This window comes from Paenibacillus sp. L3-i20, assembly GCF_022180385.2.
In the GTDB taxonomy this organism is placed as follows: domain Bacteria; phylum Bacillota; class Bacilli; order Paenibacillales; family Paenibacillaceae; genus Pristimantibacillus.
The window spans coordinates 1,633,678-1,691,348 of sequence record NZ_BQME02000001.1 but is presented as its reverse complement, the minus strand read 5'-3'; the positions used below and the strand labels follow the sequence as shown (position 1 = coordinate 1,691,348).

The 57,671-nt window shown below is 41.1% G+C and carries 57 protein-coding genes, 1 tRNA gene, 1 rRNA gene and 1 pseudogene (2 of these 60 only partly in view); 18 read left to right on the top strand and 42 right to left on the bottom strand.

What is annotated here, in order from left to right:
- Positions 1-105, bottom strand: the 5' portion of a protein-coding gene (locus MFF31_RS08090; RefSeq protein ID WP_238187527.1) for an LCP family protein. 951 nt of this gene lie to the left of the window's left edge; only the first 105 of its 1,056 coding nucleotides appear in the window; its start codon is at positions 103-105; the stop codon falls past the left edge of the window.
- Positions 106-311: 206 nt separating this feature from the next.
- Between MFF31_RS08090 and MFF31_RS08085 the strand changes: the two genes are divergently transcribed.
- The gene (locus tag MFF31_RS08085; protein WP_238187526.1) at positions 312-665 is read left to right on the top strand and encodes a DUF4870 domain-containing protein; all 354 of its coding nucleotides are present in this window, start codon (positions 312-314) and stop codon (positions 663-665) included.
- A gap of 162 nt (positions 666-827) precedes the next feature.
- Here MFF31_RS08085 and mnhG read toward each other — a convergent pair whose 3' ends face one another.
- From mnhG to MFF31_RS08055, 6 genes and pseudogenes are all read right to left on the bottom strand, one after another.
- A complete protein-coding gene (mnhG, locus tag MFF31_RS08080) occupies positions 828-1,205 on the bottom strand; it encodes a monovalent cation/H(+) antiporter subunit G (protein WP_238188525.1) in 378 nt (125 codons plus the stop codon).
- Positions 1,186-1,476, bottom strand: coding sequence for a Na(+)/H(+) antiporter subunit F1 (locus MFF31_RS08075; protein ID WP_238187525.1), 291 nt, complete (start codon positions 1,474-1,476; stop codon positions 1,186-1,188). Before MFF31_RS08075 ends, mnhG begins: the two co-directional genes overlap by 20 nt.
- Before the next feature lie 2 nt (positions 1,477-1,478).
- Positions 1,479-1,808: pseudogene (locus MFF31_RS08070) on the bottom strand (Na+/H+ antiporter subunit E); the annotation flags it as partial.
- 11 nt (positions 1,809-1,819) lie between these two features.
- On the bottom strand, positions 1,820-3,334 hold the full coding sequence (locus MFF31_RS08065; RefSeq protein ID WP_238187524.1) for a Na+/H+ antiporter subunit D: 1,515 nt from the start codon (positions 3,332-3,334) through the stop codon (positions 1,820-1,822).
- Positions 3,327-3,665, bottom strand: a complete 339-nt coding sequence (locus tag MFF31_RS08060; RefSeq protein ID WP_238187523.1) for a Na(+)/H(+) antiporter subunit C — start codon at positions 3,663-3,665, stop codon at positions 3,327-3,329. Before MFF31_RS08060 ends, MFF31_RS08065 begins: the two co-directional genes overlap by 8 nt.
- 1 nt (position 3,666) lies before the next feature.
- A complete protein-coding gene (locus tag MFF31_RS08055; RefSeq protein WP_238187522.1) occupies positions 3,667-6,543 on the bottom strand; it encodes a Na+/H+ antiporter subunit A in 2,877 nt (958 codons plus the stop codon).
- Positions 6,544-6,832: 289 nt separating this feature from the next.
- On the opposite strand from MFF31_RS08055, the gene MFF31_RS08050 reads away from it, so the two are divergent.
- The 4 genes from MFF31_RS08050 to MFF31_RS08035 all read left to right on the top strand — a co-directional run bounded on the left by MFF31_RS08050 (position 6,833) and on the right by MFF31_RS08035 (position 10,424).
- A complete protein-coding gene (locus MFF31_RS08050; protein WP_238187521.1) occupies positions 6,833-7,108 on the top strand; it encodes a hypothetical protein in 276 nt (91 codons plus the stop codon).
- A gap of 85 nt (positions 7,109-7,193) precedes the next feature.
- Positions 7,194-7,856, top strand: a complete 663-nt coding sequence (locus MFF31_RS08045; RefSeq protein ID WP_238187520.1) for a potassium channel family protein — start codon at positions 7,194-7,196, stop codon at positions 7,854-7,856.
- Positions 7,813-9,234, top strand: coding sequence for a TrkH family potassium uptake protein (locus MFF31_RS08040; RefSeq protein ID WP_309296662.1), 1,422 nt, complete (start codon positions 7,813-7,815; stop codon positions 9,232-9,234). Before MFF31_RS08045 ends, MFF31_RS08040 begins: the two co-directional genes overlap by 44 nt.
- Before the next feature lie 191 nt (positions 9,235-9,425).
- A complete protein-coding gene (locus MFF31_RS08035) occupies positions 9,426-10,424 on the top strand; it encodes an NAD(P)/FAD-dependent oxidoreductase (protein ID WP_238187518.1) in 999 nt (332 codons plus the stop codon).
- A gap of 44 nt (positions 10,425-10,468) precedes the next feature.
- Here the strand turns inward: MFF31_RS08035 and MFF31_RS08030 are convergent, their stop codons facing one another.
- Positions 10,469-11,119 (bottom strand): helix-turn-helix transcriptional regulator, encoded by a 651-nt coding sequence (locus MFF31_RS08030; RefSeq protein WP_238187517.1) that lies wholly within the window; start codon positions 11,117-11,119, stop codon positions 10,469-10,471.
- 306 nt (positions 11,120-11,425) lie between these two features.
- Between MFF31_RS08030 and MFF31_RS08025 the strand changes: the two genes are divergently transcribed.
- Both MFF31_RS08025 and MFF31_RS08020 read left to right on the top strand, forming a co-directional pair.
- A complete protein-coding gene (locus tag MFF31_RS08025; protein ID WP_238187516.1) occupies positions 11,426-12,037 on the top strand; it encodes a superoxide dismutase in 612 nt (203 codons plus the stop codon).
- Positions 12,038-12,058: 21 nt separating this feature from the next.
- On the top strand, positions 12,059-12,415 hold the full coding sequence (locus MFF31_RS08020) for a HesB/IscA family protein (protein ID WP_238187515.1): 357 nt from the start codon (positions 12,059-12,061) through the stop codon (positions 12,413-12,415).
- A gap of 147 nt (positions 12,416-12,562) precedes the next feature.
- Here the strand turns inward: MFF31_RS08020 and murB are convergent, their stop codons facing one another.
- The 4 genes from murB to rpsF all read right to left on the bottom strand — a co-directional run bounded on the left by murB (position 12,563) and on the right by rpsF (position 14,886).
- A complete protein-coding gene (gene murB, locus MFF31_RS08015; protein WP_238187514.1) occupies positions 12,563-13,465 on the bottom strand; it encodes a UDP-N-acetylmuramate dehydrogenase in 903 nt (300 codons plus the stop codon).
- 269 nt (positions 13,466-13,734) lie between these two features.
- A complete protein-coding gene (gene rpsR, locus MFF31_RS08010; RefSeq protein WP_238187513.1) occupies positions 13,735-14,016 on the bottom strand; it encodes a 30S ribosomal protein S18 in 282 nt (93 codons plus the stop codon).
- Positions 14,017-14,041: 25 nt separating this feature from the next.
- A complete protein-coding gene (gene ssb / locus MFF31_RS08005) occupies positions 14,042-14,566 on the bottom strand; it encodes a single-stranded DNA-binding protein (protein ID WP_238187512.1) in 525 nt (174 codons plus the stop codon).
- A gap of 35 nt (positions 14,567-14,601) precedes the next feature.
- Entirely contained in the window at positions 14,602-14,886 is a 285-nt protein-coding gene (gene rpsF, locus MFF31_RS08000; RefSeq protein ID WP_238187511.1) for a 30S ribosomal protein S6, read from the bottom strand.
- A gap of 296 nt (positions 14,887-15,182) precedes the next feature.
- Between rpsF and MFF31_RS07995 the strand changes: the two genes are divergently transcribed.
- Positions 15,183-15,365 (top strand): YjzC family protein, encoded by a 183-nt coding sequence (locus tag MFF31_RS07995; RefSeq protein WP_238187510.1) that lies wholly within the window; start codon positions 15,183-15,185, stop codon positions 15,363-15,365.
- Between the two features lie 407 nt (positions 15,366-15,772).
- On the opposite strand, the gene MFF31_RS07990 is transcribed toward MFF31_RS07995, so the two are convergent.
- The 18 genes from MFF31_RS07990 to MFF31_RS07905 all read right to left on the bottom strand — a co-directional run bounded on the left by MFF31_RS07990 (position 15,773) and on the right by MFF31_RS07905 (position 34,585).
- Positions 15,773-17,242 carry a WG repeat-containing protein gene (locus MFF31_RS07990; RefSeq protein ID WP_238187509.1) on the bottom strand — a complete coding sequence of 490 codons (1,470 nt, stop codon included), beginning with the start codon at positions 17,240-17,242 and terminating at the stop codon, positions 15,773-15,775.
- Between the two features lie 24 nt (positions 17,243-17,266).
- A complete protein-coding gene (locus tag MFF31_RS07985; RefSeq protein ID WP_238187508.1) occupies positions 17,267-18,688 on the bottom strand; it encodes a WG repeat-containing protein in 1,422 nt (473 codons plus the stop codon).
- A 364-nt stretch (positions 18,689-19,052) separates the two neighbouring features.
- Positions 19,053-19,406 (bottom strand): DUF805 domain-containing protein, encoded by a 354-nt coding sequence (locus MFF31_RS07980; protein WP_238187507.1) that lies wholly within the window; start codon positions 19,404-19,406, stop codon positions 19,053-19,055.
- A 100-nt stretch (positions 19,407-19,506) separates the two neighbouring features.
- Entirely contained in the window at positions 19,507-20,037 is a 531-nt protein-coding gene (gene cysC, locus MFF31_RS07975) for an adenylyl-sulfate kinase (protein ID WP_238187506.1), read from the bottom strand.
- A 21-nt stretch (positions 20,038-20,058) separates the two neighbouring features.
- Positions 20,059-20,919, bottom strand: a complete 861-nt coding sequence (locus MFF31_RS07970; RefSeq protein ID WP_238187505.1) for an STM4011 family radical SAM protein — start codon at positions 20,917-20,919, stop codon at positions 20,059-20,061.
- Positions 20,916-22,292, bottom strand: a complete 1,377-nt coding sequence (locus MFF31_RS07965) for an STM4012 family radical SAM protein (protein ID WP_238187504.1) — start codon at positions 22,290-22,292, stop codon at positions 20,916-20,918. Before MFF31_RS07965 ends, MFF31_RS07970 begins: the two co-directional genes overlap by 4 nt.
- A 38-nt stretch (positions 22,293-22,330) precedes the next feature.
- Positions 22,331-23,116, bottom strand: a complete 786-nt coding sequence (locus MFF31_RS07960) for an STM4013/SEN3800 family hydrolase (RefSeq protein WP_238187503.1) — start codon at positions 23,114-23,116, stop codon at positions 22,331-22,333.
- Entirely contained in the window at positions 23,113-24,351 is a 1,239-nt protein-coding gene (locus tag MFF31_RS07955) for an STM4014 family protein (protein ID WP_238187502.1), read from the bottom strand. Before MFF31_RS07955 ends, MFF31_RS07960 begins: the two co-directional genes overlap by 4 nt.
- A 2-nt stretch (positions 24,352-24,353) precedes the next feature.
- Positions 24,354-25,202, bottom strand: a complete 849-nt coding sequence (locus tag MFF31_RS07950) for an STM4015 family protein (protein WP_238187501.1) — start codon at positions 25,200-25,202, stop codon at positions 24,354-24,356.
- A gap of 325 nt (positions 25,203-25,527) precedes the next feature.
- Positions 25,528-25,618 (bottom strand) — tRNA-Ser (locus tag MFF31_RS07945).
- A gap of 221 nt (positions 25,619-25,839) precedes the next feature.
- A complete protein-coding gene (locus tag MFF31_RS07940; protein WP_238187500.1) occupies positions 25,840-26,532 on the bottom strand; it encodes a response regulator transcription factor in 693 nt (230 codons plus the stop codon).
- A gap of 32 nt (positions 26,533-26,564) precedes the next feature.
- A complete protein-coding gene (locus MFF31_RS07935) occupies positions 26,565-28,043 on the bottom strand; it encodes a sensor histidine kinase (protein WP_238187499.1) in 1,479 nt (492 codons plus the stop codon).
- A gap of 28 nt (positions 28,044-28,071) precedes the next feature.
- Positions 28,072-30,378: an MMPL family transporter gene (locus MFF31_RS07930; RefSeq protein WP_238187498.1), complete on the bottom strand. Its 2,307-nt coding sequence runs from the start codon at positions 30,376-30,378 to the stop codon at positions 28,072-28,074.
- Between the two features lie 263 nt (positions 30,379-30,641).
- Complete coding sequence (locus tag MFF31_RS07925) at positions 30,642-30,983, bottom strand: zinc ribbon domain-containing protein YjdM (protein WP_238187497.1); 342 nt, start codon at positions 30,981-30,983, stop codon at positions 30,642-30,644.
- Positions 30,984-31,459: 476 nt separating this feature from the next.
- The gene (locus tag MFF31_RS07920; RefSeq protein WP_238187063.1) at positions 31,460-33,019 is read right to left on the bottom strand and encodes an IS1182 family transposase; all 1,560 of its coding nucleotides are present in this window, start codon (positions 33,017-33,019) and stop codon (positions 31,460-31,462) included.
- A 216-nt stretch (positions 33,020-33,235) separates the two neighbouring features.
- Positions 33,236-33,451, bottom strand: a complete 216-nt coding sequence (locus MFF31_RS07915; RefSeq protein ID WP_238187496.1) for a DUF951 domain-containing protein — start codon at positions 33,449-33,451, stop codon at positions 33,236-33,238.
- Positions 33,452-33,454: 3 nt separating this feature from the next.
- Positions 33,455-34,309 (bottom strand): mechanosensitive ion channel family protein, encoded by an 855-nt coding sequence (locus MFF31_RS07910; RefSeq protein WP_238187495.1) that lies wholly within the window; start codon positions 34,307-34,309, stop codon positions 33,455-33,457.
- 24 nt (positions 34,310-34,333) lie between these two features.
- Positions 34,334-34,585 carry a putative Se/S carrier protein gene (locus MFF31_RS07905; RefSeq protein WP_238187494.1) on the bottom strand — a complete coding sequence of 84 codons (252 nt, stop codon included), beginning with the start codon at positions 34,583-34,585 and terminating at the stop codon, positions 34,334-34,336.
- Positions 34,586-34,691: 106 nt separating this feature from the next.
- Here MFF31_RS07905 and yyaC point away from each other — a divergent pair, with 106 nt between their 5' ends.
- Complete coding sequence (gene yyaC, locus MFF31_RS07900) at positions 34,692-35,300, top strand: spore protease YyaC (protein WP_238187493.1); 609 nt, start codon at positions 34,692-34,694, stop codon at positions 35,298-35,300.
- A 27-nt stretch (positions 35,301-35,327) separates the two neighbouring features.
- Here yyaC and MFF31_RS07895 read toward each other — a convergent pair whose 3' ends face one another.
- The 12 genes from MFF31_RS07895 to rpmH all read right to left on the bottom strand — a co-directional run bounded on the left by MFF31_RS07895 (position 35,328) and on the right by rpmH (position 46,403).
- Complete coding sequence (locus MFF31_RS07895; RefSeq protein WP_238187492.1) at positions 35,328-35,810, bottom strand: DUF4446 family protein; 483 nt, start codon at positions 35,808-35,810, stop codon at positions 35,328-35,330.
- A gap of 16 nt (positions 35,811-35,826) precedes the next feature.
- Positions 35,827-36,999, bottom strand: coding sequence for an aminotransferase class V-fold PLP-dependent enzyme (locus MFF31_RS07890; protein ID WP_238187491.1), 1,173 nt, complete (start codon positions 36,997-36,999; stop codon positions 35,827-35,829).
- Positions 37,000-37,105: 106 nt separating this feature from the next.
- Positions 37,106-37,957 (bottom strand): ParB/RepB/Spo0J family partition protein, encoded by an 852-nt coding sequence (locus MFF31_RS07885; protein ID WP_238187490.1) that lies wholly within the window; start codon positions 37,955-37,957, stop codon positions 37,106-37,108.
- Positions 37,938-38,711: a ParA family protein gene (locus MFF31_RS07880; protein WP_238187489.1), complete on the bottom strand. Its 774-nt coding sequence runs from the start codon at positions 38,709-38,711 to the stop codon at positions 37,938-37,940. The genes MFF31_RS07885 and MFF31_RS07880 overlap by 20 nt, the downstream gene beginning before the upstream one ends.
- 110 nt (positions 38,712-38,821) lie before the next feature.
- Entirely contained in the window at positions 38,822-39,640 is an 819-nt protein-coding gene (gene noc, locus MFF31_RS07875) for a nucleoid occlusion protein (RefSeq protein ID WP_238187488.1), read from the bottom strand.
- Between the two features lie 365 nt (positions 39,641-40,005).
- On the bottom strand, positions 40,006-40,728 hold the full coding sequence (gene rsmG, locus MFF31_RS07870; protein WP_238187487.1) for a 16S rRNA (guanine(527)-N(7))-methyltransferase RsmG: 723 nt from the start codon (positions 40,726-40,728) through the stop codon (positions 40,006-40,008).
- Positions 40,729-40,731: 3 nt separating this feature from the next.
- Positions 40,732-42,618 (bottom strand): tRNA uridine-5-carboxymethylaminomethyl(34) synthesis enzyme MnmG, encoded by a 1,887-nt coding sequence (mnmG, locus tag MFF31_RS07865; protein ID WP_238187486.1) that lies wholly within the window; start codon positions 42,616-42,618, stop codon positions 40,732-40,734.
- A gap of 9 nt (positions 42,619-42,627) precedes the next feature.
- Positions 42,628-44,007 carry a tRNA uridine-5-carboxymethylaminomethyl(34) synthesis GTPase MnmE gene (gene mnmE / locus MFF31_RS07860; protein ID WP_238187485.1) on the bottom strand — a complete coding sequence of 460 codons (1,380 nt, stop codon included), beginning with the start codon at positions 44,005-44,007 and terminating at the stop codon, positions 42,628-42,630.
- Positions 44,008-44,201: 194 nt separating this feature from the next.
- Complete coding sequence (gene jag / locus MFF31_RS07855) at positions 44,202-44,822, bottom strand: RNA-binding cell elongation regulator Jag/EloR (RefSeq protein WP_238187484.1); 621 nt, start codon at positions 44,820-44,822, stop codon at positions 44,202-44,204.
- Positions 44,819-45,598: a YidC/Oxa1 family membrane protein insertase gene (locus MFF31_RS07850; RefSeq protein WP_238187483.1), complete on the bottom strand. Its 780-nt coding sequence runs from the start codon at positions 45,596-45,598 to the stop codon at positions 44,819-44,821. The genes jag and MFF31_RS07850 overlap by 4 nt, the downstream gene beginning before the upstream one ends.
- Positions 45,599-45,824: 226 nt before the next feature.
- Complete coding sequence (gene rnpA / locus MFF31_RS07845; RefSeq protein WP_238187482.1) at positions 45,825-46,169, bottom strand: ribonuclease P protein component; 345 nt, start codon at positions 46,167-46,169, stop codon at positions 45,825-45,827.
- A 99-nt stretch (positions 46,170-46,268) separates the two neighbouring features.
- Positions 46,269-46,403 carry a 50S ribosomal protein L34 gene (gene rpmH, locus MFF31_RS07840; protein WP_197936641.1) on the bottom strand — a complete coding sequence of 45 codons (135 nt, stop codon included), beginning with the start codon at positions 46,401-46,403 and terminating at the stop codon, positions 46,269-46,271.
- Between the two features lie 567 nt (positions 46,404-46,970).
- Here rpmH and dnaA point away from each other — a divergent pair.
- The 9 genes from dnaA to MFF31_RS07795 form a co-directional block, all read left to right on the top strand.
- Positions 46,971-48,323, top strand: coding sequence for a chromosomal replication initiator protein DnaA (gene dnaA, locus MFF31_RS07835; RefSeq protein ID WP_238187481.1), 1,353 nt, complete (start codon positions 46,971-46,973; stop codon positions 48,321-48,323).
- Between the two features lie 159 nt (positions 48,324-48,482).
- On the top strand, positions 48,483-49,625 hold the full coding sequence (gene dnaN / locus MFF31_RS07830; RefSeq protein WP_238187480.1) for a DNA polymerase III subunit beta: 1,143 nt from the start codon (positions 48,483-48,485) through the stop codon (positions 49,623-49,625).
- A gap of 33 nt (positions 49,626-49,658) precedes the next feature.
- Positions 49,659-49,874 carry a S4 domain-containing protein YaaA gene (gene yaaA / locus MFF31_RS07825; protein WP_238187479.1) on the top strand — a complete coding sequence of 72 codons (216 nt, stop codon included), beginning with the start codon at positions 49,659-49,661 and terminating at the stop codon, positions 49,872-49,874.
- A 27-nt stretch (positions 49,875-49,901) separates the two neighbouring features.
- Positions 49,902-51,011: a DNA replication/repair protein RecF gene (gene recF, locus MFF31_RS07820; protein WP_238187478.1), complete on the top strand. Its 1,110-nt coding sequence runs from the start codon at positions 49,902-49,904 to the stop codon at positions 51,009-51,011.
- Between the two features lie 29 nt (positions 51,012-51,040).
- Positions 51,041-51,292 (top strand): extracellular matrix regulator RemB, encoded by a 252-nt coding sequence (remB, locus tag MFF31_RS07815; RefSeq protein ID WP_197936637.1) that lies wholly within the window; start codon positions 51,041-51,043, stop codon positions 51,290-51,292.
- Positions 51,293-51,329: 37 nt separating this feature from the next.
- Complete coding sequence (gene gyrB / locus MFF31_RS07810; RefSeq protein ID WP_238187477.1) at positions 51,330-53,240, top strand: DNA topoisomerase (ATP-hydrolyzing) subunit B; 1,911 nt, start codon at positions 51,330-51,332, stop codon at positions 53,238-53,240.
- A 413-nt stretch (positions 53,241-53,653) separates the two neighbouring features.
- Complete coding sequence (gyrA, locus tag MFF31_RS07805) at positions 53,654-56,137, top strand: DNA gyrase subunit A (RefSeq protein WP_238187476.1); 2,484 nt, start codon at positions 53,654-53,656, stop codon at positions 56,135-56,137.
- Positions 56,138-56,193: 56 nt separating this feature from the next.
- Positions 56,194-57,267 carry an HD-GYP domain-containing protein gene (locus MFF31_RS07800; RefSeq protein WP_238187475.1) on the top strand — a complete coding sequence of 358 codons (1,074 nt, stop codon included), beginning with the start codon at positions 56,194-56,196 and terminating at the stop codon, positions 57,265-57,267.
- Positions 57,268-57,637: 370 nt separating this feature from the next.
- Positions 57,638-57,671 (top strand): 16S ribosomal RNA (locus tag MFF31_RS07795) (it continues 1,521 nt past the right edge of the window).

Genomic DNA, 57,671 nt, shown 5'->3' with positions numbered 1-57,671 from the left:
ATCAAATCCCATCATGGCTAATGCACTTCGATTAAAGTATACAGCAGTCATAATGACGAGAAATGCCGCACTTATTATATATATTCGTTTATGTTTTTTCTTCATTTCCGTTCCTCCTAGGTCAATCTGTCGCTACTACTCTTCGAATCTTCCTCCATTCTAAACGAAGCTTAACCTAATTTGGTTACAGTAGAGTGACAAAATATTTATTCCAATAGTGGAATTTCTGACAAAAAAAGAGGTATATTTCATTCTGCTATTGAATACAATTTGTGATAGATATCGATTAAAGGAAGGAGAACTATACCCATATGGAACCCGTACACATCAATCCCGATCCATCTTCAACTGGTTTAGACCCGAAGGTAGCTGGCCTTCTTTGTTATTTGCTGGGATTCGTTACAGGAATCATTTTTTTAGTTGTTGAGAAGAAGAGCAGCTACGTCAGATTTCACGCCATGCAATCGATTGCTGTATTTGTTGCGATAGTCGTGATCAGTTTAGTACTTGGCATAATTCCCATCATCGGTTGGTTAATCTCTATTATCATTACACCACTGACCTTCATCCTTTGGATTGCTCTTATGCTTCTTGCATTACAAGGCAAACGTTATAAAATTCCTTATATCGGTGAATGGGCTGAAGGACAAGCCAATAAGTTTTAATCGATTAGTCACAATAAAATATACACCGCTTCCCACAAGCTTAAACGGCTAACGTAACCCTTTGTCTTATACGGAGACCATTAAACACCTTATTAAAAAACAAACCGATCAGAGCATGGGCTCGATCGGTTTGTTTTTACTGTATAAAAAGTAGCTTACACGTTAATGTCCCGCTTCTCTTTGATCTTCCCTCTCACGCTTCAGCGCTTCTTTCCAATCATCCCGCACGCTGCCCTTCCATAACGATACACCTGATCGATAAGCAGCCCTTCCATTCAGATGCCCCGCAACTGGCGCAGTAATGAAGACAAACAAAATACCGAGCAGCAGCTTGATACTGAAATGGTCTTTATAGATCCAGAAATAGAGGAACGCACCTAGCAAAATAAACAGTACACCTAATGTCGCACTTTTGGTCGCAGCATGGGATCGCAAATATACGTCGGGCAGCCTAATAAGTCCGAAGGCGCTAAGAGCACATATGATTGCACCCAGTAGCACTATGACCCCTATCGTCAGCTCAACGATCCCGCTTATCATCTCCGGTTTCAAGGACTACACCTCTTTCGATATATCTTGCAAATGCTGTCGTTCCAATAAAGGTTAATATACCAATCAATAATATGATGTCGAAATACGCCTGTGTGCCAAGAATCATCCCGATAATGGCGATCATCGCTAGGAGCAGCACGCCAATTGTGTCAAGCGCAGCTATTCGATCAGATATCGATGGGCCGATGAGCAGTCGAAACATACAGCCAAGAATTGAAAGTGACAAAATAATTAATGAAGCTACTAATAGTCCCGACATTGTTACCTCGTCACCTCCATAATAGCCCGCTCAAAAGTGCCCTTAATTTGACTTGCCAGCAATTCCGCATCTTCAATATCAATGGCATGAATATACAATGTTTCTCCATCATTCGATACATCTAGCGTTAGTGTGCCTGGCGTCAGACAGATGAGGCACGAAAGCAATGTAATTTCCCAATTTGTCGTAAGCTCCGTCTTCATTGCGAATATGCCAGGACGAATTGACAGCTTCGGTTTGATGATTTGAACAATTACAGCATAGCTGGATATAAATAATTCTTTATTAAACAATACAAACAACTTGAAGATCGGCCATATTTTTTTGATATAGGTCATCTCATCTACTCCTTTAGCACAGCGTCGATATAGATGGACGGATTAATAAGGGTATCTCCAGCAACTTGAACGAAGGAGTAGATCCACTCCGCTCCAACACCTACAAAGATGACAATAGCCAGCAGTCCAGCCGCTGGTAGAAGCAAACTAAAACTTCCCGCTCTCTGCTTCTTGTCTGTTACAAGCTGTACGCCATCTCCATTGCTACTTTGCACACTCCGCTCTTCGCCCCAGAAGGCTGCCATAAAGATACGAATCAGAGAATACAGCACGATAAAACTTGAGGCGAGCGATATCGCTACCAACACATATTGCCCTGCCTCGATACCACCTCTAACAATCATCAGTTTACCTGCAAACCCACTAAGCGGTGGAATGCCGGCAACTGCGAGTGCTGTAACAAAGAACATCCATCCAATATATGGATGACGTCTGATAAGTCCGCCCATTTCCTGCAGCTTATTCGTGCCAGCCGCAGCAATGATCATACCTCCCAATATAAACAACAACGCTTTGGCGATCATGTCATGTATAAGATAGAAAGCCGCGCCGTCAAAGCCATCTTTATTAGCAGACACTAGTCCGACGGCTATAAAACCGACACTAATGATGACATTGTAATTTAAAATACGCGGAATATCTTTATAGGCTAATGCGCCAATTGCACCAAGCACCATCGTTGCTCCTGCCATCCAGCCAAGCCAGCTATGTGTTACAGCTTGGTCGTGGTAAAAGATGAGCGTAAATGTGCGCAGCAGCGCATAAAGGCCTACTTTCGTCAGTAGTGCTCCGAAAACGGCTGTAATCGCTGTTGGCGGCGCACTATACGAGCCAGGCAACCAGAAGAATAGAAACAATCCGGCTTTTAATGCGAAAACAATCATGAACAGTATCGCTATAACATTCAGCACACCGCCTTGTCCCGCTTCCGCAACTCGTACAGATAGATCTGCCATATTTAGTGCGCCAGTCACTCCATACAAATAAGCAACAGCCGCTACGAATAAAGCCGACGATAATATATTAATTAAAATATATTTAAGCGACTCACGAAGCTGCAGCCTCGTTCCCCCTAATACGATGAGTGCATATGAGGAAATAAGCATCACTTCAAAACAAACAAATAGGTTGAAAATATCGCCGGTCAAGAACGAACCGCTTACTCCAACAAGTAAAAATTGAAATAACGGATAGTAATAATGACGTTCCCTTTCTTTGTCTATACTTCTGAAGGAATAGAAGAGACAGAACGAACCAACTATGGCTGTCGATAGAACGAGCAGCGCTGCGAGCATATCAGCAACAAACACGATGCCGTACGGTGGTACCCATCCGCTCATATACAGCGTTTGGATACCCTCGGTTTTCACTTGATATAAAATGAGTCCACTGACTGCAATATTCAGCAAGCTGCTAATTGCGCTAATCCATCTCTGAATGATAATGCGCTCTTTTAGAAAAATAAGCAGAACAGCGGTACACAAAGGGATTAGAAGCGGCATAACAAGTAAATTATTCATCTTCTTTCCCCCTTAACTCTTCCATGTCGTCTGTGCCGAGCTTTTGATAAGCCTTATAGGCCAGAACGAAGAAAAAGGATGTTACCCCAAAGCTGATAACAATGGAGGTCAATATGAGTGCCTGGGGCAATGGATCAACGTAAGAATCCGCCTTCTCCCCAAGTAGCGGAGCTGCCCCTGTCTTAAGCTGAGACATCGTAAGCAGCAGTAAATGTACGCCATGCGTTAAAAATGATGTTCCCAAAATAATGCGGAGCAAGCTCTTGGATAAGATGAGGTAAACACCCACCGTAAACAATACGCCGATCGCTAAGGACATATAGAGTTCCATCCTATTGATCCCTCCCGATCGTAAAGATTATTGTCATCGTTACACCGATGACCGTCAAGTAAACTCCAAGATCAAATAACGTTGCTGTTGCAAGCTCTAGCTCGCCTATCAATGGTATTTGGAAATAATCGAACGCATGGCTTAAGAATGGTGCATCGAATACGAATGAGCCCATACCTGTCAACAAAGCAATCAATATGCCGACTGCCGTTAACGCTCTAAAGTTAATTGGTATGATACGTTGTACCGACTTCATGCCGAACGCCATTGCCATAAGCAGAAGCGCTGACGAAGCCATCAATGCTCCAACAAAACCGCCCCCTGGATTATGGTGTCCCATATAGAACAGATACAAAGAGAAACACAATATAATAACGATAGCGATCTTCGCTACTGTTCTCAAAATAACATCGTTGCTCTTTAAGCCGTAAATCGAATCAATCAGCTCCGACTCTCGAACACCCAGAGCACCGTTCTCTTCGTCGCCCTTCAGTTTCACTCTGATCATGGCATAAATACCGAATGATGCAACGCCAAGCACGACAATCTCCAGCATCGTATCGAAGCCACGGAAGTCAACAAGAATGACGTTAACGACGTTTTTGCCACCCGCTAGCTTATAACTATTTTCCAGGAAATAATGAGAGATCGATTCGAATTTTCGGTTACTGCTTGCACTGAGCGCAATCAACGTCATGACCGTACCAACGCTTAGTGCAATGATCAAATTACCCAGCTTAAAGCGTAGAGCTACTATTTCTTTTTTTAACTTCGGCAGATGGTAGAAACAGAGCAAAAATAGTGCGACTGATACCGTCTCTACAATCATTTGTGTCAAAGCAAGATCAGGCGCGCGGAAAATAACGAAAAACAGCGTGACCATATAACCCGATACCCCAGTTAATATAATCGCCATCAGACGTGAATTTGCGAACGGCACAGCAATTGCTGATAGAACTAATGCGATAATAATTACAGCCTCATAAAATGAGGTTTTTGCAAATTCGGATGTATCAAGTTGGAATCCATCTTGTGCGAACATCGTAACGCTAATCGCAACAACTAGGAAAACAAAGATGTAGATCAAATAATGACGAATTGATCCCGTCATATATAGTCTTGTCAGCGAGTTCGAGCTGCGATCTAGCAACTTGATACCACCATCATAACTCTTATTGAGCGATACATTGTTAAACAATGGTGCATTGAGGAGCGTGACTTTACGGTGAAACAGGAACAGTACCGTACCAAGTGCAGCTACACCAATAGTCATAATCAATTCCGTCGTCCAGCCATGCCAGAGATCAATCGATACTAGGAACTGCTGACCTGGTGAAAGCAGATTTGGATGAACAGCTGCCATCGCAGGCTCAATTAACGAGTAAGACAAAATATTCGGGAATAGACCGAATACGATTGCTAATGAAGCTAGTACAACTGGTGAAAGCAACATACCAATTGGTGCTTCATGCGGTTTTTTGCCTAGCTTCTCGAATTGAGGTTTTCCACCGAACGTACGGAATACGAGCAGCATGCTGTATACGAAAGTAAATACACTTGCAATCCAGGCGATAATTGGGAACAATGACCCCCAAGTATCCATACTCAGTAGGTTCATCTCCGTAATGTTCAATACCGCTGTGAAGAACATTTCCTTACTCAGGAAGCCGTTAAATGGCGGAATACCAGCCATCGAGAACGTGCCTATAATCGCAATCGTAAATGTAATAGGCATAACAGCCATTAAGCCGCCGAGCTTCCTAATATCACGCGTTCCTGTCTCGTGATCGACAATACCAACGACCATAAACAACGCGCCTTTGAATATAGCGTGGTTGATTAGATGGAAAATAGCAGCCATTGTCGCTTTACTATAAAATTCAGCTTGATCCGTCCCTACATATAGAGAAGCCGCTGAACCTAATCCGAACAAGCTCATAATAAGACCCAGCTGGCTTATCGTAGAAAATGCGAGCATTGACTTCAGATCGAGCTGCTTCATCGCACGGAATGAGCCGTAGATGAGCGTCAACAATCCTACTCCCGATACGAGCCATAACCATAACGCTTCTCCAGCGAATATTGGACTCATACGAGCAACCAAATAGATTCCTGCCTTTACCATCGTAGCTGAGTGCAGATAAGCACTTACCGGCGTCGGTGCTTCCATCGCATCCGGCAACCAAATATGGAATGGGAATTGAGCAGATTTCGTAAAAGCACCTAACAGAACAAGCAGCATAGCAGGAATAAATAGCCCATGCTGTGCGATTGCAGCACCTTCGCTGATCATTTCTCTAATGCTGAATGTGCCTGAAATAACATAAAGCATTGCGAAACCCGCAAACATAGCTAGTCCGCCGCTTACCGTAATAACTAACGATTTGAGCGCCCCATATCTCGATTTCTCCCTGCCATTCCAGAATGCAATGAGCAAGAATGACGAAATACTTGTCAGCTCCCAGAAACCGTATAACACTATCACATTATCGGATAGTACAAGGCCAAGCATAGCACCCATAAATAACATGAGATATACATAGAAATGTTGCAGTTGTTCCTTCGCCTTATCCAGATAAAAGATGGAATACAAAATAACAAGCGAACCAATTCCAGAAATTAATAAGGAAAAGAGCAACCCTAGTCCATCTGCATAAACCTGAATGTGGATTCCAAGTGATGGTATCCACGGAATAGAGGCATACAATCCCCCTGTTTCCTGAATGGACGGAATTAAGCTAAGCATATACACAAACACGACTACCGGTGCGGGTAGAAGAAACCACCCCGTATGAATGCGAGGCATTAGCTTATGAAGCAATGGTATACAAATAGCGAATAAAAAAGGCAAAATAATGACGAGATGAAGCAAAGACACTGTGCTACCTCCTATAACATACTCCGTATTTCAACAACAGTATTTCCCAAACAAGCGAAATACAAGCGTTTGCTAGAAAAGACATTCCTAATTCCTTAATTGAATGCCCAAAAAAACGCAAAAAGAGCCCGCTGTTGGCAGGCTCCTCCATTAAAAATCAATATTTAATTCGCTCAAAATCTAGTCAATTATATCGTTCAACATTAAAATTGTCAAAAACATTTGGTACTGATTTAGAATGAAACTGATCACGAAAGGGGATACCTTCTTAACAAAGGAGTGTTAATCCATGTTGCGAAAAAAGATTGCTGTCTGCACATTCGTCTTCCTCATCATCATGAGTTCAGCGTTTCTACTTCATAATGAAGTGAAGCAGGATAGACTTTATTATTTTATGAGACCGCCTGCCAATAATGATACATTTCGTATCTATAATGATAACCTTAATGATCATTTTGATGGAACAAATAAGTTCAATTCACGCTATACACCCTATCTGCCTCGAGAATATGTGAAAATAATTTATAAGACTGCTGAACAAAAGCAGGATTCCTTTGACAAATAGGCTGTGGTCTCCTATCATGTAACACATCAAATGAATTTGTCAGTATAAAGAATATACATTTCTATTCATGTCAGGATGTGATCCTATGAAAAAACAGTTTATTGTAATTGGTCTAGGCCGATTCGGCTCAAGCTTAACACGAACACTAATTGAAAATGGACATGAGGTGCTCGCAGTAGATAAGAGTGAGCAGCTCGTACAGGAATTAGCCTCTATCGCAACTCATACCCTTCAGGCAGACTGTACCGATGAGCAGGTTCTCCGAGAGCTTGGGGCAGGCAACTTCACACATGCTATTGTTGCTATTGGTGAGGATTTACAAGCTAGCATTCTTACAACTCTTCTATTAAAAGAATTAAAGGTTCCTAAAGTTACAGCTAAAGCACGTAATGAAATGCACGGAAAAGTGCTACAGAAGATCGGAGCAGACACGGTCATTTACCCTGAGCGTGACATGGGGATACGATTAGGCAATCAGCTAAGCTCTGATAATCTTATAGATTATATTGAATTGTCCCCTGACTACAATTTAGCAGAAATACTAGCTCCACCAGCAATGAACGGACTTTCTTTGAAAAGTTTAAATATAAGAGCAAGATATGGCTGTACAATAATGGCTATTAAAACAGGTAAAGAAATCAACATTTCACCTAACGCTGATGATGTTATCCATACCGGAGATATCTTGCTTATTATAGGAAGCAATGATGAAATTCGTGATCTGGAGAACGATTATGAACGCCCTTAGTCAGCCGAAACGCAAGAAGCAACCCATCATAGAAAATATCGTCACAAAGTTAAAAAACAAAATAAGCCCCCCTCAGCTTATTACAGTCGTTTTCTTTCTTCTCATTTGGGTTGGTGCCATTCTTCTCAACATGCCATTTTCCTCAAGCAGTGGAAATTCTGTTGGTTTACTCAATGCCTTATTTACCTCGGTGTCTGCTGTTTGCGTAAACGGACTTGTCGTTGTTGATACGGGATCAGTCTATTCCACAACGGGACAAGTTATTATTATGATACTTATCCAAATTGGTGGACTTGGTTTCATGACGTTAGGTGTTATGGTTGCCATTCTGCTCGGCAAGAAGATTGGACTTAGGCAACGGCTTATTATTCAACAAACAACTCAATCCACATCAGCACAGGGATTAGTCCGGCTATCGCTTTATATGGTTCTTATCGTATTCGTACTTGAATCGATTGCAACCATTATCTTGACCATACATTGGCAAGGTGAGATGGGATTTGGAACGGCGCTCTATTACGCCTTATTCCACTCCATATCCTCATTTAATAATGCTGGATTTGCGTTATGGCCAGATGGACTAAGCCAGTTCGTCGGGGACCCCGTAGTCAACTTTACAATTATTATATTATTTGTTGTCGGTGGGCTAGGTTACATCGTTATTGTCGATATACTTCGGAAGCGATCATGGAGGAAGCTGTCTCTTCACTCCAAGGTTGTATTGCTCGCATCTGCTATTTTAGGTCTAATCGGATTTGTGTTGTTATTTCTGCTCGAAAGCTGGAATAGCGCAACTTATGGCCACCTGAGCTTATGGGAACGTATAATGGCATCCATCTTTCAAAGCTTTGCGCCGCGAAGTGCTGGCTATAACACCATTGATATCGGAAGCATGTTAGCCGTCTCCCAATTTGTTCTTATTATATTGATGTTTATCGGTGCTGCTTCAGGCGGAACCGGAGGCGGTATTAAAACCAACACGCTAGTTATATTGATATTAGCAACGATCACCACTTTCCGTGGCGGCGGACAGATCCACGCCTTTCAACGTAAAATATCGCTGGAAAGCGTTATGCGCGCACTTGCGGTAGTCATGAGCTCATTAGCTTTTGTATTAATCGTGACCTTCCTGCTTACATTAACTGAAAATGTGGCAAAAGATAATTTCTTAGCCGTGTTGTTTGAAGCCACTTCTGCATTTAGTACAACAGGTTTGTCGACGGGGCTTACAGCTGATCTAACGCCAGCAGGTAAGATTATCGTTTGCATAACGATGTTTATTGGACGACTTGGACCGCTTACTCTTGCATTTGCACTATCGCAAAATAAGAAAACGAACAAAATTGGCTACCCAGAGGATCATATTTTGGTCGGGTAATGCTTTGTAAATAACAGTAAAGAGGTACGTACAAGATCAACCTTGTATGTACCTCTTTTTTTCTCCTTGTAAATTCCTTAGAAGTTCTTGTTACGATGGCATCGCGAGTGCATTGACACTTTATTCATTCTAAGATAATGTTATTATACATTAAAGTATAATATATATATTATCAAGGGAGACAACTGTCTATGACAAACGAGCAACTAGATCAAATCACAGATATAACCATTATTGGCGGTGGTCCTGCCGGGATGTTCGCAGCCTTTTATGCGGGTATGCGTCAAGCAAGCGCCAAAATTATTGATAGCATGCCACAACTTGGCGGTCAACCCATCGCTCTTTATCCAGAAAAATATATTTACGATGTTGCCGGATTTCCTAAAGTGACAGCAGCTCAGCTTATTCATAATTTATCGGAACAGATGAGTCTATTCCCGACACAAGTTTGCTTAGAGGAAAAGGTTCAGCAAGTTATCAAAAAGGATGAGCGCCTCTTCGGAGTCATCACCGATAAAGCTACTCATTATAGTAAATCCGTCATTATTACTGGAGGTATTGGAGCTTTTGAACCTCGTCGGCTAGATCTTGCAGAGGCTAGTCGGTTTGAAAAAGCAAATCTCCATTACTTTGTTAAAGATCTAAACCATTATGCAGGAAAACGAGTTGTCATTAACGGTGGTGGCGATTCTGCGGTGGATTGGGCACTTATGCTTGAACCTATTGCCGAAGAGGTCACTCTCATTCATAGACGTGACAAGTTCCGCGCTCATGAGCATAGTGTAGAGAATCTAATGAAATCTAAAGTTAATATCGTGACACCAGCTGAAATTACTGAACTTCATGGTGAAGAACAAATTGAAAAAATCACGATTGCTTTTAATAAATCCGATGAAACAAGGGATATTCCATGTGATGCACTTATCGTAAATTTTGGTTTCATATCATCTCTTGGTCCTATATCAGAATGGGGTTTAGAGGTTCAAAATGGATCTATTATTGTTGATACTCGAATGGAGACTAACATCCCTGGCATATTTGCAGCTGGTGATATTACGGCCTACCCTGGAAAATTGAAGCTTATAGCTGTCGGTTTTGGGGAAGCCCCTACAGCAATCAATAATGCCAAAGTGTATATAGACCCTACCGCGAAGCTTTCACCAGGACACAGCAGTAATATGAAATTTTAAACTAACTTTGTTAATAAAAATAGCGAGACATCGCCGATGTCCCGCTATTTTTGTTCTTTTCTTTTTTTGATGGAATAGGTGCATCTTTGTCCGCCTTTGGCCAGACAATCCGTTCTCGAAACTTCTGCATCCCCTAGCAAAGACTTAAACAATTGTAGTTCGCATTGACAAGCATGCTGATATTTTACTGCAACCTGCTCGATCGGACAGTTATGCTCTTTGATCAAATACTCTTCTTCATTGACCTGTTCCCACTCAACCATATACCCGTTCTCATTCTGAATGTCAGCAAGCAAGGCTACTCGATCAGAGATGTCTTTTCCTTGCATACTTGCATCGTATTTTTTAAACATCTTATTTTTACGGCCTTCAAAGAGCTTTTCAACCGCATCTTCGCCAAAATGATCCTCAAGCTCACCTAACAACTCTAAAGTTAACGTGTGATACTTACGTGGAAAGAAACCTTCTGCTTGCTCGGTCAGCGTGTACACTGCTGTCGGTCTGCCCATAGACTGTCTTATCGTTTTAGAAGTAATAAGATTATCTTTTTCTAGGGATTGAATATGCCGTCTAACAGCCATAACTGTTATGCCAAGTTCATCTGTAAGATCCTTGGTACTTAAAGCTCCCTTTGTTTTAAGAAGCTGCATAATATACTCTCTCGTCGAAAGCTGCTCTTGTTCTATTACTGCCATCTATAATCACCATCCTGAACAATCATTTCTATCCGTTAAACCGTAATCGAATACTGTAATCATAACATCTTCATAGTATATTGTCTTATCAAGCGATCAAACAACGGGATTACGCGCTTTGTGTTGTAGCGATTCTTGATCTTTATTTACTCCATTGAACTTGCCTTTTGCTATCTTTCATTATGAAGAGACCATCAAACGATTGTCAATGATTATTATACTTTTTATATATTTATGTTGATTAAGTAGCTGGAGTGGAGTATATTGAATATAACAACAAACTACTTATCTATTGGAGGAATTATTATGTCACATCAATTACCTGCATTACCTTATGCCAACAACGCTCTTGAACCACACATTGATGCATTGACTATGGAAATTCATCATGATCGTCATCACAATACTTACGTAACAAACCTTAACGCTGCATTGGAATCTGCGCCCGAACTTCAATCCAAATCAGTTGAAGAACTACTAGCTAACCTTGATAGCGTTCCTGAAGCAATTCGTACTACTGTTCGCAACAATGGTGGCGGCCATGCAAACCATAGCTTATTTTGGGAAACAATCGGACCTGACGCTGGAGGCTCCCCAACTGGTCCACTTGCAGCAGCAATCGATAACAAATTCGGCAGCTTCGATAACTTTAAAGCTGAATTTGCTAAAACAGCAACTACTCGTTTTGGTAGCGGTTGGGCATTCCTAGCTGTAGCTAATGGCGAAATCGAGGTTTATAGCTTACCTAATCAAGATAGTCCGATTATAGATGGTAAAACACCTCTTCTAGGTCTTGACGTTTGGGAGCACGCTTACTACTTAAACTATCAAAACAAGCGCCCTGACTACATTGCAGCTTTCTGGAATGTTGTTAACTGGAACGAGGTTAATAACCGCTACAATGCTGCTATTAAGTAATAAAGTAGAGGTGATTACAACATGATTGAAATAAGCGACAAAGCAAAGTCTATCATCGATCAAATGATCATCGAAAATGACGATACAAACTTATTTCTAAGAGTTGGAATAGACGATGGTGGTTGCAGTGGATTATCTTACAATATCAAATTAGATGATTCATTATCGGAGTTTGATCAATTCATTCAAAATGAGAACTTTAAAGTTGTTTGGGACAATCGTACTGAAGAGTATTTAGAAGGTGTAAAAATTGATTATATGAATCAAGGAATGACTGGTGGCTTTACTATCGATAATCCAAATGCCAAAGCTACTTGTGGATGCGGAGCTAGCTTTAGAACTGCTACTTTTAAAGGTACACGTAAAAAATGTGATTAACAAAAAACCGTCAACATAAAAAGATCGCTATTCATCGAAAGTTGAATAAGCGGTCTTTTTTGCTACTTATAAAATTTGTTTCAATTCGGTTTGTATCATTTATTTCAACACAATTACTATGCTCACATTTCTGTTCTCACTCTCTTTTTAAATAATAACAACTTCAGTTTCAAGATCAATTTTAAATTTTCTCTTTACTGTTTTTTGAATATGTCTGATTAAGATTAGATAATCTGCTGAAGAAGCATGATTTACATTTACAATAAATCCTGCGTGCTTAACTGATACTTCGGCTCCCCCAACGCGATACCCTTGCAATCCACTTTCTGATATCAGCTTCCCCGCAAATTGATTAGGAGGTCGTTTAAATACGCTTCCGCAAGAAGGATACTCCAGTGGTTGTTTTGATTCTCTAGCTATTGTATTGTTTCTCATTAGCTCTTGTATATGATCTTGATCCCCATTCTCTAGTTCAAAAGTTACTTCAACAATAATATATTTCTCTTTTTGAAAAATGCTTGAGCGATAACCAAGTTGTAAATCGGACTTATTGAGTATATGAATGTCTCCAGACATCGATAGAGCTTTGACTGATTTGAGAACAAATGAAATTTCACCACCATAAGCTCCTGCATTCATTAACACAGCTCCTCCGACACTTCCCGGAATACCACATGCAAATTCTAGACCTGATAAGTGATTTTCAAGAGCAGCCCTAGAGACATCTATAATACTTGATCCACTATCAGCTATAATCTTATTGTTTGTTACATTTATTTTGTTTAGTCTGTTGAAGTTCATTACTATTCCTCGGATTCCTCTGTCTCGAATAATTATATTCGATCCATAACCGATTATCGTCAACGGAATGTTTCTCGTGAAAGCAAATCGAGCTATTTGCTGAACTTCTTCTATATTTGTAGGCATAATATAAATATCAGCAGGTCCTCCTGTTTGAATAAACGTATGCTTTGCCATTCGCTCATCAAATCGCATAAATATGTTGGGACAAATTTCTTTTATTTCATTAAATACTTGAAAGTAATTCATAGTTATCATTTACTGCTGATGGCTCAGATCAGTATCTCCTTTATATCTAATTGTATTGAATTCGTCATGATTGATGGTTTTCGATTGTACTGTATACTTTTTATACACTTAAGTATATGTATTTAAAAGCGAAATGCAAATTATTAAGTGCTATATCAACGCAATATAAAGGCAGCGCCTTTTTCGTATCTATACGTCATATGCTTGTCAGTAACCATATAAAAAAGGGTCCCCCTAAGGAGACCCTTCTTTCACTGCCACTTAACGGCCTATTCAGTCGTGTAAGGAAGCAATGCGATTTGACGTGAACGTTTAATTGCAATTGTCAAAGCGCGTTGGTACTTAGCGCTTGTTCCAGTTACACGACGTGGCAAGATTTTACCGCGCTCGCTAATAAACTTTTTCAGCAAATCTGTATCTTTATAATCAATGTTAGAGATTTTGTTAACAGTGAAGAAACAAACTTTACGACGTTTGTTACGTCCGCCTTTGCGTCCGCTGAATTTGCGTTCTGGACGCTCATCGCCGCTTTCTCTTTGCTTGAAGCTCATTGAAATCCATCCTTTCGTTCAAAAATTAAAATGGCAAGTCATCTTCAGAAATATCAATTGGGCGCCCGTCATCCTTGAAAGGATCACTGTCGTTCCTTGAATTATTCGATCGGTTGCCGCCGCTGTTCCCGCCACCGTTATTAGAAGCATTACTGCCTCCACCACTGTAGCCGCCCGCATTGCTGTTATATCCACCGCCACTATTATCCTCGCGTGGTGCTCCGCCTTCACGATTCGACTCCAAGAACCGGACATTGTCTGCAATAACTTCCGTTACATACACACGTTTTCCTTCGTTGTTCTCGTAGTTACGAACTTGAATGCGACCTTCAACTGCCGTTAAACGGCCTTTGCGCAAGTAGTTAGCACAGGTTTCAGCAAGTTGACGCCAAGTGACTACTGGTATGAAATCCGCTTCCTTCTCTCCCTGACCCGAACTAAACGGTCGGTCCACGGCTAGAGTGAATTGCGTAACTGCAACTCCAGCAGGTGTATAACGAAGCTCTGGGTCTTTCGTCAATCTGCCAATCAAAATAACACGGTTCAACATTTTTTCGGCCTCCCCTTTGAACAATCCTAAGTGGATTAAGCTACGTCTCTGACGATCAACGTACGAATAACTTCGTCCGCAATCTTCATGTTACGGTCAAGTTCATTCACAACTTCAGTAGTTGCGTTGAAATGTACTAGAACGAAGTAACCATCACGAAGTTTGTTGATCTCATACGCAAGACGACGTTTGCCGATCACGTTTGTTTTCGTAATCTCTCCACCGTTGGAGATGATACCATTAAATTTCTCAACGAGAGCTTGAACGTTTTCTTGCTCAACGTTTGGATTAATAATGTACATCACTTCATATTTGCGCATATTGTTTCACCTCCTTTTGGACTAACGGCCCCATAACTGGAGCAAGGAACGAGCTTTCACTCGCATCTCTATACTATATCAAATATGAAAGCACATGACAAGTGCCTACCCCTTTCCAGTAACCTATGTGACTAACTCTGAACTACGTTATTTTCCGGCTTTTCATATTGACCTTTATCAAAAACCCCACCCGTAATCTGCTATTCATGTTGCCGCGTTCTGATGCCCATACTAAACCTTGGATGAATGCCATTTGGACAATCGTCCAATCTACAATTTAAACGGAGGTGCGAGATATGGGTGAGTTCACATTATTCTCTCCTGGCGACAAAGCGCCGAATAACGGCACGTACATTGAGGATGGCGTCAATTCCTTTCATATGGGAATCCAAAATCCGAAGAAGGTCCATTTAGAAAAAGGGCAGCACTTCCCCGAAACATCAAATCACGAGCGCAAGTGGAAGAAGATGCCCAAATAATTTTTTGACGAACATGTATAAGAAGACATCATTAAGGCTATTCTAAATTTGACGGTGGAAGAGAGGTGTGGTTCCATTGGACCATTTGGTGCAAGGATCTTAAGTACTTCATTTCTAACACTCAGTATAGAATCGAGGGGTTGTGCTAAAGACACTTGTCTGCAACACACATTCGAGCATATATTCTAGAGAACGTGCAAACGTATCTTAAATATTTGTGCTCATTAGGTTTTCATGACGCTTATGGCCGATAATTTCCGTATGAGGAATGTTCATCTCCACCTTTTCACAATGCTTGTAGTGCGAATGATACTTTAATCCATCAACATCACCGTCAAGAAGGAGGACTCGCGAGAGTCCTCCTTTCTTCATTCTCACCTTAATCAAATTTATCTATTTACACTCATCTAGCTAGCAGGAACACGGTTCAAAATGATTTTCATAACAATATCAATAAGATCAATATCTCGAGTGTTTTTTCGCTCTTCCTTAGCTCCTGCATCAGGCACAACAATATATCCCCACTTCTCGCCATCAAGCGAAGCAGGGATCATCCCATTTGATGCATATCCAATCCCTGCATATTTAAATTCCGTTATTTCATTTCCTTCCGTATCCAATAGACCAAACTGCCCGTTTTTGCTTGCTCGAATCGTCCCCTCAGAAATGTGAAATTGATAAACCTCCCCATAGTATTGCTGACTGTCATAAATAAAATCTGTCACAGCTTGACCCTTTGTATCAATTAATCCCCACAACCCATCCTTCTGCGCCCATGCTATCCCATCGGAAAAGCGAGAGACTGCCTCGTATTGCGGCTTGATTACGAATGCACCTTTTGTATTAATAAATCCCCACTGGCTATTTACAATGACAGCTGCTAATCCATCTGAGAAGCTATATGCTTGCTCGTACTTCGGCTCGATGGCCACTTTCCCGCTTTTGTCAATAAAACCACAACCTTTATTCAAATTCTCAACAACACAATAACCAAGCATACCTCCTTGGAAATGAGAAAGAGTAATCATTGGATCGTCATCGAACTGGTTAAGATTAGCGATTACTTCACCGTTCAAATTAATGAGTGATCGCTTCCACTCCACACCCACTACAGCAATTCCTTCGCTAAATCGATATTGCTCCCAATTATCGTCATCAGCTAGCTGTCCTTTCAAATTATAGGAAGGGTTTTCATACGTTGGTGGAATAATTACATCACCATTTAAATTTACAATACCCCATTTATTCAGCTTATTAACTGTCCAAAAGTAAACTTCCTCTGTCTTTGGAGCATCTCCCATATTATAGTTCTCATATAATTCTTGTTCAGTAGTAAACAAATTTGTTGCTTGTGCGCCAGCAAACTTTTTAATAATTTCACCCTTTAGATTAATAATGGCTGATTGGTACTCTTCGAGTTCAACAACCGCATGTCCATTCACGAAGGGAGAAGCATTTTCATATTGCAACTCAATAACAATGTTACCTTTTGTATCTATATACCCCCACTTGTAATCTTTATAAACAGCAGCGATTCCATCATTAAAACTAAACCTATTTTCATATATCGGCTTAACGATTTCATTTCCTTTTCGGTCAAGAATCCCCCAAAGATAATCAGTTTCTACGATAATTGTATCCTCAGATACATGTAATGATCTACTATCTTGTTCGAGCGAAACAATCACCTTGCCTGTCTTATCTATTAACCCCCATTTCCCACTCTTATCGGTAATTTCAGCAAAATCTCCATCAAATGAAAATGCATATTTAAAAATCGGCTCAATAACAAACTCATTCTGCTCGGCAGCATTACTAGTCGTGGCCATACCTATCAACAAAACTATGCATGCTGCAATACTCAATTTCCATTTCACTCTCATCAAACCCCTTGTCCGTATTTATTGAGTTGAAACGGGTATAGTGATGAATCCCCACTTCTCACCGTCGAGTGAGGCGGCAGCCAGACCTTCTATAGGCATTTCAAGTTTTTTATATATAAACTCTGTTAACTCTTTGCCGGATTGATCAATGAATCCGTACTTTTCATTTTTACTTGCAATAATGAGATCGCTCTTGGTCACCCGAGAAGTAGGATACATTGACGAGAAGTGGAGACCGTACTTTAGATCAATAATTACTTTCCCCGACTGATCGATTACACCCCATTTATTGTCTATAGAAACCCATGCCCGCCCGTCTTTAAACTCATCCACCGCATCATATTTTGCTTTTATAACCGCTGCACCTTTTTTATTAATAAACCCATATTTATCATTCACCATTACTGCAGCTAACCCATTAGCGAAATCGATTACCTCTTTATATTTCGGTTTTACGATTTCCTCACCCTTTCTATTAACGAATCCCCACTTTTCATTTAGTTTGACTGCTGCCAACCCTTCAGAAAAATCAACTACATCATCATACTTGGGCGCTACAATTTCTTTACCTTTTTTATCTAAATACCCACATTTCATATCATTAGGTTGTCCTGTGCAAAAAGCTACTCGCCCTTCAACAAATCTTGATATCCAATTGTCTCTTCTAATCTGGTAGGCCGATAATTCAGTTAAAATATTGCCTTTACGATCGATAAACGCCCAAGTGAAAGGGCCATACCGCTCCCGTAGTTCTACAACAGCAATACCTTCACTAAAGCCATCATTTTCACTTTCTAAATCCGATGGCATTGTACCGGGAGAACTATAGGTTGGAGGTATAATTTCATTTCCTACTTTATCAAGAAAACCCCATCTATTGTTATGATCAACTGACCACAAGAAATTTTCATTTGGTTCCTCTACATCCTTATCCATTTGTCGAGAAGCAATATCAAACGATGCATCATCTATTATTGTATAATCATATTTGTGAATCAGATTTCCTTCGTGATTAACAATACCTGACTTATATTCTGCAATATTCACAATTGCCCTGCCATGTGCAAATTTTCCTGCATCATAATAGGCAGGTTTAATTTTCATTGTTCCAGCCTTATCAATATAACCCCATTTATGTCCTACTTTCACCGCAGCCTTGCCCTCGCTAAATGATCGGCCTTGATCATAGATCAGCTTAATGGCTTCTTTACCCGACTGATTAATGTATCCCCATTTACCATCCTTGGACACCAAGACCATTCCTTCTTCAAAAGTAGGAATCGTTATCTCATATTGGGGTTTTATTAATTCACGACCTGATTTATCAATTAACCCCCATTTCATATCATCATTCGCAACTAGAGCTACGCCATTATTAAATGGCTCAACATGAGCATATTTAGGTTTAATAACAAAACTATCTTTAGGTGCTGCATGCACATCCGGTCCAATACTAATTAATAGAGCGATGCATAGGAGAGCGCTCCATCTCCACTTCCACTTACTTCCCCATTTCAAACTATTCAACATCCTCTCTGTGAACGAGGCGCCGTATGCAGCACTCGTAATTTATATAATTTTTTACATAAATTACATTTATATATTCCACTTTGAGTGCTGATTACCTGCATCAATATGTGCAAAAAAAGAAAAAACGATCTCAAGTGAGACCGCTTCTAAAGGAAGTATTCGATTACTTTAAGTCCTACCAAAGGCACTGGGCTTCATTTCACAGATACTGTGTTCATTTTGCAGGGCTCTCCCACATGAGATCGCCTTTATAATGTATCCATGGAAATCAGACTTAATTGGAATTAAGTTTTGGATCTTCTCCATACTGATTTGTCCCTTTATCACCTTCAATGATCATAAACACTATCAATATAATTCCACCTACAAGTGGTACAAATGAGATAAAGAACCACCATCCACTACGGTTTGTGTCATGTAGCCTCCGCACAATTACTGCTAAGGACGGGACAAGCACTGCGAGCAAATAGATGGCATAGACAAACAGTAGCGTTTCGCTTATAAACGTAAGTGAATATAACAAAAGACCGATAATTGCATTAAACAAGACGAACATCCAATATTCCTTGCGCCTCGCTCTACCTGTAAACGTTGCGTATTGCTTAAGTACCTCCGTATACCACGACAATGAAATCCCTCCTATATAATGAGAAATAAAACCATTGACCATTATATAGAAGGATGCTTTAATTATTCGTTAATTTTTTAAAATTTCCATAATATATTGTTTAAACCTCTATTGGACTAATGGATATTTCCTTCATTATATTCGCCACATTAATTTCTATGTCTGATAAATCAGTTCGTATCGTTATCTCAGGGCTCTCTGGTTGTTCATACACATCTGATATCCCGGTAAAGGAAGGTATCTCACCAGCGACAGCAAGCTTATACAAGCCTTTCACATCACGGCGTATACATTCTTCTAACGGACATTGTACAAATACTTCTACATACTGCTTAAGATTAGCTCTTGCATATTCGCGCATCTCTGTATAAGGCGCTATCATTGCAACAATTGTTGTTACCCCATTTCGGTTTAACAATTGGCATAGATAGACCGCCCTTCGAATGTTCTCCATGCGGTCTTCCCTACTAAATCCAAGATCCTTGCCGATTGCTCGTCGCAACTCATCACCATCCAAGCATTCCACGGTTTGACCGTTAGCCCGCAACGCAGCTGTTAGTGCCAATGCCGTTGTCGTTTTCCCTGAACTCGGTAAGCCTGTTAACCATATCGTCTGTCCTTGTTGCAACAATGATCACCGATCCCTTCTACGTTACCGTGTAACTGCAATTCGTTCGAGCAGATGGTCCCCGTACACATTTTCAAGCTTGAGCTCTGGCATGTGAATGTAGCCGATGTAACAATCACAACAATTCATGCGGCATGGGCGACGCTTGGACAAAGCGTCCAATCCATCCCGATATAGATTTCCAATGACTTGTCGATCCTTATAACAGCGTTTAACCCGTCCATCTCCCTGAACGTAAAAGACGTTATATCCTGCATCACATGATTTCCCTCTGCTATCATAGTCCACTGCATTAATATGAAAGTGAGGGTCAATACTTTGCAGCAATGCAATGTCAGCTGCGGAATAATAATTGGCCCTGTCTTTGTACGCATTCACCCACATATAAACATCTTTAGGAAGAGCTTCGCGCAGTGATAATAAAGGCTCGAATGCACGAATCAAACCTACAGATCCTACACTAAACGCTATACCCTGCTCATATAACTTATTGCATTGTTGCAGAAATTTTTCCTCTGATACTTGCCCAGGATGATAAGTGACCCAGAAAGCAGCTTTATCCCTATTCAACTCCGATGTCCAATCTAATCTTCCAGATAGATTTGTCTGAATCGCTACTTTTTTTACATGCTTCATATGCGATAACTCCGTCATTGCCGTACGGTACCACCGATGCGTAAGCCCCTCACCATAGGGATTGAAGAATACGGATAATGAATGTTCCCCGATTTCCCCTTGTTCCCTTACCCACTCTACAAAGGCTTCTATTTGGGCACGATCCTTAGCTAACGTCTCTGCACTATCTCTATTTTTGCTAAAGGGACAATACGGACAATCATAATTGCAAGAGGTTAGACTCCCGCGGAAATAGATCTTCGCCTTCATGCCAGTACGAAACTTTCCATTAGACTTCGCACTTCGGGTGAAATAAACCAATCTCCTATCGAATCTGAGTAAGCTAGCCCTTCTGCTGTGAGCCTCAATACACCAGACTCCATTACTGCCAGGTCAGTTAGTAGCAGCTTGTTCAAATCAGGCTGATCATCTAGTGGGCTTGTACCGAAACGTTCCACATATGAACTGAGCTGGAGCCCCTCAGCATGCAAGATTGCCTTCAAAATAAATCGCCGCTGTCGCTCATCCTTGTTTAAAATAAATCCGTAATCTGTTGTTGTGTGATCAGATGCAGCAACATAATCCGCAATAATACTTTCAGTAGCACTTCGACTTACTCCATAACGTGTTGCATAATGTACATCTCCTGTATAAGAACGAGCACCGCAACCAAGCCCAAGCATCCCTTCCTCCTGGCAGCTATAAGGAAGCAACTTCTTGGCTAAACTCACCTCTGGTCTTGCGAACCTTCTCATGGAAGACTGAACATAACCATGAGCAATAAGACGATCTCGCGCTGCAATATACAATTCCAACCGATTATCGATGCCGATTTCTCTCATATGTTCCGGCTTTACAATTGTGTGATCTCGTGTATAAAGCGGATATAAAAATATTTCCTCTGGATGGTACGATAAGGCACGATCCAATGAATATAACCAAGATTTAATTGTCTGACCAGGCAGGCCATAGATTAAATCCAAATTGAGAATAGGGAATTCATGAAGCTTTAATTGCTCAAGTGCCCGCTCCACTTCAAGCGGTTTCTGAGGACGATAGATCGCATTTGCTTCCGCCTCTACAAAGCTTTGAATACCCATACTGACGCGGTCCACGCCCCTATCTTTCAACACGAGCATACGCTCTGTTGTTACGGTCTCTGGGGAAGTTTCAACAGATATGGAGGCTTGACCGGGTACCATTCCCATCGTCTCTTCCGCAATGCGAAATAAACGATCTAATTGACCCGCTTGAAGCAGTGTTGGCGTTCCTCCACCAATGGCAAATCTAGCTATAGGCTTCCCGCTTACGAATGGAGCCCATTGCTTCGCTTGCCGTTCCAATGCATCAACATATTGCTCATGTACATGTGATCGTTTATCCGGAAGTGTAAATAGGTTGCAAAAGCCGCAACGTGCACTGCAAAATGGTATGTGCATATATAGAAAAAACGTATCCACCGTTTCTTTACTCCACAAATCAGCTAGCGGCAGACTGTTTTCTAATGTTCGATAGGACATTTTGTGAGGATAAGAATATAAATAGGAGCGATATGGCTCCGAAATTAACGCTTCCTTCCACTTGCGAAGTGCTGCCTCATCTTCAATCCTGCTAACGGAATAGGAGGAATTTACACTATTCATCTGCCTACTCATCCTTTCCGTAATTTCTTCTATACGCTTTATAATATAAAATGCCGATAAGGCACATTCCAAACAACCTCATGTGCTAGTCGATGACCTTCATAACCATCCTCGCCATATGCGGTACCATGATCTGAAAATACCATACAGAATACATGGCGCTCCCGCTCCCTCATAGTCTGAAACAACCTTCCTAGCTCACCATCGACATATCGCAGTGCAGCCCGTTGTGTTTCTATGGAATCCCTTTTGGCGCCTGGCACGAAGTAATGGTTGGGTCCATGAATAGCGGATACATTCATAAATAAAAATAATCGCTCGCCGGCTTCTGCCCCGTCCAGCAGCTTAATGGCATGGTTTACTTGATGCTCGGTTGAACGCGGGTTTGTCACGCCAAAGGTCATTCTCCAATAACTTTCTTGAAAGTAGCCGGGAAGCACCTTCGCTAAAGGAACCTTTTTGCTAAAAAAAATAACACCGCCAATACAAATCGTTCGATAACCTTCCTGTTTCAGTCCAGATACCATATCAGGAGTGTCAAATAACCACGTGTTTGGGTGTGTTCTCAGACCCGTATTCTTAGAGTGAAATAGGCGGACATGCTCCGATTTATTCGTTGTCGCCGGTGTTGGCAGAAACCCGCCGAAAAAAGCATGGTGAGCCGCATACGTGAAACTGCCTGGTGAATGCCGTTTCTCCCAAGATCCGCTGCCGCACAAATTTGGACAATTTCCCTCTTCCAGAAGGGCTACATCATACCGTAAAGTGTCTAATGTAATCATAAGAATATCATGACTTCCGACAATTTGATTCATATCAATCATTGTATATTCTCCTTCTTGCCGCTAGCTCCCTGTTCCGCAATAAGTTGCATCATTTCCCACTCATACGTGCTGCAGCCCTGATGGTTAACTTCATAAAGCAAATCGCCAAAAGGGTTCACATCCAGCACATATGGATGCCCCGCTCCCGCACTGATAGCAATGTCTATTCCAGCTATATTAGAATGGGGGAATACTTGCAAAACTTGCTCTGCACAGTACCTTATATCTGCTTGTGTGGAATCAGAAAGCCCCACATCCTCCAAACTCATTCTTTTACTTTGCAAATGAAGATTAGTAATCGGCGTCGAGCTTACTCTCGCGATACTATGACATGCTTCTCCATTAACAACTAATTGCCTTACATCAAACGCCCGATCTCGAAAAGTAGTCTTCGCCACCCACTGCTCCGCATGTGCGCCATGACGAAGTACCCAATTCACGATTTGACGAATGGTTGTTTTGTCCGAATACCTCTGAAGACGCTTCACATTATAGTACATTGGCGGTCTTGCCATATAATTTTCAACACCAATAGTCGTAATAGCCAGTTCTGCCCCCGTTCGAGGATTAATCTGATAGGCCATTACTCCACATGCTCCTGAACCTGAGGCCAGTTTAAGGAATATACGCGGCATTTTACGCGACTCCATATGCTCACGCAGCATCTCATAATCAGTAATGATCTCAGGTTCCCCGAGGCGCCTCGGTACTGGTATACCTGCTTTTGATAACACATCATGTGTTGAGCGCTTATCGAACATAACGGCAATATCCTCAGGTGCATTGATCCAATGTGGTTCGCGCCATAAACTTTTTGCTTCACGCGTCAACTGCGCCAATAGTCGTCGATACCCTCGAAACCACTGTGAAGGATGATAGAGCTGCCCTTCTTGCTCCTTCATAGCGAATGCATTCTTCATCGATATGGGCTGCCGGTGCTCATCATTGTATTCTGGCAACCCATCATCCTTACAGTGGGGCGCATCAGGTGCACCAAGAGCAATTAGTGCACGTTCTACCTCAAAGTGCTCGCCTGGCGCATCTAGACGAAGGATTGGCGGATTGTCCATCCTAGATCTATGCGCTTCAACAAATGAGGTTAATGAGATGTTACCCTGTAATACATCGATGTAATTGAGCTCCAATGCCGGTGGCAGCCCAAGCTTCAGTCTTGCAGACTGAAGCCCCGTTGTTCTGCGATTACCCGCATTGCCAATTAAGATCATCTCGTTCATTTTTATTCCGTTAATGACGGATAGCGATAATCCTCATCATCATCATCGTTTTGTTGCTGCTCACTAATATCAACATTCAGCCCCGTTTGCTGCCAGCGCTTCATCATTTCGTCAGACATATAATGATAGCTTAAATCCAAACTCTTCAGACCTTTAACTCTACTACTATTGATTAGTGCCTCTGCTCCTTTATCTGTTAAGGTACCTAGGGACAAATCAAGCGTATGCAACTGATCTAGTATCGGTGCTTCAGCAACAGCGATCGCAATCTCATCTTGAATCTCACTGTCCTTGAGTCCTAAGTAGACCAGCTCAGGGAATTTGCCAGGTTCGATTAGCGGAAGAACATCAGCTAGTTCCCCATCGAATCCATAATTTTCAACACCCAAATATAGCTCAAGTTTCTTCAATAGCGGGAAACTACCATTTTGAATACTAGCAAGAACTTCTTTACCTAGCCCACCACAAATAATGGTTAACTCTTCTAACTTCTCATGAGCTGCGGGATCTAAAGCAAGTCCAGTACTGCCCTTGATCGTAAGAGAGGTTAACTCAGGATAAGCCGCGAGCAACGGAGCGAGGTTGGATTGATTAATCCATGACACTTCGCATTCTTCATAAGACATATCACCTATAAATAGTTTACGAAGCTTTGGGAAGCTAGCATTTAGACGAACAAGTGCTTCAACAGCTTCACTAGAGTCATGCTCGTAAGCTCCACCCCAATCACCAATAATAAGACTCTCTAAAGTCGCGCTTGCTTCACTATTTGCAAGTTCTGTAATCAAATCCGTAATCTTTACATCAGCCTCATACTGCTCATATTCTACTGATATTTTAACCTCTGACATTATAATTCCTCCCAATCGTTATTTAATCATTTGGCTTGAATAAATGATAACCACAAAATAATACCGATAATGTACCATAGTTGGGGAATGTATACAACGAAACAAACTGTTTCCTGCCTGAGTTTACTATATAAATAAATGGGGGTACAAATAACGTTCACAAATAACTGTATTGACGGGCTCGATAATGGTTTGAATTAGAGGAATATTTGAAAAGATTGTTGTGGACTAGAAGGTAATCAGTAAGTAGCCACTTAGCGTAAACCAAAACTAAACCAAAAAACCCTTCTACATTGACGTAGAAGGGTTTGAAAATTATATGATATGGCGGAGAAGGTGGGATTCGAACCCACGCACGGTTTGACCCGCCTAGCTGATTTCGAGTCAGCCCCCTTGGGCCTCTTGGGTACCTCTCCGCGACCTTGTGACACAAAACTGATTGTATCATATTGTGCATAGAGAACGCAACATCACTTTTACAGTAATAAGTAAGCATGTAATCGCTTTATTTTACTAACTTTTAAACCTAATTACACTAATACAAGCTCATCGGATCTCTTTTTATACTAGTATTTCTTAACAGACTTATCTGGTCCCTATGAATTAACAATAAACGCTCCTGATGATTCAAAATAGGTTAAGCCCTAAACCGATATCCAACACCCCAAATGGTTTCGATATATTGTGGGCTAGCCGAGTCAAACTCAATCTTGTCTCTCACCTTCCCAATATGAACCGTTACAGTGGCATTGTCACCCGTAGAATCCATCCCCCATATTTGATCAAAAAGCATATCCTTCGTCATCACCCGATCTGGGTTGCTGGCGAGATAAGCAAGTAGATCAAACTCTTTCGAAGTAAGAACGACTTCTTGTTCTTCATTAATGTATACTCTACGGGAAGCTTTATCAATGATCAATCCCCTTATAGCAATGCGCTCATTCTTTGGCACTCGTTTTCCTACAAGTCGTTCATATCTTGATAGATGAGCTTTTACCCTTGCGATGAGTTCACTAGGATTAAATGGCTTGGTCAAATAATCGTCTGCCCCAAGACCAAGTCCTCGCATAATATCAACATCTTCTTTCCTGGCAGAAACGATTAGTATAGGTGTATCCTTCTTATCGCGGATGTTACGACAAATTTCAAAGCCATCCATGCCTGGCAGCATCAAATCAAGAATAATGAGATCATATTGTAACTTCAATGCTCGTTGAAGGCCTGAATCGCCTCGGAATTCTATATCTACAGCAAAGCCATTAATCTCCAAATAATCTTTTTGAAGCTTGGCAATGCTGGGCTCATCCTCAATAATCAGAACCCGCTTCATCTCATTCCTCCAAGTTATCTATTATACCTCTCCTATGGATTGATGATTCGAAGGGTAAAATAGACCGTTGTTCCAACTCCAGCTTCACTACGAATAGAGATTGTACCCCCATGCGCTTCAATAATCTGTTTTGCAATGGCAAGTCCTAGGCCGCTGCCTCCACTCGTTCTGTTTCGCGAGGCGTCGGCACGATAAAATCGCTCAAATACATGAGGTAAATCCTTTTCCTCGATACCCACACCATTGTCTTTTATGGAGATTTGTGCAATTCCTGTATTGTTTCCGTGAGTTACTTCAATCATAATTTGTTTATCCGAACCATGCACACTGGCTATACTATTATGAACGACATTTGTTATAACTCGTTTCAACTTTTCTCGATCCGCTGCAACCTTCACCTTCTTATCTAGCAGATATCTATAGTTCAGCTGAATAGATAAGCTCTCAAGCTCATTAGAATTAGTTTCCACATATTCTTTCAAATACGAATCAAGATCCACTTCCGTATATGTGAATGGTACACTATCCGCATCAAGCTTGGAGTAAAGGAATAATTCCTCAATCATATGATCCAAATCTGATGTTTTTTCCAAAATGGTATTCATATAATCAACTAGTTTCTCAGGATTATTGGCTACACCATCTTTAATGCCATTAACATATCCTTTAATAGTAGTAATAGGCGTACGCAAGTCATGAGAAATGTTTGTTATTAATTGCTTACGATTGTCCTCATCTTTTAATTGACCCTCTATGGACTCCTTCAAACGTAATCTCATCTCGTCAAATGCCTCACCAAGCTCACCGAGTTCATCTTTACGTTTAATAGTAGGGGAAAACTCCAGATTACCATCTTTCACTTGCTTTGCTGCTTCCTTTAGCTTCCTAATTGGAACAAGTAAATGACAGGACATCCAATACGTAATCGCTATATTGACCGCAATAAAGGTAATAATAAATACAATAATTAATACCGGCAATAGTGTATTGAAGAAATTACTAATCGGATTGGTATCAATAACGACATAGAGATTTGCTTTTGTGTCGTCCTTATAGTGTACAGGGAAGCTGAGACTTATCATCCACTTGTCATTAATATATAACGAGCGTTCCGTATAATTATAACGAAGGCTGTTCTCTGTCTCATACCCAGATATTTTCGCAGCATCTTCACTATCAATGATAGCAGAGCGATATAGGATTTGACCATCCTTTACCAGCAACAGACCTGTTTGTCGTTTAGAGAACTTCTCATCATAGCTTTCAAGCACACCTGACTCCAGCAACCGATCTGGATTGTTCATCACATCCAACTGAAGCTTGGCGAATGTAACAACCTCATCTTGCAGAAATTGCTCCAGTGTACGATTCTCCGCGTTATAGTACTTCTTAATATCATTCGCCTCGCCTACACACAAATGATAGATAATGTGCATAAAAGCAAACAGTAGAACTAAAGGTACAACGATCATAAGAGCATAAGAGATTAGCAGCCTTAAACGTATGGACATCCATTAACCTCCTTGTGAGCTCAAATTATTATAACTTCACCGCTTTAATAGCAGCTGCATTCGATTTTGAAACATTGTTTTTGGACTGAAATGGGAACCACCAGTTCCACTTTCCAAGAAGCTTCATCGTAGCCGGTACGAGGAACAGCCTCACAATAGTCGCATCCAACAATATCGCTACAGCCATACCAAGACCAAGTTGTTGCATAGGCAAAATTCCAGCAAAAGCGACGGAACCGAATACGCCGATCATAATAATGGCTGCCCCTGAAATCATCGGTGCAGTTTTACTCAATCCTACCGCAACACTTTCTTCGTTATCTCCAGTGCGGTCATACTCTTCTTTAACACGAGTTAACAGAAACACTTCATAATCTGTACTCAAGCTGAATAGTAAACCAAGCAGCAAAATCGGTATAAAGTTTTGAATGTTTCCGAACTCACCAAAACCGAATATTTCCGAACCGCCTCCCCATTGGAATACCATAACCAGTATGCCATATGTCGCTCCTAGAGACAGTAAATTGAGGACGATCGCTTTCAGTGGAATTAATATACTGCGGAACGTAAAGAGCAGAACAACAAAGATGAGAATAAGCGTAAATATCGTTACCTGTATCAAGCTCGCTCTCAAGGAGTTGCTTACATCAAGCCCTTCAGCCGTCTCCCCACCAACAACTATGTTCAGTGTATTTGTTTGACCAAATACAGCAGGAATCGTAGTGTCCCGAAGCTGCTTGACCAACTGCTTGCTACCCTCACTTGAAGAGTATTGATTAGATATAACATCAATAACAATGATTTGAATATCTCTGCTAATGAACCTATCTACTAAGGTTTGTACTTGGACAGGCAAATTGCTGCGTCCTTCTCCTAAAGCTCCTTGAACGACTTCAGGTTGTTGTCCTTCGAAGAACGACAGATAAGACGATACAGATTCTACATTGTCCAATTGTGTAATCTGTTCAGTAAACGTATTTAATTGCTTTTGTACTTCTGTATCCGTTAGACTACCGCCATTGTTCGATTCAACAACAACTCGAATTGGGGAGGAATAACCTAAACCGAACTCTTCCTGCACAAGTTCTACTCCGCCACGTACAACAGACTCCTCTGGAAGCATTCTAACATCTGACGCCGATGTCTGAAGCTGTAAAGCTGGCCATGCCATTGCACCAAGCACGACTACTGATCCAACCAGATAAAGAACGGGTCTGCGCATCACATGATGTGCAAGAGAATACCATGTTTTTTTCTCTTTCTTCGACATAAAAGGAACGCGTAAAGCATTCACCTTATGACCAAGAATAGCTAGAACAGCAGGTAACAGGCTCAAACTCGTCAACATTAAGAAAAAGACAACGACGATAACACCTAGCGCCATGGAACGTACTGCTGCAATCTCAACAAACAGAATTGCGGACATCGCACCTATGATGGTCAAACTAGAGAACAAAATAGCGTGCCCCGCCGTATGCATCGTTTTGGACAAGGCTAAAATAATATTTTCTTTGTTTTTCACTCGGAGAGCCAGTTCTTCTCGAAACCTAGCTACAAAGATGAGCGCAAAGTCTATACCAACGCCAATCCCAATCATCATTATAGAATCGAGAATAAATACCGACAATTCCGTTTCTTTTGCAATAAAAGAAAGTGTAGCCATTGCAATGACAATTGAGGTTCCGGCTAACAAAAGTGGTGTTACTACTGATACCAAAGAACGGAATACAATAACGAGCACCAAAAGAATAATTGGAATGGCATATAGATGTGCTTTATTTAATCCCTCTTGGCTACGTGTATTTACTTCACCCCAAAGTGCAGGTGTACCGAGCACAATAGCCTCCATGTTTAACCGCTTCGCCTCTTCTGTCAATTCCTGCTGGATAAGTGGAAGCTCCTTTTGGGCAAACCCCTCGTTAATATTCATATCAACGAATGCAAGCGTCACATGGTCTCCTTCTCCTGTAAATTGTTCCTTAGACTGTTCTGGCGCATCCAACCATGTATATACGGATTCAATTCCCTTTTTTGAAAGTAAATAATCCGAAATCGCTTTAAGATTGTTGTTGTATGTATCTGTTCCTACTTTATTGTTCGGGTCCTTTACGACCAAAGTCATTGACGTTTCACTTCTTGCCTCAAAACGAGCCGCCATTTTTTCATAAGCTTCATAAGATCCAGCATCAGGGACGCCCCAGCCTCCGCCTGTAAGCAGCGGTTTCAATTGAGAAGAATACGAGCTTGCAAACACAGCAAGCGCTATCCATAATACAACCAAAACCCATTTCAACTTGGCAACAATTCTGCCCCAGCCCTCTAACGTCTTTTTCAATACTACGCCTCCTAGTTCTAATTTCCGTCTCTTCCACACCACTTAATCTTCCAAATTTTATATTAATCTTATAGAATTCCTCTAAAGTAATTATAAAAAAAGGATAAACTTTGAAAGAAACTTAAATAAACCTTCTTGCCCACTAAGTACAACTACTAGTGACGGTTGACTATGTCGTGCTCAATTTTCCTTTTTGCACTGAATCTCCACAGAAAAAAGCCCGCTTCTTGTCATCAAGATGCGGGCTTTGCTTTCTATTGCAATTATATTTTTTTCACAAACTCAGACTTCAACTTCATTGCACCAAAACCATCTATTTTGCAATCAATATCATGATCGCCTTCCACTAAACGTATACTTTTTACTTTTGTACCTATTTTGACAACTAGTGAGCTGCCCTTTACCTTTAGATCCTTAATGACAGTAACAGAATCACCATCGTTCAATACGTTCCCGTTAGAATCCTTCACTACCTTAACAGTATCTTGGTTGTCCTCTGCTGCTTCCTGAGACCACTCGTGACTACATTCCGGGCAAATAAACAAGCCTCTATCTTCATAAGTATATTGTGAGCTGCAGCTCGGACAATGAGGTATAGTAGACATGATGTCATGTCCTCCATTCGTAGTTAGTTACTCTATCATCATCGACTATCACTTATTAATCATCTCTAAAATTTTATCATGTTTATTCACCTTGTACAAATTTTACTCATTTCTAGCTGCTCTTGCGGTAACGATTGAGCCATGTTTTCTAATGGGATGTTTATTGAAATGATTTTGGATACTACATTTCAAAATAGTTAAATGAGGTAAGCATATTTCCCCCTTTATTCATTAACCCCAACCGTCCATGCTGCTCCTCCTGAAAAATTGCTAACTTCATCATATTTTATATCAATGACTCTTCCCATTTTTGTCGATATACCCCCACTTATTATCCAATAACACACCTATCATTTCTTTGTGTATGTATTTATGCAAAAAAATGGAGCTGTCTCAAAAGTATAAATACTTACTTCATGAAACAGCTCGCATGATGAAAAATGGGAGAAAATAAGGAAATGGCGGTGCTAGGGAGGTTATCCCTGCACCGCCATTTCTGGCTTTTGGTCTATTGCCGCCTTCTTGAGCAGATTGTGGGCGAGCGAAAGCCACCCGACCTCAAGGCTTACTTTCGGCAGGCCTCGAAGCAGAAAACGCCGGAATCCCCGGTTGTTTTTCAGTTGTCCAAATACGCTTTCCGGTTCGATCATTCTTCGAACCGACAGCGCATACCCTTCCTCGCTCTTGAGTTTCTCGCGTATTTGTTTCTTGTAACGCAGATACTTCAGGCTCACGCTGATTTCTCGGTTTCCTTTGGCTTTTGTACAAGCCTCTTTGAGCGGACAGCCTTCGCAGTTTTCGCTTCGGTAGTGGCGCTTCCGTAACTCATATCCGCTTTCTGTCGTTTCCTTACTTTCATAGCGAAATAGTAGGTTACGCCCAGCAGCGCACGTCCATATGTCTTCGGCTTCGTCATACTGCCAGTTATCCAACTTACTGATATCTTGCTTCCACTTCTTCGATTTTTCCTTGTGGTATGTGCTGTACTTCACCACTGTTTCTAGTTGTTCGTTTTCCAAGTAAGCGTAATTTTCTTCCCCGCCGTATCCTGCGTCCGCGATAACTGTTTTCGGTATATTTCCCAGAGTTGCTTTTACCTTCTCTAAGTGGGGCTTGAGGCAACGTGTGTCTGTCGGGCGCTGGTGCAAACTGTAGCCGATAATGAACTGGTTTTCCGTTCCGATCTGTACATTGTAGCCAGGTTTGAGCTGGCCATTACGCATGTGATCTTCTTTCATTCGCATGAAAGTAGCGTCGGTATCGGTCTTGCTGAAGCTATTACGATCTCCGAGAATCTCCTGCTGTACTTCGTATTTTTGCAAGCGGGGGAGGAGGTCTTTGCGGATTGCCCGAACTGTTTTTTTCAATGGCTTGTCCTTAGGTTTCTCTTGTAGTTGCTCCTCTAGCTGCTTTACAGCCTCTTCCAGCTTTTCGCTGGTGATCTGTGTGGACTCGCCGAGTTCAGGAAGATCCCATCCGTGATGTTCTTGCTCTTCCTGACGCTCAGATTCTTCAATGGTAGCGAACAAAGTCTGGACTTTCTCCTGCAGCCTCGCCTTCTGTTTCACCACCGCTTTGCCCCAGACAAACGTATAGCGATTGGCGTTAGCTTCAATCTTGGTTCCGTCGACAAAGTAATGTTCAAGCCGCACGTATTTCTCCTCAGCCAGAAATTGTAGAACGGCGGTGAAGACGGTCTCGAGCACCGTCTTCATACGTTCAGAACGGAAACGGTTGATGGTGCGAAAGTCCGGCTGTTGTCTGCCTGCAATCCACATAAACATGACGTTTTCACGGACCGCTTTAGCGATTTGTCGAGACGAGTAGATCCGCTGGGTGTAGGCATAAACAATAACTTTGGTGAGCATTTTGGGGTGGTAGCTATCTCGGCCGCCACCAGGGTATGCGGAGGCAAAGATCCTGTCGCTAAGTCGGTTCACAGCGGCATTTACAATACGCACGAGGTGATTTTGAGGAATGTCATCCTCCAAATCCATTGGCAGGGTAAGTTGGTCCATGGTATATTGAATGTACAAAGAAATCGCTCCTTTTGGAATGGTTGGGTGGTACCTCCATTTTACCAAAAAGCGATTTCTTTTTGTTTATTCAGAACAAAAAAAGCTGTCCCTCAGGTCACTTTATGACCTTTTGGGACAGCCCCTTCTATGTCGAGCACTAAAGTTTATAATTTCCTGCTGCAATTATCTAGGACTACCGGTAAGATATTTTTAACATCCTAACTGTTCTTTTTATTATTCCGGCGACCGTTCGGTATTGGGATTAGATCTGAGTACCTTTTTCATATTTTTCTCAAACTTTACTCGTGGTATTAGGACACTATGCTTACATCCTACACATTTGATACGTATATCCATTCCCATTCGAATGATTTCCATTTCGTTTGTTCCACATGGATGCTGCTTCTTCATCTGTACAATATCGCCTAGTTCGAACTGCTTCCGTTCCATCCTTTATACCTCCTCATACGAACGTTGGTAGGTAACCATCTTTGGATAAGGTATTTCAATACCATGTTGATCAAGTGCATCTTTTACTTCTTTATTCAAATATCTTGCAACAAAAGTGTGCATATTAGGGTTACATTCCGCAATAACACGAATGGTTACTGCTAAAGCAGCGACCAACTGAACACCTAACACCTCTGGTTCTTTTACCAGATGCTCATGCTTAAGTTGTTTTACTGTTTCCCGGATAATGGTCATTGCTTTGTCAACATCTGCTTCATAAGCGATGAGAACATCCACAACTGCCAACGTATTGTTAATGGAGAAATTAGTTACTTCATTAATCATTCCGTTTGGAATAATATGAATTTCTCCGGTCCAGCTCTGAATCTTCGTCGTTCGTAGACCAATAACCTCTACCGTACCTTTGAATTGTCCTGTTTGAATAACATCGCCAACCGCAAATTGATCTTCCAAAATAATAAAGAAGCCCGTTAATATATCCTTCACTAAGCTCTGAGCGCCAAATCCGATCGCTATGCCAGCTACCCCTGCTCCTGCAAGAAGTGGCCCGAGATCAATACCTACCTCAGATAATAAAATCATAATAACAATAAAATAAAAAATATAGGAGATTACGTTTTTCATCAGTTTGCCAACAGTCGTCATTCGTCTAGCATGACTTGGTGATTGCTTGCTTGCACGATTAATGACGAATCTATCCACTGATTTATGTACAATCCAGATTACGAATCTTCCGATCAGAAATATAGCTACTATTCTTAGTGCCGAGCCTCCGAAGCTCTGCCACGTTTCTGGATCTTTGATCCAATCCAATGTGCCATTAATGATTTGATTCATAGCAGTTCATCTCCATCAGCACCATCATTTTTGTTTATCTAACTCTAGCTGTTCATAGCCTTGTTCAACTGCTTTAAAAATGCCTCTAATTTCTACGTTTTCTTGCTCGATAACGTCTTGAACGGTTGTCAAATCATCTTCGGGGAAATGAATGGACAACGCACAACCTGCTGTTATTTCTTTTGGCGTCGGGCATATGTCTATTTCCACTTCTGCGTATTCCAGCAGCATTTCCGCTCGAAGAGCCTGTTGTGTTGAGTCAAATGCGATGAGCATGACAACCTCCTACTAGTTTGTCCCTCTTTTTTAATATGCATCAACGTATAAAATGGTTGTCCCATCCATATACTAGTATTATATAAGCGCATTTGGGAGGGATTATATGAAACTACCATTTATAAAAGATGTTCCATTTAAAATGCCTTACACAACCACTAACATTATTGGATTGCTTGTTAATCGATTAACTGACTTTATGAAGGATGTACCTAGCAATCGACCAATTGTTGTCGTTTGTATCGGTACTGATCGTTCTACAGGTGATGCACTTGGTCCTTTGACAGGTACTTCTTTACTAAAGTATAGAAGCTCTCACTTCCACCTATACGGCACATTAGAGGAACCTGTGCATGCAATGAACCTTGAGGATACACTTATTGCTATTAACCATAAACATATTAAACCTTTCATCATCGGTATCGACGCTTGTTTAGGTCAAGTCTCTAGCGTTGGTTGCATTCAAGTTGGCGAAGGTCCTGTACGGCCCGGAGCTGGTGTCAACAAAGATCTTCCTCCAGTTGGTGATATTCATGTTACTGGTATCGTTAACGTTGGAGGATTTATGGAATACTTCGTATTGCAAAATACGAGACTCCATCTTGTTATGCGATTATCTGAAATTATCGCAACAAGCTTATTCACTGCGATTGCCAATCATATTCATATTTCCTCAACAGCAAGAGATCAAACTGCAGCCTCTGATCATAGTTAACTGCACACATCTAAACCCCATTAATGATTACTTTGCCTCTTCTATTGACTTCCGTTCCTCTGGCGTCAGTGGGTAAGGGGAATCCCCCTTCACCACCGGCTTGGCATAAACATATGTGCTTTCTCTATTATGAAGTCCAGAAAATACTGCGCCGTCCTTCTCATCATTTACGATAGCCAGCGAGAAACTTAACTCACTACCTCCATCAGAGAACGCATTATAGCGATGGATCCCGATTTTACTCTTCATCTTAGGCAACGTTGCTTGCATCGTTGCCATTTGTTGTTGCAATTGTTCAGTCTGCAATCGTTGTGACTCTAGATCATTTTTCAGCGAGATGACAACCTCTTCAATATTGGTAACTCCTGTATCTCCCATGACATCTACATATTGCTTTCTTAACTTTTTTAATCTGCGACCGATTACGGACATTCTAATCAACAAAACGATTACTAACACTGCCATAATTATTGCTACCACATTAAAGGGCTCTAAGTACCATTCTTCCATGCCTTAATCTCATCCCCTATTGACTATATTGCTGCGAAATTTCTTTTATAGCTAACATTAATGAATCAACTTCCTCTTGCGTTGTGAAAATCCCCACGCTTGCACGTACCGCACCTGTCTCTATTGTTCCTGCACTAGTATGCGCTAATGGCGTGCAATGGAAACCTGCTCGCACAGCAATGTTGTAATGTTGATCCAATATGAAGGATAGCTCTGATGGATCAACTCCATCTACAACGAAAGCTACAATGCCAGTTCTCGGCTCTCCTATCTTCGGACCAAGAATATGTACATTGGCAATCTCTGATAGACCCACCATCAATCGTTGAGCTAATGCCCATTCTTTCGCTTGAATCTTTTCAACTGTCTCATTAAGAACGAATTTAACGCCCGCCTGAAGCCCTGCTAAGCCCGATGTGTTCTGAGTACCTGCTTCGTACCTATCCGGTCTTACAAGGGGCTGGTGAGGTGTTTCTGATTGACTGCCAGTCCCTCCATGCAACAGCGGTTCTAATTCAAGTTCAGGAGCTATATATAACCCTCCAGTCCCTTGTGGCCCTAATAATCCTTTATGACCAGGGAAAGCCAACATATGAATTCCCATTGCCTGCACATCTACAGGAATGATCCCCGCACTCTGTGCCGCATCTACAAGCAATTTAACTCCATGTCTTTGTGCTGCTTCACCAATTTCAGCCACCGGAAGAATTGTTCCGAGTAAATTCGAGCTATGGTTAACTATAATCAAAGTCGTATTAGACTTAATCGCATTTTCTATCGCTTCCACACTTACATTTCCCTGCTCGTCTGATTCAATGTAGGTAACTTCTATTCCTATGCTTTGTTCCAAACAATAAAGTGGTCTTCTAACCGAATTATGTTCGATCATAGTCGAGATAACATGATCTCCTGGTTTCAGCCATCCTTTTATCGCCATGTTTAACGACATTGTTGTATTGGAAGTAAATGCTATATCATTAGGGTTTTTAATATTAAATAGTTTGGCTAGATGCTTACGAGTATCAAATAATATGCGGCTCGCTCTAACAGCCATAGCATGGCTTCCTCTGCCTGGGTTTGCTCCATCATTGAGCATCGCATTTATAACCGCTTCGGTCACTATTTGCGGTTTCGGCCAAGATGTTGCCGCATGATCAAGGTAAATGAATTGTTGCGCTTTTGTACTCATTTTTGGCTATCTCCCCTCCACTGGCATCAAACAACAATGGCATATCTTAGTTTAATCCTTCATCAGAAAGATTACAACTTTGATATGCCATTCGTTTCAAACTATTTTAAGCAAGCTTTTGCAGCAATTCCAACAACCGCTCCAAGTCTTGTTTATTGTAATATTGCAGTTCGATTTTACCCTTATCTTTTTGTTGCTTGATTTTCACCGTTGTCTTGAAACGTTCTCTTAATGTTTCTTCCAAGTGGTCAATATAAGGATCTTTTTTCTTTTGCTTTTGTTGTTTTTGTTGACCCGTACCTTTTGTATCCAACTTTTGTATTGAGTCCTCTAGCTCACGAACACTCCATTCAAGTGTTACAGCCATATTGGCCAGTTCCCTCTGCACCTCTGCATCCTTCACACCTGCTAGTGCTCTTGCATGGCCCATAGATATTGTTCCACGTGAAACATAATCTTTAATTTCAGGTGGAAGGCTTAACAACCTTACGAAGTTAGCAATATGTGAACGGGACTTACCAACCTTTAAACTTAACTCTTCTTGCGTCAACTTAAATTTGTCCATCAGTGCTTGGTAAGCAATTGCAACTTCCAAAGCATTAAGATCCTCACGTTGCAAATTTTCTATTAACGCAATCTCCATAACCTGCTGATCGGAGAACGATCTTACAACTGCAGGAACCGACATATTGCCGCAATACTGAGATGCACGGAAACGTCTTTCTCCTGCAATAATTTCATAGCCTTTTAAAACAGTCCTGACGATAATAGGTTGAATGACACCATGTTGTTTTATAGATTCCGCCAATTCCTTGATCGAGTCCTCATCAAATGTTTTACGGGGCTGATATGGATTTGGCCTTAACTGTGTAAGTGGAATATCAACAACCTTATCGTCATCATTAACCGAGAGGGATGGAATTAATGCGTCTAACCCTCTACCTAGCCGCTTGCTCATACATGATCACTTCCTTCGCAAGTTCAAGATAAACCTCTGCACCTTTGGACTTTGGATCATATGTGATAATTGCTTGACCATGTGACGGTGCTTCGCTTAAGCGAACGTTTCGTGGAATAATCGTTTGATACACTTTTTGCTGGAAATATTTCTTCACTTCTTCGATAACTTGAATACCTAGATTGGTTCTTGCATCCAGCATCGTAAGAAGAACACCTTCTATTTGCAATGTCGTATTGAGATGCTTTTGGACAAGCCTTACTGTATTCAATAATTGACTTAATCCTTCAAGGGCATAATATTCACATTGAATAGGAATAAGAACAGAATCTGCAGCAGTTAAGGAATTGATCGTTAATATCCCCAATGAAGGTGGGCAATCGATTAGCACATAATCGAATTGGTTCTTTACCATATGAAGCGCTTTTTTCAAACGTTGTTCTCTAGAAATAGTAGGTACTAATTCGATTTCAGCACCAGCCAGTTGTATAGTAGCTGGTATTATTTTAAGTCCTGGTACACTCGTTTCCACCATTGCATCATTTGGATGTACTTCGTCAATAAGCACATTATAAATACAATTAGATACGTCAGCTTTGTTAATCCCTAGACCACTAGTTGTATTACCTTGTGGGTCTATATCAACCAACAGCACTTTTTTACCTAAGGAAGCAAGACAAGCAGCTAGATTCACAGACGTTGTCGTCTTACCGACACCGCCCTTCTGGTTGGCAATAGCAATTATCTTCGACAATTCAAACTCACCTCATGTGTAAAACTTTTGTACAAATGGCATCGCCGCCTTCTGTGAAGGCGGCACAATAGTCGATATAGAAATTACAGTAAAACAAAGTCGAATCTATGCTATCTTTTAGGAATTTGAATCACGATTTCATAATGATCCTCATGATCCTTTTCATTTGTCTTAATTTGTAAACCAGAACCTGATACCATTTCAATAGATTGTCTAATTGTATTCAGGGCCAAGCGAACGTCCTTTGTAAAAGAAACTCTTTTTGCTTTTTTAATTTTTGTAGATTCTTTCAAAAAAGCAATACGAATTTCCGTTTGTTTCACATTGAGTTCTTTAGTTATGATCTCTTCTAGCACTTTTAACTGGAGTTCTTCTGTATCAAGAGACAATAATGCCCTAGCATGCCTCTCTGTTATCTTTCTTTCCATTAAAGATATCTTAATAGACTCAGGCAACATGAGCAAGCGAAGCTTATTGGCAATAGTCGATTGGCTCTTTCCGAGACGTTGTGCCAAGCTTTCTTGAGTAAGCTGATGTAACTCTATCAACTTTTGATAGGCTACCGCTTCTTCTACTGCGGTTAAGTTTTCACGCTGCAGATTTTCTATCAAAGCAATAGAAGCTGTTTGTGAATCATTGAATTCACGAACAATTGCCGGGATCGTATCGTATCCAAGCTTAGTAACAGCTCTAAAGCGACGTTCCCCAGCTATAATCTCATATCTATTATTGCGCACTCGAACGACGATAGGCTGAATAACACCATGCGTCTTGATTGTCTGACATAGCTCATCGATTCGATCATCATCAAACACAGTACGAGGTTGAAAAGGACTCGTATCGATGTCTTGCAGAGGTATTTGACGTACTTCTTCTTGCGGCGTGCGCTGTTCGGATAAACCGAACAAACGAGAAATTTGTTCTTTCATATCGATTACTACCACCCGATCATGTGATAAATCTAAAGCTTTGCTGAAGACCATGTGCGTTCATCGCAATTCCTCACGGTCATAATTCGCTACAACATCTGTCAGCTTAGACTTCTTTCGAAAAGAAAGACCAGCTCATCCCTGAGAGGAAATTCCATCAGACAAGCGTTAGCGAATCTAGTTAAGAGCAACTTTGAAGCTCGCATCACGATAAAATATAAGTTTAGTATAGAAGATACTCATATTTTCTTGCATTTATCATTTAATTCGACTTGCTTCGATTAATCTCCTGCTTGACAGAGGAAATGCTACTGCAAATGAGTACATTATTTATTCATTATTGTTTCACGTGAAACAAAGATGAACTACACTAATGGTTGTTTAATTGGTGTTCCTGCTTTTCTTGGATACTTCTTTGGAGTACCTTCAAACTTTTCTACTAATATAATGTGTCGCTCTGACTGTTCATTAGGTAAATGAAGCATATGCTGCGCTTTAATACGTCCCTTCAACTGACGTAGACTATAAGCTGCTTCATTAACCTCATCATCAGACTGTGTACCCTTCATTGCTGCAAAAAAACCCTCTTTACGGACAAATGGTAAACAAAACTCATTTAGCACATTTAATCTTGCAACTGCTCTTGCCGTAACAAGATGATAACTATCACGATGTTCAGACATACGTGCAACATCTTCTGCACGACCATGTACACACTGTACATCAGATAAACCTAATTGCTTCGTCAAAGCATTCAAAAACTGTATACGTTTATTTAAGGAATCAACAATTAATATTTGAAGATGAGGGAAACAAATTTTTAGCGGAATACTGGGGAAACCCGCTCCTGAACCAATATCAGCAAGTCTTTTCACTTTACTCATATCAGTAAAGAAGGCAAGCGAGATAGAATCATAAAAATGTTTTTCGTACACAGCATCTCGCTCTGTTATACCAGTTAAATTCATTCGTTCATTCCAATCAACAAGCATCTCGAAATAAGTCTCGAATTGTTGAAGTTGGCCAGGAGAAAGAGAAATCTCTTTCTCCTGTAATTTTTCTACAAACCATTTTGTCGTCATATCCATAAGTTATCCTCTAGCCGCCCTAACACGATTATAATGTTCCAAATGCACAAGAAGAATTGAAATGTCAGCTGGAGTAACACCAGCAATACGTGTTGCTTGACCAATTGAAAGAGGTCTAATGACACTAAGCTTCTGCTTCGCTTCATTAGCAAGACTCTTCACTTCATCATAGTCAATGTCATCAGGTATGCGTTTTTTCTCCATTTTGTTCAGACGTTCAACTTGCAGCAATTGTTTATCGATATAACCAGCGTATTTAATTTGAATTTCTACTTGCTCCTTCATATCATCCGTTAATTCATAAGGAGAAGGAGATACCATCTCTAGATGAGCATAAGTAACCTCTGGTCTGCGAAGCAGCGATAAAATATCTCCACCTTGCGTAAGTTGAGTAGATCCAGCTGCCTCCAACATTTCTGATACATCTTCTGGCTTTATTCTTGTGTTTTGAAGACGTATAACTTCTTGCTCAACAAGTTCTTTCTTTTTTAGAAACTTATTGTATCTTTCTTCTGTAATCAAACCAATTTCATAACCCGTAGGTGTAAGCCTTAAATCTGCATTATCATGACGCAGCAATAGACGATACTCAGCACGGGATGTTAGTAGTCGATAAGGATCATTTGTTCCCTTTGTTACTAGGTCATCAATCATTACGCCGATATAACCTTCTGCTCTACCAATAATAACTGGCTCTTTCCCCTGCACTTTGCGAGCAGCATTAATTCCTGCTATAACACCTTGCCCTGCAGCTTCCTCATAACCGGACGTTCCATTAATTTGTCCAGCTGTGAATAAACTATCAATCACCTTTGTCTCAAGTGAAGGCCACAATTGTGTTGGTTTTACAGCATCATATTCAATGGCATAACCAGTACGCATCATCTCAACTTTTTCCAAACCTGGGATAGAACGTAAGATTCCCAGTTGAACATCTTCTGGCATACTTGTGGATAAACCTTGTACGTAATATTCAGAAGTATGTTTGCCTTCTGGCTCCAAGAAAATTTGATGTTTTGGTTTATCTGCAAAACGAACGATTTTATCTTCAATGGACGGACAATAACGTGGGCCCGTTCCTTCAATTGCACCAGAAAACATTGGCGCACGGTGAAGATTATCATTAATAATTTGATGCGTTTTTTCCGACGTATATGTCAGCCAACATGGTAGTTGTTCGTTATCCGAAGATTCTGTCTCATACGAAAAGAATTTAGGCTTCTCATCACCTGGCTGTATTTCAGTTTTGGAGAAGTCTATTGAGTCCTTATGCACGCGAGGAGGCGTTCCAGTTTTGAACCTAACGAGTTCTAGACCATTCTCCCTCAGACTCTCTGACAACCTAATAGAAGGCTGCTGATTGTTAGGACCGCTCTCATATATGAGCTCACCCATTATGATCTTGCCGCGCAAGTACGTGCCAGTCGTAATAACAGTTGCTTTTGCACGATATTCTGCACCGGATTTAGTTACGATACCGACACATTTGCCGTCTTCAACGATAAGTTCTTCTACCATACCTTGTTTTAGCGTTAAATGTTCTGTTTCCTCAATTGTTTTCTTCATCAGATGTTGGTACTCAAACTTATCGGCTTGCGCACGAAGAGCATGTACCGCAGGTCCTTTACCCGTGTTCAACATACGCATTTGTATAAATGTTTTATCAATATTCCGTCCCATTTCACCGCCGAGTGCATCAATCTCACGAACGACATGACCTTTAGCAGGACCACCAATAGACGGATTACAAGGCATAAATGCGACCATATCCAAGTTAATAGTCAACAGTAGCGTCTCGCAGCCCATTCTAGCCGAAGCAAGCGCTGATTCACATCCAGCATGTCCAGCACCAATAACGATAACATCATATTCACCAGCCAAATATCCCATTGCTAACCCCTACTTTCCAAGACAGAACTGTGAAAATATTTGATCAATCAAAGAATCCCCTGCTTCATCACCTAAAATTTCTCCAAGCGACTCCCATGCAAGCCGTGCATCTATTTGTATAACATCAATCGGTATTCCTACATAAGTTGCATCTATTGCGTCTAACATCGATTGTTTAGCCCGTTTCAGAAGCGAAATATGTCGTACATTGCTGACATATGTCAAATCGTTAGCCTCAAGTTGTCCATCAAAAAACATCTCGCTAATCGTTGCTTCAAGCGAATCCAGTCCACTTTCTTGCAACACGGACATTTGTACAATAGCTTCATCAGGTACATATGTCTTCACTTCATCCAGATCAAGTTGACCTGGTAAATCCATCTTGTTAACAATAACAATAACCGAACGATTCTTCAGCTGTTCCAACAATAATCGGTCATCAGCTTCTAATACCTCATTATAGTTTAGCACGAAAAGAATCAAGTCTGCTTCTTCCAACGCATCTCGTGATCGTTCCACACCAATTTTCTCTACCACATCATTGGTTTCCCTAATACCTGCCGTATCTAACAAACGAAGGGGAATACCATTAAGCGTAACAAACTGTTCAATAACATCTCTTGTTGTACCAGGAATATCTGTAACAATTGCTTTATTTTCTTGCGTAAGCACATTCATAAGAGAGGACTTTCCGACATTAGGGCGGCCAACGATAGCCGTCATAATACCCTCTCTCAATATTTTTCCTTCATTCGCCGTTTTTAGCAGCTTATCAATTTCATCAATTGCCAACTGGCATTGCTCACGAATGTAAGTGCTAGTCATTGCTTCAACATCATGTTCTGGATAATCAATGTTTACTTCAATATGTGCAAGCAACTCGATTACGGTCTGACGGAGAGCTTTAATTCTTTTGGACAAAATGCCATCTGACTGCTTCTTCGCAATCGAAAACGCACGATCTGACTTAGAACGAATGAGGTCAATAACTGCTTCGGCTTGCATAAGGTCAATTCGACCATTCAAGAAGGCACGTTTCGTAAATTCACCTGGCTCCGCCGTACGAATATCATCCTGTTGCAAAACAATATCAAGAACCTTCTTTACAGCTATAACACCGCCATGCGCATTAATTTCAACAACATCCTCCGCTGTAAACGAACGAGGTCCTCTCATTAATGTAATTAATACTTCCTCCACCTTTTCCTTGGTAGAAGGATCTATAATATGACCATAATGAACCGTATGTGTATCGGCCTCATTTAGACTTATTTTCGAGTGAAAAATTGCGTCGATACCGCTAATTGCCTGCGGACCGCTTATTCGAATAATGGCAATTCCACCTTCTCCAACCGCTGTGGAAATAGCCGCTATTGTATCATGCATCATGATGAATCACACCTCTCACGTGTAAAGAACTGCCGCTAACTTATAGCAGAAAAGCTTGAATTTCTAGGTAAAAAAAGAGACAAAAGAACAACATTTGCATAATAACTTCTATTCCAAATGGAAAAACAGCAATGACCATGGGAAGCCATTGCTGCGTATTGCCTATATAACGGTATAGAAGGATTTCATCACATTCACTTTAAAGCAATGACAACTCTGCGATTAGGCTCGTCACCTTTACTGAAAGTTCTCACCTTAGGGTGATTTTGTAACTGCGAATGAATGACCTTGCGTTCATGCGGCGTCATCGGCTCAAGAACAACTTCTTTTCTTGTACGAATAACTCGTCCAGCCAGACGATCAGAGAGTTCCTCTAAAGTCTTACGACGACGCTCACGAAAATCCTCTGCATCAAGGACGATTCTAAGATGACTGTCTGAATAACGATTTGCCACAATATTAACCAAGTACTGTAGTGCGTCAAGCGTTCCTCCGCGGCGACCGATCAGCATGCCGAGGTCTCCCCCGCCTGATACGGACAATTGAATACCGTCTCTCGTTTGCTTACGATCGATGCTCACTTGAAGTCCCATTGTTCTTGCTACTTCACGAAGAAACTGCTCAGCTTCCAAAAGAGGATCCGGTATAAGCTCAAGCTCGACCTTAGCCTCTTTTACACCAATCAGCCCGAACAACCCTCTAGATGGCTGCTCTAGCACAACAATCTTTACGCGATCTTCCGTTACTTGCCATTGTGTCAATCCATTCCGTACAGCATCGTCTATCGTCTTACCCGATGCAACGATTTTCTTCATTTTGCAAGGACCTCCTTCTTACCCTTGTCTGATGAACGAACGTACAGGAAATAGTTTTGAACGATGGTATAGATATTACTAAATACCCAGTACAAAGGAAGTGCTGCTGGGAAGGACATCGACATAACGAAAATCAGAACCGGGAAAATTGTCAAAATAATCGACATACCAGGCATCGTTTGTGTCTGTTGCTTCTGCATCATCTTCGATTGAATAAATGTAGTTAACGCCGCAAGTACCGGCAAGAAGTACCATGGGCTTGGCTCACCAAGCACAAAACCAAAGATCTTGTCCAAACGAATGTCCTGATTCCAATAAATCGCATTGTAAAGTGCGATAAAGATAGGCATTTGAACGAGCAAAGGTAAGCAACCAGCCATCGGGTTAACCTGATGAGTCTGGAATAGCTTCATCGTTTCTTCTTGTTGTTTTTGCGGGTTATCTTTATACTTCTTTTTAATTTCCGCCATTTGAGGCTGCAAAGCTTGCATCGCCTTGGAGCTGCGATATTGCTTAAGCGTAAGCGGAAGAATTAATGTCCTCACGATAATTGTAAGCATGAGGATTGCAAGCACATATGAGCCGCCGAACCAACCGGCGAACGTATCAAGCGTGATCGCGAAATAATAAACAACGTATTTCTCCCAGAAGTTGCCCTTCAATAAATCAGGAGTGTCCATTGTATGGTCCGCAGGCACACAACCTGCCAATAGCCCCATCAATAAGACTAAGCCGAGCACTAAAAGCCATTTTTGTTTAGTATAACGAAACAACATTAAATCTCCTCTCTGAGAGCTTCTGCATAGTTCTATTCCAAGATTGACTATACCATAATTTATTGCACAAATAAACAAGCGTAAACGGCCCCGACCGACCTTCGTAGGATCAACTTTTGTTTTACGTATAAATAGAAGAATCCGATAAGGAAAATAGAATTATCATTCTTATATTTTTAGCGCAAACGAAAGTTGCTTCCCCCTCAGAGACATAGTTACTGCTTCGCTACCTTTGTTTAATCAAACCCGCCTTTTTCAACACATGGATAATGCTCTTTTCCATCTCTTTGAGAGCCAAAGTTGTAGCTGGCTTTCTTACAATTAAAATGAGATCCGTATTTGGGACGATACGCTGCTCTTGATGGCGCACAATTTCCTTCACCATTCGTCTCATGCGATTACGCATGACAGCGTTGCCGATTTTTTTGCTGGTGGACACACCAAGACGGAAAGGATCAGCAATCCTCTGTTTCGACCAATACACGACGAACTGCCCATTCGCGAACGACTTTCCGCCTCTATAAATACGGCTGAAATCCTCACGGTTTCGAAGACGTAATTTTCTACGCACGACTGTTCCCCACCGTTCCCTCTACATTATATAAGTATCTCCAATAAATTGGGTCTCTAAATCTGAACAAAAAAAAGACCACCAGACGTGGTCTTCTGCTTACGCGCTTAGTACTTTTCTTCCTTTTTGACGACGAGCCGCCAAAACTTTACGGCCGTTCGCTGAGCTCATGCGTTTACGGAATCCGTGAACTTTTGCACGTTTGCTTACATTCGGTTTAAATGTAGGTCTCATTAAGCTGCACCTCCTATATTACGTGTGAACCATGATATAACGGCACTAGCCGTTTCTTCGCAAAAATCGCTTTTTCTATTAAAACACGATAACGACCGAAAGTCAATGTCCCGCATCCCTGATCTCGATTACAGATTATCACTCATATATTCAGCATGTGGATAAATGAATGGATCTATTCCCTTTGTCAAAAAGTAATAACATGTGGATAAAAAATAAGGGGTTAAAACGAACTTTGTCGAAATCTCAACAGGATATAAACAATATGTAGTGTTGTAGATAACTTTTATACACAAGTTATTGACGATGTGGATAATATCCGCAAATTCGTTGAAATATAAGGCATCATTTGCTATGATTATTATGTTTTCGTTGTGGACTACTGCACTATGCCCACAATCTTATTAACAGGCTGTGGATAACATTGTGAACAAACTTATCCCCTATTTATAACTCGTAACTTAATTATCCGTCAGAATGTGGATATTTCGTTTGTATACGATACGTTTTCGACATAATTCTGCGTAACCGCGCCATCCGGCGATTTAAGATAAGGAGTGACAGTCTGTGGACAGCCATACTTATGATTTATGGCAACAAGTATTGTCAATCATCCAGACAAAACTAAGCAAACCAAGTTATGACACCTGGTTTAAAGAAACAAAAGCTTCTTTTGTCGATGATTCAGTGCTTGAAGTAACCGCGCCAACAACATTTGCTGCAGAATGGCTGGAAGGTCGCTATACCAAGCTAATTAGAACGACCTTATATGAATTTTTAGGCAGACAGGTTGATGTGAAATTTTCTATTGGTGAACCAAAAAACAATGAGCAAAGTGTATTTGTTCATCAAAAACCGACTAAATCGAATGTTGCAGTAGAAGAAACACATTCGCATATGCTTAATCCGAAGTATACTTTCGACACATTTGTCGTTGGCGCAAATAACAGGTTTGCACACGCCGCTTCACTAGCAGTAGCTGAAGCACCAGCCAAAGTTTATAATCCCTTGTTCTTATATGGGGGGGTTGGACTTGGAAAAACCCACTTAATGCATGCAATCGGCCACTATATTATGGACCATAATCCGAATACCAAGGTTCTATATATCTCTTCCGAAAAGTTTACGAACGAATTTATTAATGCCATTCGAGACAATCAAGGTGAGAGCTTTCGGACGAAATACCGTAATATTGACGTCCTCCTTATCGACGATATTCAGTTTTTGGCTGGGAAGGAACAAACTCAAGAGGAGTTTTTCCACACTTTCAATGCGTTGCATGAGGAACGGAAACATATCGTAATCTCAAGTGACCGCCCGCCAAAAGAAATTCCAACGCTTGAAGATCGATTGCGTTCACGGTTTGAATGGGGTCTAATTACCGATATTCAGCCGCCAGACTTGGAAACAAGAATCGCAATTTTGCGCAAAAAAGCTCGTTCAGAAAATCTGGACATACCGAATGAAGCGATGAACTACATCGCAAGCCAAATTAATACGAACATCCGTGAGTTAGAGGGTGCTCTTATTAGGGTGGTAGCATATTCTTCGCTAATTAATGCTGATATAACCTCGCATTTGGCGGCTGAAGCGCTGAAGGATATTATTCCTTCTGGCAGACCGCGAATGATTACAATGGGAGATATCCAAGCTAAGGTAGGAGAGTTCTATGGTCTTCGTATGGAGGAGTTCAAAGCAAGAAAACGGACAAAAGCGGTAGCTTATCCTAGACAAATTGCTATGTATCTATCCAGAGAGCTGACCGACTACTCATTGCCGAAGATCGGAGAGGCATTTGGAGGCAGAGATCATACAACTGTTATCCATGCCCATGAGAAAATTACGCAGCAGCTAAAGGTCGACCAAGAGCTGTTCAAAATACTTCAAAATTTAACCGAAAAAATCAAAAATAATATGTGAACAACTAAGCAAGCCTATGCACAAGCTATGCACATGTGGATAGGCTTGCTTTATCCGTCTTTTTCGGGGTTATCCACATATTCAGTGCCCCTACTACTACTACTACTAAAAAATCTTTAAAATCATATCATCAAAATACTGCAGAAACGGGTGACGAAAATGAAGTTAACGATATCCAAAAATAAGCTCAACGATGCAATTCAACAAGTGGCCAAAGCTGCCTCCACTCGTCCAGCCATCCCGATCCTTGGAGGCATCAAAATTGACGTCAACCATCAATTCGTAACACTGACTGCAAGTGATACAGATATATCTATTCAAAGCTTTATCACTGTAGAACAAGAAGATATAATAAATGCTCAAGTCGAAAAACCAGGAAGTGTTGTGCTGCCTGCTAAGTTTTTTGTAGAGATCGTTAAAAAATTGCCATCAGAAGAAGTTAGCATAGAGGTTGGAGCGCAATACCAAACCATCATTCGTTCAGGTTCAACGGAGATTCAAATGGTGGGGCTAGATCCTGAGGAATTCCCAATACTGCCGTCTATAGAACAAGATGATATATTACAAATCCCCGGTGATCTTATTAGATCAATGATTAGACAAACGGTTCTAGCGGCATCAACAAGCGAGCAGACTCCTATTTTGACAGGTGTACTTTGGAGATTGCATGAAAGTGAATTGAAATTTATTGCAACAGACCGTCATCGTCTTGCCAGCAGAACAACAAAGGTCGACGTAGACAGCAACTATAATTTCAGCAATATCGTTATTTCTGCAAAGACACTTAACGAGCTCTCCAGACTAATTCCAGATCAAAATACACTCATTGATATCGTTGTTGCAGATAATCAGGTGTTATTCAAGATGGATAATGTGTTATTCTACACACGTATTCTTGATGGCACGTACCCGGATACTTCGAAAATAATTCCGAACGTTTTTGAAACAGAACTTGTACTTGATACAAAAAAAGTAATGGATGCAATCGATCGGGCTTATTTAATGTCTCGTGAGGAAAAAACGAATATCGTTCGTTTAGCGACAATGGAAGACGGTCAAATCGAAATATCATCCAGCTCAACAGAACTAGGAAGAGTAACAGAGCAACTAGAAGCAAAAGAAATGAAAGGTGATCCGCTGCGTATCGCCTTCAATTCCAAATATATGCTCGATGTTCTAAAAGTAATTGACAGTGAGCAGTTGTTCTTCGGATTTACGGGACCAATGCGCCCTATTATCATCAGACCAATGGATCACGATTTCAGTATGTATGTCATCTTGCCATACCGCACAACGGTTTAACGTTCAAAGAGGCAAAGAGAGGAAGTCGATGAGATGAAAGAAATAGCAATTTCAACGGAATACATCGAGTTGGGAAAGTTTTTAAAATTGTCGGATTGTATATCCACAGGTGGACAAGCGAAATTTTTTCTCCAAGAAAATGTTATCCACATAAATGGTGAACTCGATAACCGTAGGGGCAAAAAGTTATACCCTGGGGATAAAGTAGAAGTAGAGGGCTGTGGCATTTTTGTTGTAACAAGAACATAATGCGTATAGGAACCGGGAGGTTAAGTCGTGTTCTTAAAGAGCATTGAATTACAAAATTACCGCAACTATAGCAACCTTGAATTGTCTACAACGAACAAAGTTAACGTCTTTCTCGGACCTAACGCACAGGGGAAAACAAATCTTCTGGAAGCTATATTTACTCTCGCTTTATCGAAGTCACATCGGACATCTAAAGATAAAGAGCTTATTGGATGGAATGGCGAATCGGCTAGAGTTTCTGGAGAAGTGGACAAAAAGTATGGCTCCGTTCGTTTGGATCTTCAATTTTCCACACAAGGAAAAAAAGCTAAGATCAATGGCTTGGAACAGCGGAAGCTAAGCAACTTCATTGGCTCGGTTAATGTCGTTATGTTCGCTCCCGAGGATCTGGAAATTGTAAAAGGAACGCCGGGTATACGTCGAAGATTTCTTGATATGGAAATCGGCCAAGTTCAGCCCAGTTATTTATATACACTTCAGCAATACGGAAAAGTACTGCAGCAGCGGAACAATTACTTGAAGAGTGCTTCCCCAGGAAGCATTAACAATTCTATGTTGGAAGTATGGAATATACAGCTTGCAGAGCTTGGTGTTAAAATTATGAAAAAAAGGAAACACTTTATTAATAAACTACAAACCTATGCAGAACAGATTCATGCTGGCATTACGAACGGGGCTGAGAAGCTGACGATATCGTATCGTCCGTCCTTTGATGCGGATGCACTGCAAGATGAATCTGTTTTATTTAATCAATTTATGATAAAGTTAACACAAGTGAAAGATCAGGAGATTCGGAGAGGGGTTACGCTAGTAGGTCCACATCGCGATGACTTGGCTTTCTTTATCAACGATAAGGAAGCACAGGTATTCGGATCTCAAGGACAGCAGCGAACAACCGCATTATCCCTTAAGCTGGCAGAAATTGAGCTCATCAACGAAGAGATAGGCGAATATCCCCTTCTGTTGCTTGATGACGTATTGTCCGAGCTTGACCAAAATCGACAAACGCAGCTGATAGAAACCTTTCAAAACAAAGTACAAACTTTTATAACAACAACCGGCCTGGAGAGCGTCAACACAAGCAAACTCCATGATGCCGGTATCTATTATGTGCAAGAAGGTAAAGTGACGAGTTAAGCGCGATTGAGAAGAAGTGAGGCGGAGAGATGTATATACATTTGGGCGGCGAAAAAATCATTAGAGCTGTTGAATTGGTAGCCATATTCGATATTTCCATCGAACAATCCTCCAAGCTATCCAAGCAATTCGTTGCTGGTGCACGCAAGCGCAAGGACGTAGAGACGATTGGCGAGGAAGATCCGAAGTCGATCGTCGTTACGAAGAAAAAAATCTATTATTCCCCTATATCATCCTCAACGCTGAAGAAAAGGGCTCATCACTTTGCAGCGAATGGATAACGAACAGGAAAGCAGTTGAGAGGAGCAGTGAGTTTGCATGTCTTTGGAACAGCATACGTATGACGAGAGTCAGATACAGGTTCTAGAAGGACTAGAGGCGGTACGCAAACGTCCGGGGATGTATATTGGTTCCACTAGTGCCAAGGGTCTTCATCATCTCGTATGGGAAGTTGTCGATAATAGTATTGACGAAGCTCTTGCGGGTTACTGTAACAAGATCGATGTCATTGTTCACGAGAACAATAGCATAACCGTTATTGATAACGGTCGAGGCATTCCAATTGGGATGAATGAAAAGCTGCAGAAATCGACGCTTGAAGTCGTTATGACTGTCCTGCACGCAGGCGGTAAATTCGGCGGTGAGGGTTACAAAGTATCCGGTGGTCTTCATGGCGTCGGTGTATCTGTCGTTAACGCATTGTCTGAGCATGTCATCGTTCAGGTAAAACGTAATGGAACCCTTTATCAGCAAGAATATCGTAGAGGTGCTCCACAATATGACATCAAGGCGATCGGTGAAGCAGAAGAAACAGGAACGCAAGTAACGTTCTTGCCTGACCGTGAAATTTTCACCGAAACGACAGAATATGATTATGATATTCTGCAATCCCGTATTCGTGAACTTGCATTTCTAAACAAAGGGATCGAAATCGTCCTAACGGATGAGCGTACTGGTGTTAGTAATTCGTTCAAATATGAGGGCGGAATCATTGAATTCGTCAACTATTTGAATCGTAATCGTGTAGCTTTACATGAAAATCCAATTTACGTAGAAGGCGCTAAAGATCATATTCATGTTGAGGTAGCGCTCCAATATAACGATAGCTATGCAGAAAATATATATTCCTTTGCGAATAATATTAATACGCATGAGGGCGGAACGCATGAGTCCGGCTTTAAGAGTGCATTGACTCGGATTATTAATGATTACGCACGAAAAAACAATCTTCTTAAAGATAATGACTCTAACTTCTCCGGTGATGATGTTCGTGAAGGTTTAACAGCAATCATCTCGGTAAAAATACCAGAGCCGCAATTTGAAGGACAAACAAAAACAAAGCTTGGAAACAGTGAAGTACGAGGAATAGTGGAATCATTTTTTGCAGAGAAGTTGCAAGAATTTCTTGAAGAAAATCCTTCTGTATCCCGTCGTATTGTAGAGAAAGGCTTGCAAGCTGCTCGTGCACGTGAAGCAGCACGTAAAGCTCGTGAACTGACTAGACGTAAAAGTGCACTTGAGGTTGGTTCATTACCTGGTAAGCTTGCTGACTGTTCATCCAAGGATGCAGCAATAAGCGAACTGTACATCGTCGAAGGTGACTCCGCTGGTGGTTCAGCGAAGCAAGGTCGTGATCGTCACTTCCAAGCGATTCTTCCACTGCGTGGTAAAATATTGAACGTTGAGAAGGCTCGCCTAGATCGGATTCTCGGTAATGCAGAGATTCGTGCGATTATAACTGCGCTTGGTACAGGTATTAGCGATGACTTTGATATCGCAAAAGCACGTTATCATAAGATCATTATTATGACGGATGCCGATGTCGATGGGGCTCATATTCGTACGCTGCTGCTAACATTCTTCTATCGTTACATGAAGGAGATAATTGAGGCAGGTTATATTTACATTGCACAACCACCACTATTCAAAATCGAACGTGGTAAAGTTGTTCGTTACGCCCTTACGGAGAAGGAAAGAGATGTCGTTCTGGCAGAATTCGGTGAAGGTGTTAAAGTGAATATTCAGCGTTACAAAGGACTAGGAGAAATGGATGCTATCCAGCTTTGGGAAACAACGATGGATCCTGAGAGCCGTTCCATGCTTCAAGTTACGATCGAGGATGCTATTGAAGCAGACACAATTTTTGATACATTGATGGGCGACAATGTTGAGCCAAGACGTGATTTCATTCAAAAATATGCGAGATATGTAACAAACCTCGATGTATAGAACAATTAGGAGCAGCCATCCTTTATGGATCGTTGCTCCTTTTTCTATCTACGGGTGTAGGATCAAGGAGATATAACATATTTTCTTTTTACAAAGAGAATGATCGAATACATACCAATTATTGAATTTTGCATACGAGATAACTCGGCAAGTTTTTCTTTTCAGTCAAAGGCTAGGTACAAGACAGACTATGGAATGAATGGTATAATAAAAGTTGGTTCTGATTAATTTACGACTTTTTTTCATGTGCAGAGAGTGTATGTTGACCTAATTTTTGTCAGCTGTTCTAAGAACACATCAGAACCAAATAGTAACTTATGAATACCAAGGTTTATATGTGCTCCATTTGAGAAAGTAATATAATGGGATTAGTTATGAAGGACTACAGATAGATGACGTCAGGGAGGTAAAGCATGGCGGAAGAACAACGAATGTCAGTGACAGACCGCGATATTGGTACGGAGATGCGAGATTCCTTTATGGATTATGCGATGAGCATCATCGTAAGTCGCGCTTTGCCAGATGTAAGAGACGGACTTAAGCCGGTACATCGCCGTATTTTATTTGCAATGTCTGAGCTGGGCATGTCACCAGACAAGCCCCATAAGAAGTCGGCGAGAATCGTAGGCGAAGTCATCGGCAAGTACCATCCACATGGTGATTCAGCTGTTTATGAATCTATGGTTAGGATGGCGCAGGATTTCTCCATGCGTTATATGCTGGTCGATGGTCACGGAAACTTTGGATCTATTGACGGTGATATGGCAGCAGCCATGCGTTATACGGAAGCACGTTTGTCCAAGATGGCAATGGAGCTTCTTCGCGATATAAATAAAGAGACAATTGATTTTATACCTAACTATGACGGTGAAGAGCATGAGCCGGTTGTTTTGCCAGCACGGTTCCCGAACTTGCTTGTTAATGGTGTGACAGGTATCGCTGTCGGAATGGCAACGAATATCCCACCACATAACTTGAATGAAGTTATTGATGGAGCACAAGCGATGATTCGTAATCCGGATATTACCCCGCTTGAACTTATGGAATTTGTGAAGGGTCCTGATTTTCCAACAGCGGCATTTGTTATGGGACGTCAAGGCATACGCCAGGCTTATTTGACAGGGCGCGGATCAGTAACGATGCGTGCTAGAGCAACAATTGAAGAAAATAATGGCAAGGCTCGCATACTTATTCACGAATTACCGTATCAGGTTATAAAAGCGCGGTTAGTTGAGAAAATTGCCGAGCTTGTTCGTGAGAAGAAGATTGAAGGTATTACGGATCTTCGTGATGAATCAGACCGTAATGGTATGCGCGTCGTTATTGAGCTTCGCAGAGATGTGAATCCAAGTGTTGTATTGAATAATCTTTACAAACAAACACAACTGCAGTCTAACTTTGGCATTAATATGCTTGCATTAGTAAATGGAGAGCCAAAGACGCTAAACTTGCGTGAAATGCTCTATCACTACTTGCAGCATCAGATCGTCGTTATCCGTCGTCGTACGGAATTTGATCTGAGAAAAGCTGAGGCTCGTGCACATATACTTGAAGGCTTGCGTATTGCACTAGATAATTTGGATGAAGTCATTAAACTGATCCGTGCATCACTAAATGCTGATGAGGCACGTGAAGGGTTAATTACAAGATTCTCACTTAGTCATGAACAAGCTCAAGCGATACTAGATATGCGACTTCAACGTCTTACTGGACTAGAGCGCGATAAAATAGAGGCAGAATATGCAGAACTTATGCGCAAAATTGCTGAATATAAAGCAATACTTGCTGACGAGCAGCTTGTGCTAGAAATTATTAGCACTGAGCTTAACGAAATCAAGGAGAGATTCGGAGACGAGCGCCGTACTGAAATTACGGCAAGTGACGAAGAAATTCTTGATGAGGATCTTATCCCTCGTGAAGATGTCATTATCTCAATTACGAACTCCGGCTATATTAAACGATTGCCAGTTACTACATATCGCAGTCAGAAGCGCGGTGGCAGAGGGGTAATCGGTATGGATACGAAAGAGCATGATTTCGTCGAACATCTCTTTGTATCAAATACACATCACTTCCTGTTGTTCTTCACGAACAAAGGTAAAGTATACAAACTTAAAGCTTATGAAATTCCTGACTTGAGCCGTACAGCTCGCGGAACACCAATTATCAATTTAATACAGATTGAGCAAGGTGAAACGATTAATGCGGTTATCCCTGTTCAAGCCTTTGATTCTGAACACTACTTGTTCTTTGCTACAAGACAAGGTGTTGTGAAGAAGACACCACTGGATGACTACGTAAATATTCGTAAGGTTGGTCTAATCGCCATCTCTTTACGTGAAGATGATGACCTAATCGGTGTGAAGTTGACTGATGGTAACCAAGAAATTATTATGGGTACCGCTCAAGGTATGTCTATCCGATTCTCAGAGCAGGATGTCCGTTCTATGGGACGTTCGGCAACTGGTGTGAAGGGTATAGGCCTTGATCAAGAGGATACCGTTATTGATATGGACGTTGTTGTACCAGAGAAGGAAGTGCTTATCGTTACATCAAAAGGTTACGGAAAACGTACACCAATAGGTGAGTATCGAATCCAAAACCGTGGTGGTAAAGGTATTAAGACACTTAATGTAACGGATAAGAATGGTCCAATAGTATCTCTTAAAGTTGTAGAGAATGACGAAGATCTCATGATAATGACAGCTCTGGGAACACTTATCCGCACGAGCATGGAGGGTATTTCTTCTATGGGAAGAAATACACAAGGGGTAAGATTGATTCATACTCGGGAAGACGATACAGTAGCAACCGTTACTCGTGTCGCTCGCAGCGAAGAGAATGAAGCATTAACCGATGAAGAAGAGCAAGATGACAATCCGACTGTTACAGAATAGATAGATTAGGTAAGCTCATTTAGAATGATTATCAGGCATAAGGGGAGAGGACTTCCGTGGGCACAGTATTGTTAGCTCATTTAAAGCTAGGAGACAAAATCGGAGAAGATGTCCTCACCCCGCTTGGGAGCGTATTGTTTCAGAAAGGCAAGATCATTACACCTAGGGAATTAGAAATTTTGCAAGCTTTTCTTGTGCCAAGCGTAAGTGTAGAGAATAGCGTAAGCGAAATGAAACTAGGTGAAGATCGACCAGAAGAAGCAACACAAGGATTGAGCATAGCAGTTCCGTTATCACCTCTTCATCGGGAGTACGAAGCGATGATAGAGGTGCTGCGGTTCATATTTAATTCTTACGTTACAGGACAAGGTTTGCCGATAATGGATATTCGGGTGCAACTGGAGAAGCTATTAAAGCATATTGATAGCTACAAGGTACTGACATTTGCACCAAGAATTTTTCAAGAGAAGGATTACCTTCTACATAATAGTGTAACGTCTTCACTCACTTCATATTTACTTGCACAATGGGTTGGGTTATCACAGAAGGATTGGATGCAGGTTGCACTTGCAGGTTTGCTGAAGGATATCGGAAATGTGCGTATCGATCGTGCAATACTAGCCAAGCCGAACACTCTTACTGCTGAAGAGAAGGAAGAAATGAAGCGTCACACTGTACATGGCTATCAATTGCTTAAGGGTGTTGCTGCTCTGACAGAAGGCGCTAAGCTTGCTGCATTACAGCACCATGAAAAGGTTGATGGAACAGGGTATCCATTAGGTATTGACTCAACGAAGATACATCCATATGCCAAAATCGTCAGTATAGCAGACATTTTCCATGCTATGACGCTAAACAAAGCTTATCGGAAAGCTGCTTCACCATATCTTGTTCTTGAGCAGATACAGACCGATGCTTTTGGGAAGCTCGATCCAGCGTATGTGAGAATCTTTATAGAGAAGGTTACTCAGTTCCATAACGGGACAGTTGTTCGTTTAAGTGATGAACGTATCGGCGAGATTATCTTTTCGGATCGTTCACAACCAACTAGACCATGGGTATCCATTGATGGCGTAATTGAGAATCTAACTGTAAATAGACAGCTTCACATCATAGAGGTAATAAAGTAAGACATTAGAATCGCATCTATTTCAATCTCATGGAGCAATAATTATGAGAATTGAAGTAGGTGCGTTTCTTTATATAGAAGAAAGAAAACAAATTCATTGATTTTAGAACAGTAAAACCCTTATAAATCAAGGAAAAAGCAGTGTTTTTAAAGTATTTAAAAGTTTTTTAAAAGAAAATGAAAAAAGTACTTGCATTCCTCTAGGCATCCATGATATATTATCTAAGTCGCCGCTGAAACAAACGGCCGACACGCAAGAAACACGAAAGAAAAGATTGTTCTTTGAAAACTGAACAACGAGCGAAACTGCCTCATTCATCCTAACGGATGTAATGAAAAAGCAATATAAAGTAATGAGCAAGTCAAACACCAATTTGGAGAGTTTGATCCTGGCTCAGGACGAAC

Excerpts from the sequence above, each read along its gene's own strand:
- MFF31_RS08085 (WP_238187526.1), top strand. The coding sequence starts at position 312 with ATGGAACCCGTACACATCAATCCCGATCCATCTTCAACTGGTTTAGAC.
- mnhG (WP_238188525.1), bottom strand. The coding sequence starts at position 1,205 with ATGATAAGCGGGATCGTTGAGCTGACGATAGGGGTCATAGTGCTACTG.
- MFF31_RS08075 (WP_238187525.1), bottom strand. The coding sequence starts at position 1,476 with ATGTCGGGACTATTAGTAGCTTCATTAATTATTTTGTCACTTTCAATT.
- MFF31_RS08065 (WP_238187524.1), bottom strand. The coding sequence starts at position 3,334 with ATGAATAATTTACTTGTTATGCCGCTTCTAATCCCTTTGTGTACCGCT.
- MFF31_RS08060 (WP_238187523.1), bottom strand. The coding sequence starts at position 3,665 with ATGGAACTCTATATGTCCTTAGCGATCGGCGTATTGTTTACGGTGGGT.
- MFF31_RS08050 (WP_238187521.1), top strand. The coding sequence starts at position 6,833 with ATGTTGCGAAAAAAGATTGCTGTCTGCACATTCGTCTTCCTCATCATC.
- MFF31_RS08045 (WP_238187520.1), top strand. The coding sequence starts at position 7,194 with ATGAAAAAACAGTTTATTGTAATTGGTCTAGGCCGATTCGGCTCAAGC.
- MFF31_RS08040 (WP_309296662.1), top strand. The coding sequence starts at position 7,813 with ATGATGAAATTCGTGATCTGGAGAACGATTATGAACGCCCTTAGTCAG.
- MFF31_RS08035 (WP_238187518.1), top strand. The coding sequence starts at position 9,426 with ATGACAAACGAGCAACTAGATCAAATCACAGATATAACCATTATTGGC.
- MFF31_RS08030 (WP_238187517.1), bottom strand. The coding sequence starts at position 11,119 with ATGGCAGTAATAGAACAAGAGCAGCTTTCGACGAGAGAGTATATTATG.
- MFF31_RS08025 (WP_238187516.1), top strand. The coding sequence starts at position 11,426 with ATGTCACATCAATTACCTGCATTACCTTATGCCAACAACGCTCTTGAA.
- MFF31_RS08020 (WP_238187515.1), top strand. The coding sequence starts at position 12,059 with ATGATTGAAATAAGCGACAAAGCAAAGTCTATCATCGATCAAATGATC.
- murB (WP_238187514.1), bottom strand. The coding sequence starts at position 13,465 with ATGAATTACTTTCAAGTATTTAATGAAATAAAAGAAATTTGTCCCAAC.
- rpsR (WP_238187513.1), bottom strand. The coding sequence starts at position 14,016 with ATGAGCTTCAAGCAAAGAGAAAGCGGCGATGAGCGTCCAGAACGCAAA.
- ssb (WP_238187512.1), bottom strand. The coding sequence starts at position 14,566 with ATGTTGAACCGTGTTATTTTGATTGGCAGATTGACGAAAGACCCAGAG.
- rpsF (WP_238187511.1), bottom strand. The coding sequence starts at position 14,886 with ATGCGCAAATATGAAGTGATGTACATTATTAATCCAAACGTTGAGCAA.
- MFF31_RS07995 (WP_238187510.1), top strand. The coding sequence starts at position 15,183 with ATGGGTGAGTTCACATTATTCTCTCCTGGCGACAAAGCGCCGAATAAC.
- MFF31_RS07970 (WP_238187505.1), bottom strand. The coding sequence starts at position 20,919 with ATGAAGGCGAAGATCTATTTCCGCGGGAGTCTAACCTCTTGCAATTAT.
- MFF31_RS07965 (WP_238187504.1), bottom strand. The coding sequence starts at position 22,292 with ATGAATAGTGTAAATTCCTCCTATTCCGTTAGCAGGATTGAAGATGAG.
- MFF31_RS07960 (WP_238187503.1), bottom strand. The coding sequence starts at position 23,116 with ATGATTGATATGAATCAAATTGTCGGAAGTCATGATATTCTTATGATT.
- MFF31_RS07955 (WP_238187502.1), bottom strand. The coding sequence starts at position 24,351 with ATGAACGAGATGATCTTAATTGGCAATGCGGGTAATCGCAGAACAACG.
- MFF31_RS07950 (WP_238187501.1), bottom strand. The coding sequence starts at position 25,202 with ATGTCAGAGGTTAAAATATCAGTAGAATATGAGCAGTATGAGGCTGAT.
- MFF31_RS07940 (WP_238187500.1), bottom strand. The coding sequence starts at position 26,532 with ATGAAGCGGGTTCTGATTATTGAGGATGAGCCCAGCATTGCCAAGCTT.
- MFF31_RS07935 (WP_238187499.1), bottom strand. The coding sequence starts at position 28,043 with ATGTCCATACGTTTAAGGCTGCTAATCTCTTATGCTCTTATGATCGTT.
- MFF31_RS07925 (WP_238187497.1), bottom strand. The coding sequence starts at position 30,983 with ATGTCTACTATACCTCATTGTCCGAGCTGCAGCTCACAATATACTTAT.
- MFF31_RS07915 (WP_238187496.1), bottom strand. The coding sequence starts at position 33,451 with ATGGAACGGAAGCAGTTCGAACTAGGCGATATTGTACAGATGAAGAAG.
- MFF31_RS07910 (WP_238187495.1), bottom strand. The coding sequence starts at position 34,309 with ATGAATCAAATCATTAATGGCACATTGGATTGGATCAAAGATCCAGAA.
- MFF31_RS07905 (WP_238187494.1), bottom strand. The coding sequence starts at position 34,585 with ATGCTCATCGCATTTGACTCAACACAACAGGCTCTTCGAGCGGAAATG.
- yyaC (WP_238187493.1), top strand. The coding sequence starts at position 34,692 with ATGAAACTACCATTTATAAAAGATGTTCCATTTAAAATGCCTTACACA.
- MFF31_RS07895 (WP_238187492.1), bottom strand. The coding sequence starts at position 35,810 with ATGGAAGAATGGTACTTAGAGCCCTTTAATGTGGTAGCAATAATTATG.
- MFF31_RS07890 (WP_238187491.1), bottom strand. The coding sequence starts at position 36,999 with ATGAGTACAAAAGCGCAACAATTCATTTACCTTGATCATGCGGCAACA.
- MFF31_RS07885 (WP_238187490.1), bottom strand. The coding sequence starts at position 37,957 with ATGAGCAAGCGGCTAGGTAGAGGGTTAGACGCATTAATTCCATCCCTC.
- noc (WP_238187488.1), bottom strand. The coding sequence starts at position 39,640 with ATGAAAGAACAAATTTCTCGTTTGTTCGGTTTATCCGAACAGCGCACG.
- rsmG (WP_238187487.1), bottom strand. The coding sequence starts at position 40,728 with ATGGATATGACGACAAAATGGTTTGTAGAAAAATTACAGGAGAAAGAG.
- mnmG (WP_238187486.1), bottom strand. The coding sequence starts at position 42,618 with ATGGGATATTTGGCTGGTGAATATGATGTTATCGTTATTGGTGCTGGA.
- mnmE (WP_238187485.1), bottom strand. The coding sequence starts at position 44,007 with ATGATGCATGATACAATAGCGGCTATTTCCACAGCGGTTGGAGAAGGT.
- jag (WP_238187484.1), bottom strand. The coding sequence starts at position 44,822 with ATGAAGAAAATCGTTGCATCGGGTAAGACGATAGACGATGCTGTACGG.
- MFF31_RS07850 (WP_238187483.1), bottom strand. The coding sequence starts at position 45,598 with ATGTTGTTTCGTTATACTAAACAAAAATGGCTTTTAGTGCTCGGCTTA.
- rpmH (WP_197936641.1), bottom strand. The coding sequence starts at position 46,403 with ATGAGACCTACATTTAAACCGAATGTAAGCAAACGTGCAAAAGTTCAC.
- dnaN (WP_238187480.1), top strand. The coding sequence starts at position 48,483 with ATGAAGTTAACGATATCCAAAAATAAGCTCAACGATGCAATTCAACAA.
- yaaA (WP_238187479.1), top strand. The coding sequence starts at position 49,659 with ATGAAAGAAATAGCAATTTCAACGGAATACATCGAGTTGGGAAAGTTT.
- remB (WP_197936637.1), top strand. The coding sequence starts at position 51,041 with ATGTATATACATTTGGGCGGCGAAAAAATCATTAGAGCTGTTGAATTG.
- gyrB (WP_238187477.1), top strand. The coding sequence starts at position 51,330 with ATGTCTTTGGAACAGCATACGTATGACGAGAGTCAGATACAGGTTCTA.
- gyrA (WP_238187476.1), top strand. The coding sequence starts at position 53,654 with ATGGCGGAAGAACAACGAATGTCAGTGACAGACCGCGATATTGGTACG.